Raw genomic sequence first — 40,502 nt, forward strand, 5'->3', positions numbered from 1 at the left:
CACCGGCCCAGGTGCCGGAGGTGGAGCGGGTTGCCGAGGTCGACGGGCTGGGGCTTGGGCGCGCGGAGCTGGATGAGGATGGCCTCGGAGGCCGTGGTCTCCGGGCCCGGGGCCGGCGCGGGGTGGAGGAAGAGCTGTTCGGGCAGGCCGAGGCGGGCGCGCCAGCGGGCGACGGTCGCGACGGGGACGCCGTGCGGGCCGGGATCGGCGCCGAGTTCGGCCCGCAGGGCGCCGAGGACCTCGGACGGGAGGTGCCAGCGGCGGCGGGCGAGGACGACGTGCCGGTGGCGCAGCCGCGGCGTGTGGGTGACGGTGCCGCCGGGGGCGGGCAGGGGCGTGCGGGGCAGCAGCGGGTGGAAGCCCACGATGCCGTTCGAGTGGTCGCAGAGGAGGGGCGCGAGCCGCCGCGGAAGCATGATCGGGGAGAGGAAGCCCAGGTAGAGGACGTCGAGGTACTCGCCGGTGGAGCGCAGGCGGACCCTGAGCTGGTCGGTGTCCACGTCGTGGACCAGGTCGAGGTCGGCCTCGGCGAGGCTGGACCAGCGACGGTCGGGCCCGATCTCGTCGGCGACCAGCAGCGGGTGCAGGTTGGCGTTGAAGCCGCCCAGCGGGCGGATCTGGGCGGCCCGCGCGCCCTCGTCGAGCCCGGCGCGGATCTGCCGGGCGACCTCGGCCGCGGCCTGTGGGGCGGTGGCGTCGAGGAAGCGGCTGGTGAAGCGCCCCCAGCCGTAGTAGACGTGGTTGATGCACAACAGGCCCTCGGCCGGCTCCCGTTGGACGAACCAGGAGTAGCTGAGCGGCCGGGCGGCCGTCCAGTCGGGCAGCCGCTCGGCCAGTGCGCGCACCCGGTCGGCCGGTAGCACGATCTCGCCGTCCACCTCGGGGAGGTCGATGAACTCCTTCCGCAGGGAAGCGAGTTCCTCGGGAACCCGGACATCCGCCCAGACGTCGCCGGCGTCGTCGCCGAACTCCCACGGCGTGGAGCAGACGCCGCCGACGCCGTACCGGGCCACGAAGCGGTCCCGGGCGTCCCGGCGGGTCAGGTGGCCGTGGTCGAACAGCTCGGCCACTGCCGTGAGTTCGGCGAGCGCGGCGCGGTCGGCGGCGCCCAGCCGCGGCTGCGGCGGTGCGGGCGCGTGGACGTCCTCGCTGAGGACGTTGAGCGATGCGGGCTCCTCGGGGACGGGCCGGCCCGCGTCGGCGAGCACCTGGCGCCAGTCGGCCGCCAGGGCGCGGAGCGCGGCCGGCCGGCGCTCGGCGGGCTCGGCCGGGTACGCGGCCGTGTCGTCGGCGAGTTTGCGCACCCTGCGGGCCAACTCGGTGTCCTGCGGCCACTGATGGAGCCAGTCGGCGAGCCGTCGCAGCGGCTCCGGGCCCTGCGGGTCCACCGGCTCGGTCGGCACCAGGAGCCCGGCGTCGAGGAGCCGGTCGACGAAGCGCCGTACCGCCGGGTCCTCGCCGGGGCGCCCGAGGGCCTCGGCGAGCCGTGCGGCGAGTCGGCCCGGTGGGTCGGGGGTCTCGGTGAGGGAGGCCATCACCGCCAGTTCCGGCCGGGCGCCGAGTTCGACCTCGTCCTCGCGGGCGACGAGGTAGCGGCCCCCGACGAACACCGCCCGGGTGCGCCGGTAGTGGGCCCGCCCGGCGTCGACGCGGGCGGCGCTGGTCATCCGGTGCGGCAGGCTCCGGCCGCGCCGGGGTTCGTCGAGCAGGGCGTCGACCAGCGCTGCGACGAGGGCCCGGTTCTCCCGGACGACCGCGCGCGGGGCGCTCTGCGTCCCGTTCCCGCGCAGCTCGTCCGAGGCCCAGCCGACCGCCGTGAACCAGGACAGCGGGCTCGTCTTGCCGGTCGCCCGCAGCGCGTGGCGCAGGACGGCGGCCTCCTCCTTGTGTGCCCTGCCGCCCCGTTCCGGGTTCGCCTCCGAGGCGTTGACCACCGCGCGCAGCAGGTCGGCGCTGCCCAGGGCGACGGCGCGCCGGAATGCGGGCTCGCGACACACCTCGGCCAGCGCGGCCCGTTCGGCCGCCAGTGCCGGCGGCACCGCCGCCGTGAGCTCGGCCAGCAGCAGGGCGTGTCGCCGTCTCAGCTCCAGCCAGTCCGCGAGCCGGGGGACCCGCACGGGCAGGTCCGCGAGCCGGTCGAGCAGCGCGGGGCGCGGCGCACGGCCGCTGTGCAGGGCCCGGCGCAGCGGGAGCACGACCCGCCGGTGGAACTCCTCGCCGTGTTCGGCCCGGCTGGCGTACAGATCGTCGCCGAGGGCGGGCCGCAGAGCGGCGTCGGCGGCCTCCACGGCGGTGAGCCGGGCCAGCAGGTCCCGTACGAGGCCGGACGGGGCGGACTGCGCGGCCCGGGTCAGCACCGTGGCGCGCACCAGCGCGTAGGCCGCGGTGACCGGTGGCGCGGGTGCCGATGCGGCCGGGGCCGGGGCACGGTTGGGCACGGCGGAGGACCTCCGATGGGCGGGCGGACGGGGAGGAACCCGGCGCGTCCGCACCGGAACGCGCCGGGTCCCGTGGGTGGTTCAGCGGTTCAGTCGCACGATCCTCAGACGGCCGACGCCGACGGGTGGAGGACGCTGGTCGCCGGCGGGTGGACGATGCTGGTGTTGGAGGAGGAGTTGCAGGAGCTGGAGGCGGGGCTGCTGGAGGCGCCACCCTCCGGCAGCGCGATGCTGTCACGCAGCGCGGTGACGGTCAGCTCGCCCAGGTCGAGGTCGTCGAGCGCGAGGGCGTCCTGCAGCTGTTCGGACATGGAGGTCTCCCGGTTCTCGAAATGATGATGGTGACGCGTCGTCAATTCGGCACGTTTTGGAGCGAGTTGGACTGAGCGTACGAGGGCGGACCCCGACAGGGCGGGCGTACCGGGCCAAGGCCGCGACCGGCAGTCCCGAGCGGATGCCGCGGAGTGCGCGGTCCCCGTGGGCACGCGGCTCGGATCGCTGCGACCCCCGCCTCTTCCGGCCTTCGCGCCGCCCCGTGGGCCGAGTCTAGGTCGCGGCGGGCGCCGCCGAGCCGGACGGCCGGGACATTGGCCGGTAATCCGTTCCCGGCCCCGCCCGCGGCCGCACCCCCGGCGGGACGGTGCGGCGCCCGGTTCGCCCGCATGCGTACGGTCGTCCGGTCCGACCGGATCCGGCCCGCACGCCGTCGGTGTGAGGCCCGGTCGGGGAGGCCCGCCCTCGCGGTCCTGTCGAACGGGCCAGCTCGGCGAGCCGCGCCGGGCCGTCGGCTCCTCCGTCACGCGGTGCCCCCGCCGATCCCCGGGGCGGAGCCGGAGCACGCGCGCCCCGAGAGCCGGGCCACCGGAACGGCACCGCTCGAATCCGGCCAGCCCCTCGCGACACCGGCCTCACGCTCCACCGGAACTCCGGCCCGGGTGGTGGTCCAACTCCGGTCGGCAGCCGCCCTCGGCGATCAGCCGTTCGTGCCGGGCCACCTCCACGTTCCCCGCATTCCGTGGCGGCCCCGGCGAACACGGCGGACAGTGGGAGCAGGGGCACAGGGAAGCGAGATGATCATGGACCGTTACCCGCCCATCGCCGACCACGGCCTCGTTGGCGACCTGCAGACCGCTGCCCTGATCTCGTCTCGGGGAGCCGTCGACTGGTTCGCGGCTCCCCGGTTCGACTCGCCCAGTGTCTTCGCCGCCCTACTCGATCACGACCGCGGTGGGTACTTCCTCTTCGCGCCGGACGACCGGAACGCCACCTGCAAGCAGCTCTACTACCCCGACACCGCAGTCCTGGTCACGCGGTTCATGTCGCCGGACGGCGTCGGCGAGGTCTTCGACTGCATGCCACCGGACCGCACCGGCACCCCGACGGACAGACATGTGCTGATCCGCGGTGGGCGGGCGGTACGCGGAACCGTGCACTTCGAACTGGAGTGCCGCCCGCGCTTCGACTACGGCCGGGCCACCCACGATCTCGACGTGCAGGACGGTACCGCCACCTTCCGGGCACCGAACGTCACCGCCTGTCTGCAGAGCACCTTCCCCCTGCAGCAGGACGGTACGGACATGCGGGGTTCGGTGACCCTGGGGCCGGGTGAGGTGGCCGCGGTGGTGTTCACCGTCGGAGGGTCCGATGGCGACAGCCCGCCGCCGGTCACCCCGGAAAGCGCGATGGAGCAGTTCTGGGACGTGGTGGACTTCTGGCAGCGCTGGGTGCGCCACTCCAGCTACCGCGGCCGGTGGCCGGGCATGGTGCACCGCTCGGCCATCACGCTCAAGCTGCTCACCTATGCGCCCACCGGCGCGCCTGTCGCCGCGGCCACCATGGGTCTGCCCGAGCAGATCGGGGGTGAACGCAACTGGGACTACCGCTACACCTGGGTCCGCGACGGCTCCCTGTCCGTGCGCGCCCTGCTCGATCTGGGCTTCGCCGAGGAGGCGGCGCAGTTCGCGCACTGGCTGAGCGACCGCCTGCAGGCCCGGCAGGGCATCGAGGGCGAGCCGCTGCAGATCATGTACCGCGTCGACGGCGATCCCGAGCTGTCGGAGGAGGTTCTCCCGCACTTCGAGGGCTACCGGGGTTCGTATCCGGTGCGTGCGGGGAACGCGGCCGCCGATCAGCTGCAGCTGGACATCTACGGGGAGGCACTGTACGGCCTGTCGGAGGCGCATGAGGTTGCCATGGGAGGCAGCTATCACGGCTGGAAGAACGTCGCCCGGACGCTGGACTGGCTGGCTGATTCCTGGGATCGCCCCGACGAGGGCGTCTGGGAGACCCGTGGCGGGCGCAAGGACTTCACCTTCAGCCGGGTGATGACGTGGGTTGCTTTCGACCGGGGGCTGCGCCTGGCGAGAGAGACCAGCCGGCCCGCCGACGCTCCTCGTTGGACCGCGGCTCGCGACGCGATCCTCGAACAGGTGATGGAGCGAGGCTGGAACGAGGAGGAACAGGCCCTCGTGCAGCACTACGGAAGCGACGTCCTCGACGCTTCGCTGCTGCTCATTCCGCGTGTCGGGTTCCTGGCTCCCAAAACGGTGAGCTGGCTGTCAACGCTGGACGCGATGGAGCGCACGCTGGTTTCGGACAGCCTCGTGTATCGCTACGACCCTGCGGCCTCCCCGGACGGTCTGCGAGGCTCCGAAGGCACTTTCAGCCTCTGCACGTTCCTCTACGTGGACGCTCTTGCCCGCGCCGGGCGGATCCGTCCCGCGCGCTACGCCTTCGAGAAGATGCAGACCTACGCCAACCACGTCGGCCTGTTCGGCGAGGAGATCGGTCCCAGTGGCGAGCAGTTGGGCAACTTCCCACAGGCTTTCACGCATCTGTCGCTGATCATGGCCGCCACCACCCTGGACGACGCCCTCGATCAGCAGCGCGACTGAGGGCCGGCCGGGGTCCCGCGTGTCGGCCGGGGTCGCCCAGCGGTCAGCCTCCGGTGGCGAAGCCGGGGAAGAGGGTCATGCCGCCGTCCACATAGAGGGGTGGTGCCCACCACGTAGTCCATGAGGTCCGAGGCAAGGCCGATGACCGTGCGGGCGATATGCGCACGGGATAGGCTACTCAGCAGGACGGTCATGATCTCTGAGCGGTACTACCCGCCCGTCGCCTCGTAGGCGACAACCGGATTCTTTCTGCGGCGACCCGACGGGCGCGGCGCGCACCCCCGCAGTCCGCGGAGGTGGGCAACGGCCGACGCCTTTTCTCCTCGGCCTTGCCGCGCCCTGCGCCGAGATGGCGCACGCTTCCGGGCCCGCAGCTTGCAGCCCCTGTGGAGGTCGGGATGCGAGTTGTCGTTGATCTTTCCCGATGCGAAGGGTATGCGCAGTGCGCCTTCCTCGCTCCGGACACGTTCCGGATGCACGGCGAGGAAGCTCTGATGTACGACCCGAACCCCGACGACGCCCGACGCGACCAGGTGCTGCGCGCCGCGGCGGCCTGCCCCGTCCAGGCGATCCTGGTCGACCGGTTGGAGGGACGGGACGCACGGGCGGAGGCATCGCCGTCATGACCAGCGCCGAGAACCTGCAAGCCTTCAAACGCGAGGGCCGCATCGTGGTCGTCGGGGCGTCCCTGGCGGGACTGCGGGCAGCGGAGGCGCTGCGCGGCGAGGGTTTCACCGGATCGCTGACCATGATCGGCGACGAGACGGGCGAGCCCTACGACCGGCCTCCCCTCTCCAAGCAGGTACTGACCGGCTGGGTGCCGGCCGAGAACACCACGCTGCCGCGCCGCCGCGAGATCGATGCGCAGTGGCTGTTGGGCGTGCCCGCCAGCGGGCTGGACCTGGCGACCAACCACGTGCGTCTCGCCGACGGCCGTGAGGTGCCCTTCGACCGGGTGCTGATCTCCACCGGGGTCCGGGCCCGGCCGTGGTTCGTCGAGAGCGAGGCGGCTCTGGACGGCGTGTTCGTCGTGCGAACGCGCGAGCACGCGGCGGCCCTGCGGCGGGCACTCGCCGCCGGACCCTCCCGGGTACTGGTCATCGGCGCGGGATTCACCGGCTCCGAGATCGCCTCCATCTGCCGGGAAAGGCAGATCCCGGTGACCGTCGCCGAACTCGCGCCGGCGCCGCTGGTCGGCGCGCTCGGCGCCATGATCGGTGAGGTCGCCGCGGACGTGCAGCGCGCTCACGGCGTGGACCTGCGCTGCGGTGTCAGGGTCACCGGGCTGGAGGGCGACGCGCAGGGACGGCTGCGCCGGGCTCACTTCGACGACGGCAGCACGATCGACGCCGACGTGGCGGTCGTGGCACTCGGGGGCATTCGCAACACCGAGTGGTTGCAGGGCTCGGGGCTGGCGGCGGGGGTCTGGGGCATCGCCTGCGACACCGGCTGCCGCGCCCTCGACCTCAACGGCCTGGTCACCGACGACGTCTTCGCCGCCGGAGACGTGGCACGCTGCCCGAACCCGGTCTACGAGTACCGGCTCATCTCGCTGGAGCACTGGGCCAACGCCGTGGAGCAGGCCGAGGTCGCGGCGCACAACATGGTCAGCGGCCAGGCGGACCGCTGGCCCCACCTGTCGATCCCGCGGTTCTGGTCGATCCAGTTCGGGGTCAACATCAAGTCCGTCGGCGTGCCGACCTTCGCCGACGAGGTGGTCGTCACCCAGGGATCGGTGCCCGACCGCCGCTTCGTCGCCGCATACGGCTACCGGGGCCGTGTCACCGCGGCAGTGAGCTTCAACAACGCGAAATGGTTGGACCACTACCAAACACTCATCGAGACGGCCGCGCCCTTCCCGCCTCCCTGCCCCGCCCCCGACCAGCCCGCCGACGAGAAACCGGTGCCCGTCGACTTTCCCGGCCCCACTCTGCTCGCCCAGGGCGCCACCGTGGTCGTCACCGGCCACGACCCGAGCGAGCGCCGCGTCACGGCCGCGTACCAGCATCGCTAGGAGGGAAAGCGAGATGACCACGACCGAGACGCCCAGCACGCTGCAACGGATCCTCGACCACTCCTCCCGAGCCGACCCGTACCCGCTGTACGCCGAACTGCGCAAAACGCCCGTGGCACGGCAGGAGGACGGCAGCTACGTCATCAGCACTTACCGCGAGATCGCCGACATCCTGCACGACCCGCACCTGAGCTCGGACACCCGCAACCTCTCGCACCCGACGCCCGGAGCCGAAGAGCAGACCACCCCGGCGTTCATCAGCCTCGACCCACCCGCGCACGACCGCCTGCGGCGCATGGCGATGCGCCATTTCGGCCCCCCGCACACCCCGGGACTGGTGACCGGCATGGAGGGCGACCTGACCGGCATCGTCGGCAGCCTGATCGACGACTTCGCGGGCAAAGAGCAGATCGACCTCGTCGACGACTTCGCCTACCCGTTCCCCGTGACCGTCATCTGTCGTTTGCTCGGCGTGCCATACGAGGACGAGCCGCGGTTCCACCTCTGGGCGGACGACGTCATCAACGCGATCGACTACAACCCCAAGACCGACCCGAAGGAAAAACTGGAAAAGGGCACACAGGCCCGCAAAGACCTGCGCCAGTACATCGGTGGGCTGGTGGACCAGCGCCACGGGCGACCCGGCGAAGACCTGCTCGCCCGGCTGGCGAACGATGACGGCCCCGACGGGCGGATGACCGACGAGGAGATCGTCGCCACCGCCAACCTGCTGCTCATCGCCGGCCACGAGACCACCGTCAACCTCATCACCAACGGCATGCTGACGCTGCTGCGCCACCCGCAGGTGCTGCAGCGACTGCGCGACGAACCCGACCTCGTCATACCGCTGGTCGAGGAGTTGCTGCGGTACGAGCCGCCCGTGCACATCATCCCCTGGCGGGCGGCGTACAGCGACATCACCATCGCCGACACCGTCATCCCCAAGGGCTCGCAGATCACGCTGATGCTGGCCTCGGGCAACCGCGATCCGAACCGCTTCCACGAGCCCGACCGCTTCGACCCCGACCGGCGTGACAACCAGCACCTGGGATTCGGCAGCGGTATCCACCTGTGCTTCGGCGGCCCACTGGCCCGGCGGGAGACCCAGATCGCGCTGACCGAGCTGGCACGCCGGCTCGACCGCCCCAGGCTCGTCGCCGACCCGCCACCGTACCGGCGCAGTCCCGTTCTCCGCGGGCCGATCCATCTGCACATCGAGCAGGGCGACGGTCACTGGCGCGGCAGCCTCAGGTGGCGAGGATGCTGATGCCGTCGCCCAGGAGCTTGAGGCCGAGCACGAAGAACAGGACGGCCAGGACGGCGATGTTGTGCTGCGCGGCCCAGTCCCGCCAGCTCCCCAGGATGCCTTTGGCGCGCTCGCCCATGACCAGGTAGACGACGAGTGGCGCAAGCACTCCCAGAGAAGCGATGACCACGAAGATCACGAGCGTTCCGACTTGCTGCGGCACGGGGAGCCCCGAAGAACTGATCGAGGCGCCGGCAGCGATGGTCAGGGGCGCGTTCTTGACATTGCCCGCCGAGAACAGCAGCGCCAGGCCAAAGATCTTGATCGGAGTGAAGCCGTCGATCGCCGCCATCCACTTCGGGAGCTGCGCCTGGGAGGCGTCTTTGGGGCGGCGCTGCCACTGACGAGCGCCGAAGACGACAAGGAGTGCGCCCAGGGCGAGCTTGAGCGCTCCGACCCAGGTGGCCGGATTCCTGTGGGTCGAGGCTCCTCCTGTGCCGCCGACGGCCAGCACGAGCCCCCCGAGCGCCGCGAGCCCCACAACCCAGCCCAGGGCGAACAGCAGCCCGTTGAGGCGACCCCGTGGGGTGGCCAGGATGAGGATGATCGCCACGATCGGCAGCGGGCTGACCGTGATACCCGCGGCCAGGCCCAGCACATCACCGACAGCGTGCCCCACTACGGCCTCCGGGGAAGAGAGACGGATGGTCCGGAGCGGACTGCCCGGGTCGGCTCGAAGCCGACATGACCGGGCCCGGTACGGGCACAGCCCACTTCGTCATCGTGAGGGGTGCCGGGCCCGGCATCCATCGGCCGGTGGTGAACGGGTGACCTGGCCGCCGGGCAGCTGACGATGAAAGCCGCCCGGCGGGAACGAGCCGCCCGTGCGTCAGGCGCCGCAGTCCGCGAGGATCCCGTCCCACAGCGCGACCCGGGCCGACAGCGCGCGGCGGACGGTGTCAGCGCACTGGGTCCAGCGTTCCCGGTCGTCACCGCACAGGTCGATCAGCATCTGCATGGCCATCGGCGTGTGCTGCTCGCCGTCCACCTCGATGTGCCGCGCCAGATAGTCCTTGAACACGGTCAGCCGGTTGTTCGCATCCTCGATCCGGATCACCTGCTCGAACATCTCCGGGATCAGGTCCTCACGGCCGAACGCGAAGGCCGCGGCCTGGCAGTGCACCGGCGCGTTCTCGATGATGTCCCAGGTGACCGCCATGAACTCGGCAGCCGCAGAAGGGATGTCGGCCGCCTTCGCCGCCTCGGCGACGCCGGTCCCGGTACCGAGCAGCCGCAGGAAACCGTCCACCGGGCCGGTGTCGGCCCCGGCCCGGGCCATGCCGTCGAGGTAGAGCTCGAAGTGGCTGATGTAGCCGTCGCCGAGCTCGTCGCTCTCCTCGACCAGCACGATCTCGTTGATCAGCCGGCGACTCGCGGTCGGTCCGCCCGGTAGCCACGGGAGCTCCACGCAGGTCAGCTGCCGCTGCAGGCACTTGAGCAGCGACATGAAGTCCCAGACCGCGAACACATGGCGCTCCTGGAACGTCCGGACCCGCTCCAGGGAGTTCAGCTCCCGGTAGACCGGGTGGCGGAGGACCTCCTGGCGCACGGGCTCGATCGCCTCGCGCAGCGCCGTCAGGCCCGGGTGCGAGCGGTCCCAGTGGTAACGGTCGGAACTCATGGCGGCTCCAGGGAAACGGGTCAGCAACTGCTGACTACCTGTCAGACAAGGGACGCGTGTGTTCGATTGCGCGGTCAGGCTATGGGACGGCGCGCCAAATTCCGATACCTCGAACCCCGGGTTTTAGCGGAGCCGCGTCAAGTCGCTGGTGGTGGCCAGGAGTCCGGGTCCGTGCTCTGGCGAGGGTCAACGCGTACCGCGCGGAGTACGGGCGTTGTCCTTCGGAGCGCTCGGAGCGGGTTCACGCCGCCGGTGGACGCCTGCGGTAGTCGCCGGGGGAGACGCCCAGGGTGCGTTTGAACGCGACGCTCAGGGCGCTCTCGGAGCCGTAGCCGACGGCGTGGGCGATGGCGGCGAGGCCGTCGTCGCTCCCGCGCAGCTGCCGGGCGGCGAGTTCGATGCGCCACCGGGTGAGGTACTGCAGCGGCCCCTGGCCGACGGCGGCCTTGAAGCGCGCGGCCAGGGTGGAGCGGGAGACCGCGCACGTGTGCGCCAGGTCGGCCACGGTCCACGCGCGGGCGGGCTCCCGGTGCAGGGCGGCCAGTGCGGTGGCGACCAGCGGGTCGGCGAGGCCGGCCAGCCAGCCCGACACCGCGTGGGGCTCGCGGACGAGGTGCAGCCGCAGCACGTGGACGAGCATGACGACGGCGAGGTGTTCCGCCACGAGGGCGGAGGCCATCGGCCGGTGGGTCAGCTCCTCGTCGATGGCGGCGAGTGCCCAGCGCACCGTCTCGGCGTGCGGGGTGTCGGCCGGGATGTGGACGACCGGGGGCAGCCGGTCGAGGAGCAGGTCCTGCGCGCGGGGGCCGAAGGAGAACCGGCCGCCGAGGAGGAGGGTGTCGTCCCCGGCGCCCACCGTGGCGACGCCGTTCTGGGCCCGGGCGAACAGCGGGGCGGCGGGGACGGGTTCGGCCTCGTGGTCGCTGCGCAGGGTGAAGGGGCGCCGGCGGGCGAGGAGGTAGCAGTCGCCCTCCGCCAGCGCGAGGGGCGCGTCGAGGCCGTCGACCTCCAGCAGGCAGGAGCCGCGCCGCACCGCGTTGAACTTGACGCCCTGCGGCGCGGCGAACCGGACGGCCCACCGGCCCCCGGCCGCCAGCCCGGCCGACAGGTGGGCGCGTGTCTCCAGCAGGGTCAGCACGTCGTCCAGCGGGTCCACGGCGCCGCCTCCCAGGATCGGACGTTCGCGAAAGAATCACGGACTCACAACCATAGTCCGTCCGATTTGAGCGCCGTAGCGTGGCCGTATGACGACGAACTCCTCGCCCGCACAGACCCCCGCCCGCGCCCACCGCCACGAGCCGCCCCGGCTCGCCACGCCCTTCGGGGCCGGCACCCGCGCCCTGGACGTGGTCGAAGGACTCGACCTGACCGGCCGGCGGGCCGTGGTGACCGGAGGGGCGTCCGGGCTCGGCGCCGAGACCGTCCGGGCGCTGTCCGCCGCGGGCGCCGAGGTCACCATCGCCACCCGCCGCCCGCAGTCCGCGCGGGCGCTCCTCCGGGAGCTGTCGGCCGCCACCGGAGCGGGCCCGGTGCGCGCGGCGGCGCTCGACCTGTCCGACCCGGCCTCCGTCGGCGCGTTCGTCCGCTCCTGGTCGGGGCCGCTGGACATCCTCGTGGCGAACGCCGGAATCATGGCCCTGCCCGAGCGCACGCTCGGCCCGGCCGGCTGGGAGATGCAACTGGCCACCAACCACCTGGGCCACTTCGCCCTCGCCACCGGCCTCCACCCCGCCCTGCGGGCCTCCGGCGCCGCGCGCGTCGTGATCGTCAGCTCGGGCGCCCACCGCGGCGCGCCCTTCGACTTCGAGGACCCGCACTTCGAGCACCGCCCGTACGACCCCTGGACGGCCTACGGGCGCTCCAAGACCGCCGGCGTGCTGTTCGCGGTCGGCGCCCGGCGCTGGGCCGGCGACGGGATCACCGCGAACGCGCTCAACCCCGGCTTCATCCTCACCCGCCTCCAGCGGCACCTCGACGACGACACCATGCGGGCCTTCGGCGTGATGGACGACGCCGGGAACCTCACGCCGCCGTCCTTCTACAAGACCCCGGAGCAGGGCGCCGCCACCTCCGTCCTGCTGGCCGCCTCACCCCTGCTGGACGGCGTCACGGGCCGCTACTTCGAGGACGGCCAGGAGGCACCCGTCGTCCGCGGCGACGAGGACCGCCCCGGCGGCGTGGCCGCCCACGCCCTCGACCCCGACGCCGCCGACCGGCTCTGGGAGTACGCCCGCGCGGCGCTGCGCTCCGTCTGACCGGGCGGAGACGGCGGGCGTCGACTCCGGGGCCACCCGCGGTCGGGTCGGGCGCAGTGGCCGGCCGGGGTGGCGCTGTTCCCGGCGGATCGGGCACGGGGGTCCCGAATTGCGGTGTGGTGCCACGGTCCCGGTGTCGCGATGAATGGCGCACCAGGTTGACGGCTGGTCTTCCGCCGCTCCTCGGCGCCGACCAGCACGCCGTCGGGCGGGCCCGGATGCGCTACGCGTTCGTCACGGGAGGGGACGCTCTGCACGCCGTCCGGTGGTGCGGCCATGAGGCCTCGCCCGGATCGTGCCCTGCCGTCCGGGTCTGGTGGGACATCAGGATAATGATCTTGGATGTTGGCTGGTGCTGGGCGAGGGGCGGGCGGGGTGCGGATCAACGTTCTGGGGCCGCTTCAGGTTGTGCGGGGCGGGGACGGGGCGGCCTTGGAGGTCGGCGGGGCGCGGCTTCGGCTGCTGCTGGTCCGGCTGGCGCTTGACCCTGGGCGCGTGGTCACTCGTGAGCGTCTGGTGGACGACGTGTGGGCGGACACGCCGCCGCAGGAGCCGGTCGGCGCTCTGCAGTCCCTGGTTTCCCGGCTCCGCCGGGCGCTGGGGGGTGACCGGACGGTGGTCGGCTCGCACCCCGCCGGGTATCTGCTGGATCTGCCCCGGGCGAGCGTGGACGCCTGGGACTTCGAGCAGCGGGTGGCCGCAGGGCGGGCCGCGCTGACGGCGGGACAGTTCGCCGAGGCGGTCGTGCTGCTGGACGGGGCACTGGAACTGTGGCGCGGGGCACCGTTCGCGGACGCCGCGAGCGCCAGGTTCACCTCCGCGCCGGCGGCCCGGCTGACGGAGCTGCGGCCGGCGGCGGTCGAGGACCGGGCGGACGCCCTGCTCGCCCTCGGCGGCACCGAAGCGCTGCCGCGGCTGGTCGCCGAGCTCACCGGACTCTGCGTGACCCACCCGCTGCGCGAACGGGCCGCCGTCAGGCTGATGCGCGCGCTCCACGCGGACGGGCAGCAGGCGGCGGCGCTGGAGGTGTTCGAACGCACCCGGCGGGCGCTGGCCGAGGAACTGGGTGCGGACCCGTCGGCCGAACTGCGGGACGCCCACTTTCAGGTGCTGTCCGGCGCGAAGTCGCCGGCGCCCAGGCCGGCCCCGGCTCCCGCGGGGTTCCCGGCCGGGCGGGCGGCACTACCCCTTCGGCTCACCGCCCTGGTCGGCCGCGACGAGGCGCTGGCAGCGGTCGAGGAACGCCTGCACCGCTTCCGCCTGGTGACGCTGACCGGGCCGGGCGGGGTCGGAAAGACCCGGCTGGCCCTTGCGGCCGCGAGCGCCGCCCCGCCCGCGACGGACGTACGGTTCGCCGAACTCGCGGGCGTCAACGGGCCGGACGCGGTGACGCAGGCCGTGCTGACCGCTGTCTGCCGCCCGGCGGAGGCCGGCGTGCTGGGCGGCGGCCTGCCCGCCGCCGATCAGGCCGGGGAACCCGTCGACCGGATCATCCGGGCCCTGGAGGGCCGTGAGGTCCTGCTCGTCCTGGACAACTGCGAGCACCTGATCGAGGACGCGGCCCGGTTGACCCTTCGCCTGCTGGCCGCCGCGCCCCGCCTCACCGTGCTGGCCACCAGCCGCGAACCGCTCGGAATCACCGGCGAGGCGCTCTGGCCGGTACCACCGCTCGCCGTGCCCGAACCCGGCTCCACCCTCCAGGAAGCGCTCGCGTACCCGGCCGTCGCCCTCTTCACGCAACGGGCAGCCGCAGCCTGCCCCGGCTTCACCCCGGACCACGACACCGTCGAGCCGGTCGTCCGGATCTGCCGCGAGCTGGACGGCCTGCCGCTGGCCCTCGAACTGGCGGCGGCCCGGCTGCGGGCCCTGAGCCCCGGGCAGGTCGCGGCGCGACTGCACGACCGGCTCCGGCTGCTGGACCGCGGCTCACGCACCGCTCCCGACCGGCACCGCACGCTGCGCGCCGTCATCGACTGGAGCTGGGAACTGCTCGACGAGGACGAACGCACCCTGCTGCGACGGCTCTCCGTGTTCGCCGGCGGAGCGACCCTCCCCGACGCGCACCGGGTCTGCGCCGACAACTGGCCGAGCGGGCCGGCGCCCGACCCGACGGCCGTGGAGGACCTGCTGGCGTCCCTGGTCGACAAGTCCCTGGTGGTGGCCGTCGGCCGGGAGACCGGCACGGTGCGCTACCGGCTGCTGGAGACGGTCCGCGCCTACACCGCGCAACGGCTCGCCGAGGCCGGCGAGGACGACCGAACCGGCGCCGCCCACCTGCGCTGTTTCGTCGAGCTCGCCGAGGACGCCGAACCCCGGCTGCGAACGGACGGCCAGACCGGCTGGCTGGCCCGGCTGGACGCGGAAGAGGGCAATCTGAACGCGGCACTGGGCCGGGCCGTCGCCGTCGGCCCACCGGAGCACGCACTGCGGCTGGCGGCCGCCCGGGCCTGGCCCTGGCTGATGCGCGGCCAGGGGCGTGAGGCCGGTGAGTGGACGGCGGCCGTTCTCGCCGCCCACGGCTGCACCCCGCCGCCCGGTCTGGAACAGGCGCACGCCCGGTGCGTGATCCTGACCCAGCTCACCGCCCCGCTCCGGAACAGCGGCGAGTCCGCGATCCCACCGGAGGCGATGGGCGCGGCGCTGGTCACGGCACAGCAGGCCGACCACCCGGTCGCCCTGGCCGCCGCGCTGCTGCTCGCCATGGCGGGACCGCCGGAAGCCGTGGGCGCGACCGCGCAGCGCTACGCCGAGCACCCCGATCGGTGGGTGCGGGCCGCCGCCCATCTGGTGCTCGGCCGGATCGAGCTGGGCGCGGGCCGGATCGCGCACGCCGAGCACTGCCTGCGGACCTCGGTCGACGGCTTCCGCGCCGTGGGCGACCGCTGGGGGACGGCCATGGCGCTGGTCACGCTGGCCGCGCTGCTGGCCGTCACCGGCGCCGCCGAGGAGGCCCTCGCGGCGCTGACGGAGGCCGGCGAACTGGACACCGAGACGGGCGGCTCCGGCGAGGCGCCGCTGTCCCTGCTGCTGTCGGGCCGGCTGCGGGCGCGCTGCGGAGAGCCGACCGCGGCCCGGGCCGACCTGGAGCGCGCGCTGGCCGCGGCAGAACGGGCCCAGGACCCGCACCTGCAGGCCGCCGCCCGCTACGCGCTCGGCGAACTCGCCCGGCAAGAAGGGGACTTGGCGGCGGCGCTGCACGGCCAGCAGGAGACGCTGCGGCGCCTGGAGCAGCTGCCCGCGACCGGCCTCGCCGCCCCCGCGCGCCTGCACCTGCTCGCCCTGCTGCACACCAGCCTGGCCCGCACCCGGCAGCGGCTCGGCGCGCCGCACGCGGCCGGCCCGCTGCACCGCCGGGCCCTGGAGCTGGCCGCGGACAGCGGCGACCAGCCAGTGCGGGCGGACGTGCTGGAAGGGTTCGCCGAATACTGCCTCGCGCTCGGCGAGGCGGCACGCGGGGCGGCGGCACTGGGAGCGGCGTACGGCCTGCGCGGGACCCACGACGCGGGCGATCCGGAGCTCCGGGCCGTCCTGAACGGCTGCGTCGAGGCCCTCGGGGAGGCCGGCTTCCGGGCCGCCTGGGAACGCGGCCGGTCGCTGTCGCGACCGGAGTCGCTGGCCCTGGAGACGGGCTGACCGAGCCCCCGGGGGGTGTGTCGGCCGCGCCCCCGGGGGTGGGTGGCGCGGCCGGGCTTGCGATCAGCCGCTGAACGGCGGCTTGGTGGGGGCGCAGACCGTACCGGGGACGGGCAGCACGCCGTCGATCAGGTAGCGGGTCTCGTGCTCGGCGGCGCAGTCGCTGGGATTGGCCAGCACGGTGTGGCCGTAGCCGTCGACGGTCAGCAGCCGCGCGCGGGCGAGCGAGCGGGCCATCGCGCGGGACCCCTCGTACGGCATGGCCGGGTCCCCGGTGTTGGCGACCACCAGGACCGGCCGGGCGGTCGGGCGGTTCCACGGGCCGTCGTACCGGTCGCGGTCCCGGGCGGGCCAGCCGGCGCAGCGCTCGTCGGCCCAGGCGAAGTACGGGCCGGCCTCGCCGGAGCGGGCCCGGGCGTCCGCGGCCAGGGCGGGGTAGTCGGCCCCGGCGGGCGGGGCGGCGCTGTCCGAGCAGACCACCGCCAGCGGCTGGTCCGGCGACTGGCGGGGGACGGGCGGCAGCGGGGTGCCCGGCGCGGAGGGGGTCTCGGTGGCGGTCCACAACGTCTGGAGCCTGGTGCCGAGCCGGCTCCAGCCGGTGGGCAGCTTCGCCACGGGGTTGGTGGCATACAGGGAGGTGATCGTCTCCTCCACGGCCGAGCCGGCGGTGACGGTCGCCCCGTCGACCACGGCCGGCCGGGTGCGCAGCCGCTGGAGCAGCTCGCCGTACCTGGCCCGGGTCGCGGCAGCCGTCCCGGCGGAGAAGGCGCAGGTCCGGGGGCCGGCCTGGCCGCACTGGTCGAGGAAGGCGTCCAGGACGCGGGCGGCGGCCACGTCGTTGCCGTTGCGCAGCAGGCCGCCCGTGGTGGTGGCCTGGTCTCCGTGGCCGGTCGACCAGGCCACCGGGTCCGGGGCGCTGTCGAGGACCATGGCGCGCACCCGGCCGGGGAACAGGTTGGCGTAGGTGGCGCCGAGGTAGCTGCCGTACGAGGTGCCCAGGTAGCTGAGCTGCCGGTCGCCGACCGCGCGGCGGAGCAGGTCCATGTCCCGGGCCACGTTCGCGGTGGAGATGTGCGGCAGCAAGGCGGGGTTGCGGGCCGCGCACTGCCGGGCGAGGCGCTGGTAGGCGTCGGCCCAGGCGTTCTGCTGGTCCGTGCCCTCGGGGTAGCCGGCGGCCGTGCCCGCCAGCAGGGCCTGCTCGTCCGCCGGGTCGTCGAAGCACTGGACCGGAGCGCTGCCACCAGTGCCGCGCGGATCGAAGCTGACGATGTCGAACCGCCGGCGCACCTCCTCGGGGAACTGGCCGAGCATCATGGGCAACGCCACCGTGCCGGCCACGGCCGGGCCGCCGGGGTTGTAGAACAGCGAGCCGATCCGGTGAGCCCGGTCCTGCGCCGGGTGCCGGATGACAGCAAGGTCGATCCCGGCGCCGCGCGGGTCGTGGTGATCCAGCGGGACGCGGGCGGTCGCACACTCGAAGCCGTCCGCGCAAGCCGCCCACGCGATTCGCGGCACCGGGACAGGGTCCGGCGCGGCCACCGCGGTCGCCGGGCACACCGCGGCCAGCACCGTGGCCGCGGCGGCACCGGCGATGAGCCGCCAGGAGACTGCCTCCCGCCGGTCCGCGGTGCGGGAGGCCCTGGGCCGGCGCGGTCCTGCGGCCGGGCCGGTGGGAGGGGAGGAGGTGCGAGTCACGCGGGTGCCCTTTCGTCGACGGTCCGGGCAGTCGTGGGCGCTCGTCGGTTGCGGCGCACACCGCCCGGCACCCGCGACAGTTCCGCACCACGCTGGCAGACCGCTGGCATCCCGCTGGCAGCAGCTCAGGCGCCGTCCGGCAGGGAGGTGGAAGGCGCACCGCCGATACGGGGCGTGCTCCACGCGAAGCCCTACCCGGCGAAGGAGCGCCGGGTGTGACCCGGCCGTCTCGGTCGCCGTCGCTGCTCGCCGTCTCGGTCGTCGACCAGGGTGGCTTCGTTCCTCCTGTTGCCTCGCGAGCGACTCGTTGGAGGCGATGGCGACGCTGCTCTTCTCCTCCCGCTCGGTGAGGACCTGAAACGGCAACTCGGCGCCGTGGCGGTCGAGTTCCATGTAGCCGAGCCCGTCGATGCAGAGCAGGTCGACGTGACCGTGGCGGGAGAATACCTCACTCGTGGTCGCCCCAAAATCTATGTGCGCCGGAGTAGACAATGCTCGCGGCTGGGTCTAGCGTTTCTCTCGTAGACAGCAGTCGGCGATACCGGCCAGACACGAACTGGCCGGGGTTGTTGGACAGAGGTTCGCAGTTCGGTCCGGCAGCGGAGTTCCGAAGCCAGGCAAGCGCAGGACGGCGACGGGACTGGCTGCCGGACCGGGTGGCCCGCAGGTATCGGGGGCCGCCACCAGCAGTACCGGTAGTACGCAGTTCAGTGAGTTGAGTACCAGCAGTCGCAAGACAGGCAGGACCTCGGCAAAGGCGCCCAGACTGCGGGCGCGCGTGCCGAGTGAGTGCAGTACCAGCAGTACGAAAAGTGACAGTTCAGTACAGAGGATGAATGGAGGGCGCAAGCGCCATCAGGATCGCCCGGCCCGTGAACACTCGCCCGGGCGGACACCGCAGACCCCAACCCAAGGACGGTGGTTTCCGGTCACGCATACGCGATCCCCGCACACCGCTTTTTTGGGGCAGTGCGGAAGTAACAGGACCGGCCCAGGCCGGTAGATGGTGTTGTTCCCCTTCGGGGCCCTGGAGCCGACACGGCCCCGGGGCCCCTCGACGCGTTCTCCTCGAGAACCAGAGAGGTGCAGTGACTACAACGGCCAGCCCCGACACACCCGACAAGCTCGACGACGACGACTACCCCGCCTACACCATGGGCCGCGCCGCCGAGATGACCGGCACCACCCCCGGCTTCCTTCGAGCCCTCGGCGAGCGCCGCCTCATCACCCCACTGCGCTCCGACGGTGGACACCGCCGCTACTCCCGCTACCAACTGCGCATCGCCATGCGCGCCCGCGACCTCGTCGACCAGGGCACCCCCATCGAAGCCGCCTGCCGCATCGTCATCCTCGAAGACCAACTCGAAGAAGCCCTGCGGATCAACGAACAACTCCGCAGCTCCCAGCGCGCTCAGGAGCCCACGGCAGGCAGCTGACCTGCAATCCGCCCTACAGCCGCAGGCGAAGCCGGGGCGGCCCGCGCTCGGGCCGCCCCGGCTTCGCCGTTCCCGCCCGCCGCCTACAGCTCCGTCGCCGCGCACGTTGTCGCCGGCCTGTTCGACTGGGCTAATCGGGATCGGGTTCGTCGTGGATGGTCAGTGCTCCGGCGAGGTCGAGGTCGGCGACGGTGCCGTGTGCCCCGGCGCGGACGAGCAGCACTGCGCCGAGCGCGGTGCTCCAGAACGTCCTGGCTTCCACGTTGAGCGGTCGACGGGTCCTCCAGCCGCGACTGTCGATGAGCTGGCTCACGAAACGCTCGGATTGCCGGAACAGCAACTGGAGGTGCTGGTCGACCACGGAGGCGAGTTCGGGCTTGGAGATCCCGGCGGCGAGCGCTCGCGTGACTGACGGGAGCGAGGGCATGGCCAGTACGGCGCGGGCGATGTTGCGCCGAAACGTCGCCGCATCGGGGGCTTGGCGACCGATGCGTTCGATCCGTCGGGCGTCGTGCAGCAAGCCGAGAAAGGCGGCGTGCACGAGGAGGGAGTCCTTGGAGCCGAAGTGGTAGGTGACCTGATTGGGGAAGACGCCTGCCGCGTTCGCGATCTCCGCGACGCTCACTTCAGCGCCGGGCCGTTCCTTGCAGAGCCGTGCGGTTGCCTCGATCAGCCGGCGCCTCGTCGCGCGACCGCGGTCACGCGACCGAGCCGACGTCGATCGGTCTTCGGTTCGCTTCTTCTCCACAGCGAAATTGTATGTGATACAACAGGAGTGTTCACTTGTATCGCATACAAGAAAGGTTGAGGGGCATGCACCGGACTGAAGTCGTCGTGACCGGACTCGGCGCGATCACACCACTCGGGGCAGACGTGGCGTCCACCTGGGAGGCCCTGCTTGCCGGCGAATCGGGCATCCGCGGGTGCGTCCTGCCCGGCCACGAGGACGTCCGTCTTCCCGACGCCGTCGCGGGGACGATGGCGATCGACCCCGCCGAGTTGCTGCTGCCGGTACAGGCCAGGCGGCTCGACCGCTCGCAGCAGGCGGCCCTCATCGCGGCGGCCGAAGCCTGGGCCGACGCCGGCGCTCCAGAGGTGGACCCGGACCGGCTCGCCTCGGCGATCGGCACGGGCATCGGCGGGATAGGGACGCTGCTGAAGGAGGACGACGTACTGGAAGCGGCCGGGACCCGGCGCGTCTCGCCGCGTACGGTCCCGATGCTCATGCCCAATGCGGCGGCTGCGCTGATCAGCATCGAATACGGCGCACGGGCCGGGGTCTACACGCCTGTCTCGGCGTGCTCTTCCGGTGCCGAGGCGATCGCTCTGGGGGCCAGGCTCATCCGTGCCGGCGAGGCGGACGTGGTCATCGCGGGCGGGACCGAGGCCGCGACCACCCCGATCACCGTCGCCGGCTTCGCCCAGGCACAAGCACTGTCGAGGCACACCGCCGAACCCGCCTCAGCGTCACGGCCGTTCGCCGCGGACCGCAGCGGATTCGTCCTCAGCGAAGGCGCCGCCGTCATGGTGCTCGAAAGCGCCGAGCATGCCGGCGCCCGAGGCGCGCGCGTCCACGCGGTGCTCGCGGGCGCCGGCATCGCCGCCGACGCCCACCACATCACGGCGCCCGCTCCCGACGGCTCCGGTCAGATCTCCGCCATGCGCAAGGCCCTCGCGCAAGCCGGTCTGGCTCCCGAGCGGATCAGCCACATCAACGCCCACGCCACCGGAACCCCGGTCGGCGACGTCGCCGAGGCACGCGCGATCAGGGAGGTCTTCGGCCACGCCACCGTGACAGCCCCCAAGGCCGCGCTCGGTCATCTCTTCGGCGCAGCCGGCGCGATCGAAGCACTCATCGCCGTCCTCAGTGTGGAGCACGGTGTCATCCCACCGACCCGCAACCTCACCGAGGCCGGCGTCGATCCCGACATCGATCTCGATGTCGTCGCAGAGCGACGAGACGTCCCCCAGGAGGCCGTGCTCAGCAACTCCTTCGGCTTCGGTGGGCAGAACGTTTCGCTCGTCGTCACCGGTACGCGGCACCACGCGTCCCGTACGGCCTGACGACACCATGACCGACGCGAACGCACCGTTGAACCGGCGACACGGCGAAACAGCGACCGTCAGCGGCCGCCGCTCGGGGCGCCTGTCCGTGGCGGGACCGATCGCCATGCGGCCGGGCTCGCGCACCAGGCTGTGCCACCGCCTGCGCACCCACCCCGCGGGCAGGGGTCAGCGCCGCAGCATGGGCGAGCGCGACTGCATCGCCCTGGTCGACGGTGTCCACCACCTCGTCAAGGCGCCGATCGTGCTGGTCTGGGACCGTCTGAACACCCACGTCTCCCACGCCATGCGCGAGTTGATCGACCAGCGCGCCTGGCTGACGGCGTTCCTGACCGCGGCCGGGCCGGCATTATGCGGGTCTGACGGAGCACGAGGCCGACGACCTGCTCGACGTCGACGACTGGGAGGCCGGACCGGAACGCGGACGACGAGTACGAGTGGGTACCGGTGAGCTGCCAGCGGCTGGATCGAGCTAGGGCTTGTTCAGGTAGGTGAGGACGGCGCGGACGCGGCGGTTGGTGTCGTCATCGTCGGAGATGCCCAGCTTGCCGAACAAGGAGGTGGTGTACTTGCTGATGGCGCTCTCGCTGAGGAAGAGCCGGCGGCCGATGGCCTGGTTGGACAGCCCCTCGGCCATCAGGGCCAGCACGGAGTACTCGCGTTCGGTGAGCCGCTTGAGTCCCCGGGTCGGGGAACTGTTGGTCAGCAGCTTCGCGATGACGGCCGGGTCCATGGCGGTCCCGCCGCCCGCGACGCGTTCCAGGGCACCGATGAACTGGTCGGCGTCGAACACGCTCTCCTTGAGGAGATAGCCGACGCCGCCGGAGCCGTCGGCCAGGAGCTCGCGGGCGTACAACTGCTCGACGTGCTGGGAGAGGATCAGGACCGGCAGGCCGGGCATCTCGCTGCGGGCGGTGAGGGCCGCCCGCAGGCCCTCGTCCGACTGGTCCGGTGGCATGCGGACGTCGATGACGGACACATCCGGGCGCCACGTCCGCAGCGCGTCGAGCGTTTCGGGTCCGGTGGTCGCTGTCGCCACCACCTGGTGCCCGTACGCCTCGATCAGGCGGACCATCCCGTCGCGCAGGAGGTAGAGGTCTTCGGCTACAACGATTCGCATGGCAGCGCCATCCTGACACAGGTCGGGCCGCCCGGTGGGCTGGTGATCTCCAGGGTGCCGTCGAAGACCGCGAGGCGGCGGCGCAGACCGGCGAGCCCGCCGCCGGGTCGCTCGTCGGCCCCGCCCCGGCCGTCGTCCTCAACCTCGACAACGAGGTCGGCCTCGTCCCTGGCGAGGCAGACGCGCGCCCGCGACGCGTGGGCATGCCGGACCGCGTTGGTCAGCAGTTCGGCGACGCCGAAGTAGACGGCCGACTCGATCGGCGCATCCAGGGTCAGCCGGGCGTCAGAGCTGACGGCCACGTCGAGCGGGATGTCCAGAGCGAGGGCGCGCACTGCGTCGACGAGCCCGCGCTCGTTCAGCACGGGTGGACTGATCCCGCGGATCAGCTCGCGGAGCTCGGCCAGCGAGGCGGTGGCGCCGACCCGCGCGTCCCGCATCAGCGCCTTGGCCCGTTCCGGGTCGGTCTCCATCAGCTTCTCCGCGGTCGCCAGGGAGAGCCCGAGTGCAACCAGGCGGGCCTGCGCCCCGTCGTGCAGGTCCCTTTCGATCCGGCGGATCTCGGCAGCCTGCGCGATCGTCGAGTCCGCGCGCTGGGCGGTCAACTCGTCCACCCGGTCCGCCAGCACCATCGCGGGCGACGGACGCAGGAAGCGGACGGCCACCGGCTCGACGAGCCGCCAGGCGTACGGGGCGGAGGCGACAGCCACGACCAGGCCGAGCGCCCCGACGAGGCGCGTGGCGAGCCCCGGCCGGCCGAGCCCGAGGACCGCCGCGGCCACCCCGGCCGGCGGTAGGGCGGCGACCACGCCCGCGGTGAGCGGCACGATCCCCGTGAACCGCAGGTCGCGCCAGTTGGCGGGGTCCTTCCACCGGAGCCGCCACTTCTGGTCCAGGAGGGCGTCCCGGCGGGTGCGCTCGTAGGAGAAGCCGTTCCACCAGTAGCCGGTGGACATCCGCGTCACCGCTCCGGCCTGCCGGTATCCGGCGGGGATGACGGTGGCGGTCCACCTCGCGACGAGGAAGCGGACCATCCGGCAGACCGGGCGGGACAACGCGAGCGTCCCCGCACACACCAGCACGAGCGGCGCTACCCACGACCACGGGTTTCCCGCCCCCCACCAGATCCCCAGCGCCACGGCGGCGGCCCACACGGCCGGGACCAGCATGCTGACGACCGCGACGACGCATCCCCGCACGAAACCCACGCCGACGCGCGCCACCCACGAACCCAGCTGCCTCATGACCCATCCTTCGCTTACCGTTCGGTGCTCCCACTGTGCACCGCGCGGAGCCCGCTACTTCCCTGTTCAGGCAGGGAGTGGGCCTACCCCCACCCGCCTGTGTGTCCAGACGGATACCGCGTCAGCCAAGCACTTCATAGCGTCGTGAGCATGGAAACCGACGCGCACTCCACGGCCGAGGCAGCACTCCTCAACACCCCCCGCACCCAAGGGGCCTTCGACACGGCGAAGAGCAGCATCAAAATCTACGGCGCACTGAGCGCCGCCGCCCTCTTCGCGGTCATCGCGGTATCGGTCAGCGGTCACACGGTGAACACGTTCATGTGGGTCCGGGCAGTTCTGCTGCCCGTAGTCGCCGTGCTGATCTACCGGATGACCGGATCCGCTTCCCGGGGATCTCGACGGGCCTTCGAGCGCGTGAGGGCTCTCACCGTCATCATGCCGATCGCGATCATCGGCGTCGACCTGGTCCCGGGTGTCTGTCCGCCGTGGTACGCCGTGATGCAGGTCGTCTGCATGCTGCCCGTCATCCGAGTCGCGTTCCTGACCCGCGGCTCCGCACTGCGTGCCGCCTTCCCCAGGGAGCGCTGATCGGGCATCGGGCGCCGCTCCGTGCAGCCTCACCCAGGGACCGGCAGGCCACTCGGGCCGCATCCTTCCAGGGCCTGTTGCACGGCGCGCCGGTCCGGGTTCGCCACCGTATCCCGTCGATCAGCTGCCGACGGGCCCAGGTCCGCGGCCGGCCCGGCTTCCTGCCCACCGGCAGCAACGGCTCCAGCCGCTCCCACTGGCCGTTCGTCAGATCACGACGCCCCACGGACCGTGATCATCCACGGCCTTCGGACCGTGCTGCCGTGCGGCCTGTGCGCGCCGCTGCTGGACCGGCCCGCCTGCGCGACGCCCGGACAGAAAAGGAACGATCGTTCTTGACCAACTGTTCCTGAATTGAATACGGTCCTCCCATGGGACGACCGAGAGGATTCGATGAGGCCGACGTGGTCCGGTCGGCGGCGAAGCTGTTCGCCGTCCGGACCTATGACGGCACATCCGTGGACGACCTGGTCTCACACCTCGGTGTGCACCGGAACAGCCTGTACAAGACGTTCGGGAGCAAACGCGGGCTCTACCTGACCGCGCTGCAGTGGATGGTGGACCATCAAGTCGCCGGGCTGGCTGCACGGATCGCCGAAACGGGCGGCCGCGCGGAGGCGACGCAGCAGGTCCTCGCTGACGCGGTCACCGGAACGGACCTCGACCTGCTCCTGCTGGCGGCAGTCGAACGGGCACCGGTGGACGCCGAGGTGGCGCGACTGGTCGGCGAGGCGTTCGCCGCCCTGGACCGCGCAGTCGCCACAGCGGCCCCCGCGGGCGGGGACGACGACGCCCCCACCCTCCCCCTGGCGGCCACCGCCCTGCTCATCGGGCTGCGCACCCGGTCCAGGTCCGGGACGGCCGACGGGGACGACATCCGCGCCGGCGCCGCTCTCGCGCAGCACCTCGGCCGCTCCTGAGGCACCCACCCACTGCAAAGGACACACCATGGCACATGTCAGCGTCGACGGCGGCAACCTGATCGTGGAGATCGAGGGACTGGACAAACTCTGGGCGCTCAAGAGCCGTCTGACCATTCCGCTGGCACACGTGCGCGGCGCCACCGAGGATCCCGGGATCGCCAAGGAGCCCAAGGGGATGCGGGCGCCCGGCACCCACGTTCCGGGCGTCGTGACCGCCGGCACCTTCCACATCGACGGCGAACGGATCTTCTGGGACGTCCGCGACCCGGCGAAGGCGGTGGTCATCCAACTGGCCGACGAGCGGTACGCCCGCCTCGTGATCCAGGTCAGCGACCCGCGGGCGACAGTGGCGCTCGTCGAGCACGCCCTGACGAGCTGACTCCGCCCGCGCGGCTTCACGCCGTTGCCCACGGTGACGGCATCGGCGGCCACGAGGAAACAACGGAGGGGACCATGACAGCTGAGGCAGTACGCATCAGCAGCAACGACTGTTCACTGGCCGGGACGTTCACCGAGGCAGCCGACTCCGTCGCCGCCGCGCTGTTGATCCCTGGATCCGGCAAGGTGAACCGCGATTCGGACGTACGGCTGCCCGGTGGGCCGATGCTCAGGACCGGGGTCACCCGTGCCGTTGCGGACGCCCTGACCGAGGCCCGGGTATCGACACTGCGCTACGACAAACGCGGCGTCGGAGGCAGCGGCGGGGACTTCCTGCGAAGCGGGATGGGCGACGGGCTCGCCGATGCCCAGGCGGCGCTCGCCTGGCTCGCCGACCGGGCCGCCGGACTGCCCCTCCTGGTCATCGGACACAGCGAGGGCGCCTGGTACGCGGCACGGCTCGCCGCCGACGACCAAGTGGCCGGAGCGGTCCTGCTCTCCGCCGCCGCACGCCCCGGTGCCGACGTCCTCGCCTGGCAGGCGGAGCAGCTGGCCACCAGGCTGCCACTGCCGGTCACACTCCTCCTGCGGGTGATGCGCACGGACGTCCACCGCCTCCAGCGTAGGAACCTTGAGAGGATCACCGCCTCCGACGGCGCCGAGCTGCGCCTCCAAGGACAACGGGTGAACGCCCTGTGGACGCGTGACTTCATCGCCCACGATCCCGTGCCGGACCTCGCCCGGATCACGGTTCCGCTCCTCGCGGTCACGGGCGGCGCCGATCTGCAGGTCCCACCGGAGGACGTGGACGCCATCGGCCGCCTGGTACACGGTCCCTTCGAAGGGCACGTCCTGGCCGACCTCAGCCACCTCTTCCGCCCGGACCCGCGATCCTTGGGCCCCAAGGGCTACCGGCGCGCCGTCCGGCAGCCGGTGAGCGCCCACGTCCTGGACCTGATCGGCGGATGGGTTGAACGCCACTGGGGCACCGCACCCGGTGGAGGCACCCCTGACGGATCCCCCTCCACGACGGCGGAAGACCGGTGAGCGGTGCCGGCCCGATCGCGAAGCATCGGCCGGCCGGTCCGGTTCCGCACGGCCCCCGCGCTGTCCGGTTGCGGTTCAGCCCAGGGCGCAGGCGAGCCGCGCCGCGTCGCGAGGTCCTCCCGCGCACGGTGGTCGGCTCCAGGCTGACAGGCGGCGACGGCCTGCTCCTGACGGTTCTTCCGCTCGCGCTGGTGGGTGTCCCGTTCCCACGCGCCGGGCGATGACGAGGGGGCCGGTGAACGCCCACTCGGCCGCGATCTGCCGGTCCAGTAGTGCGCCCACCAGCAGCGCCAGTGGGCTGCGGGTGAGCAGGACGTCGGCCTCAGGCTGCCGGGGTATCCACACCGAGGTCTCCATCGGCACGGGCTTCCTCGCGGACTGATGTTGTCCGCTATGCGGACCGTCAGCTTGAGCGGGCCCGCGGGCCGGCGATCGGCATGCTGGACGACCGCGCAGGGCCGTTCGCCGGCGGCTGGCCCAGCTGGGAACCGGCCGGTTGCGGGCGGTGACCCGGTCCTCACCGGACAGCTTGGACCCTCGAGGAGGGCTTGGCTGCGTTCACCGCCCCCGTCTGTGCGTGCAGAGAATAATTCGAGTTCGCGGCCGGGCAATTAAAATTTCAGAGGACCTGTAACTTCTGTCCGTAAGGCTCCCATCTGCAACTGGCAGCACCGTGTGCTGTATCGAAGGAGTGATTCGTGAGTTCTCAGGTGAAGGCATACGGGTTCGGTATGCCGTGGGAATCGCTGTACGGTTACAGTCAGGCCATTCAGGTAGGTGAAACCGTATATGTGTCAGGTCAGTTGTCCCATGACCGGAACGGAGACTTCGTAGGTGCCGGCGACTTCGAACTGCAGGTTCGAACCACGCTGGAGAACCTTGACCTGGTGCTGAGGAAGTTCGGAGCTGAACGGAGCCAGATCGTGGAAACCACGGTACTGGTGAGGAATCTTCGGGAGAATTTCGAAGCGGCAGCACGCCTTCATGCCGAGTACTTCGGGGAGCACCGGCCGACCAGCACGGTCATGGGCATATCGGACTTGGCGTTGCCGGACCAGCTCGTGGAAATCGGTGCCCTTGTGCGTCTTGATGTGAAGCCCTAGAGATTGCCTCGTAACTGCCGCCTTGCTTCCGCCTTGGTCGCGGCAGGGGTGGGGTGATCTCGGCGAGTGATCCGATGTGGATCGAGCCGTTCTCGGGGTTGCACGAGCCGCAGTTCCGCAAGCTGGTCGCACTGGTCCGCCGTCGCGGCGGTGACATCCAGTGCGGCCGGCCGTGGCGGCTCTGCCTGGAGGACCGGGTGCTGCTGGTAGCCACGTACTGGCGGACCAATCTGACGTCGCGGCAGATCGCGCCGTTGTTCGGCATCTCGAAGTCAGCCGCGGACCGAGTGCTGGACCACCTTGCACCGCTGCTGGCGATCTCGCCCGCGCGGCGGCCGCGGCAGGACACCGTGCTGATCGGTCCCGTACCGGCCGGCGCACCCCACCATGGCCGCTGGTACGACGCCGTCATCGTCCCGCGCGAAGTCACCGGCCCACCTGCCACCGATCCCAGTGCTGGCGCCTGGCCTGGCTGCGCACCGGTGGGGCGTGGTGCTCCGCGCTGGTCACCGCCCGGCGCCGGCCCGGTCCCGGCCTGCCCCGGATCGCCCACGCCCGGTGGGGCGAGGACAAGGACACGGCCTGGGTGATCGCCGACGCCACCGCCCTGCAGCCGGTGCCGCACCCCGAAGAGACCCCCGAGGCGTCCGCGGACGGTGGCGGCGCCGCACGCGTACAGGCAGGCCACCGATGACCACGGCCACCCGAGCACCGCCCCGACGGCCGGCCCGGCCGTGGAGCGCCGCCTGCGCCCGGCCGACCTCCTGGGGGAGACCTCACCCGACACCCGCGCGCGCCGCGGCGCCGCCCAGACCCTTCCCGTCCTCGAATCCCTCGCCCCACTCCTGCCCGCCGGCGGCCCCCGCGGCACCGCAGTGCAGACCGACGACACCGCCCTGCTCCTCGCCGCCGGCTACGGCCTGCCCCTGCAACGCCTCGTCGTCGCGACCATGTAGGCGAGCGCCACTTCGGCGAAGTCGTCACCGCCCGGCCTGACCATCAGGCTGGCCTGAGTAACCCGCGATATCGCGAGTTCAGCCTCAGTACCCAGGCGGCCCGCCCCCATGAACCATTGGGGTGCACTAGCGGTACACCCCGCTGGTGCGTATCATGCGTTCATGCCTCTTCCTCGTTTCGACCGCCTGCCCGCCGAACGCCGGGAGCACATCCTGGGAGTCGCGCGTCGGCACTTCGCCGAGCACGGCGCCGAAGGCGCCTCCTACAACAAGATCATCGAGGCGGCAGAAGTCTCCAAGACCGCCGCCTACCACTACTTCGACGGCCGGGAGGACCTGCTCACCGCCGTCCTCGACGGAGTCCTCGACCGACTGCTGGACGCCCTCGGACCCTGGGAGCCGGCCCACGACGAGGAGGACTTCGGCGCCCGGTTCACCGCTGGATCCGCCGCCCTCGCCGCCCACCTGAGGGACCACCCCGAGGACCTGGCCCTCGCCGACGCTGCCATCGGGCGCAGCGACGGAAGCCTGTGGCTCGACTGGTTCGGCGCCCTGGTCACGGACGGCCGTCGGCTCGGGATGATCCGTACCGACGTGGACCACGTACTGATGGTGTCGGCGACCGCCGCCGTCGTCCGGGCCGCGGACGCCTGGGCCGTGGCCCTGATGACGAGCGGATCCCTCGAAGGCCTCCCGGAGGGTGCCCCCCCGGACCAGCTGTGGACCCTCCTGCGCGGCCTGTGGGGTGCAGCGGCGACCGCGGCCCCCGGACAGGAGCCGAACGATGCGCACTGACCTGAGGATCTCCTGGGAGATACCGGCCACCCCGTCCGGCCTCGCCGGCCGCCTGGAACGGTTCATGGGTCCGGGCAAGTCCCGCTCCGAGTCCGCGGTGGAGACCATCGGCCTCCTCGGCTGTGCCCTGCTGCTGGCCGCCGGACTGTGGAACTCGGGAGCCGCACGCGACTGGTCGACAGGGCAACTCGTCGTGGTCGCCCTGGCCGGGCTCGACCTGATCGGCGGGGTCCTGACCAACGCCACCAACGCCGCGAAGCGTTGGTACCACCGGGCCGACCCGGCGGCGCGGCGCGCCCGGCTGCTGTTCGTCTCGGCGCACCTGATCCACCTCGCCGCGATGGGGCTGTACGTCCTCTCCGGCGACCTCGCCTGGACCTCGGCGAATGCCGCGCTGCTCCTCGGCGGGGCGGTGGCGGTGGAGTTCGCGCCCGTCCACCTCAAACGGCCCGTGGCGATGGCGGTGTTGATGGCAGCCGTCCTGGTCAACCTGTTCTGGCTGCCGGCGCCGGCCACGCTTGCCTGGTTTGCACCACTGTTCTTCCTCAAACTGCTCGTCTGCCACCTCGTGCCCGAGGCGCCCCTGGAGCGGGGTCGGGATGCCTGAGGACCTCGCTGCCGCGGCCTCCCGCCGGATCGACACCGACCCCGACCCGGCCGCCTGCGCCGATCTGCTGGCCGCCGCGTTCGCCCGGGAGCCGGCCGTCTCCTGGATCTGCGGCGGCGCGCACTCCGCCCGCGCTCGCTGGTTCCGCGCCACCCTGCGCACCCACGCCGGCCTCGCCGGGGCCCGTCGTACGGCTCTGGTGGACACCGACGGACGGCTCCTGGCGGCAGCCGTCCTGACCCCGCCGGGCGCGACCCCGTCCGCTGGCGCCCGCGCGCTCTGGGCGGCCCGGACCCTGCTGAGCAGCGGGCCGCACGCCCTCGGCCGGACCCTGCGATATCTGGACGCCACCGAGGGCGGGGCCCCCACGGGGGCCTGGACCCTGGAGTTCGTCGGAGTCCGCCCGGACCTCACCGGCCGTGGAGCGGGCCGCACCCTCCTGGACCACGTCCTGACGACGACGCCGGGAGCAGTCCACCTGACCACGGCGGACCCGGCGAACGTCCCCCTGTACCGCCACTTCGGCTTCACCACGCTCGGCGAGACCCCGCTGGGACCGCTGACCGTCACATCGATGGTCCGCGTACCGGCTGCGCGCCGACGGCGTGACGGGTGGTCCGCTGCGCGGTAGCCCGGCGGCCCCGCTTCGGCGGCGCCACCGGCCGGGAGGAGGGGCGAGGGGGAGGCGGCCGGGACGGCCGGCGGGTTACCCTGCGGCTCCCGCTCGCCTCCTACAGTTCCGTCCACCCGCACGTCCGACCGCCCCGGGAGCTGAGCGGGTGCCAGATGGGGGCGGACGGTCCGCACTGCGCCAGCTCCTCGAGGGGTGCGGCGTTGTCGGTTGGTCGGTTCGGGTTGTTGCACCTGCGGTGGGCTTTCCCTTTTCTCGCGTCCGGCTGGTGCCGGCCGCTCGCTGGTCGGGGGTGGCGGCGGGGCCGGATCAGGGGTGGTTGGAGAGGGTGCGGCGCGCGGGCCGACAACGGGCTTGGCGGCTGTCGGGAGCGCCGGATATCCCTCGAAGGCAGCCCGACCACGACCACCGGGAGAGGCCCGTGAGCACCTCTCAGCGCCCCGTCCGGCCCGACGACAACGACGACCAGGCCGACGCCGTCGAGCCGCCGCAGCCGTCCCGGCCGGAACGGACCGCGTACCGGCGCGGCGCCGCCAACCCCAACGGCCGGGTCCGCTTGCTCCCCGTTGGCTTCGGCCGGGCTGGGAGGTCTGGTGGCGGAGGGGGTCAGCGGTCGGCGAGGTGGCGGGAGGGGAGTTCGATGTCCTGGAGCTGGGTGGTGGTCAGGCGTCGGGCTTCCCAGATGACTGTGGCCAGGTCCGCGGCCCGGGAGTGGCACCGCGGCCGGGGTCGGACCGCCGTCGAGGTAGCGGATGGCGTCACGCCGACGCCGGATTCGGCGACGAGGGCGTGGGCGAGGTCGGAGCCGTTGAGCATGGCGAGATCGGCGCCCAGCCCGACCGGCCGTGGCTCGGGCCCCGTCCGTGATTCCCCGCCCGTATTCCCCGCCCCGCCTCCCCGATGGACATGACATACCCCACAGGAAAAATGTACAAATTTCAACATGTTTCCCGGTAGCGTCGTTCTTGCCCCACCACAGCGGGGCGCCGCCCGGGGCCATCACCCCACGGCTCCGGGCCGATCAAGGAGGAAAGATCATGAACAAGTCCGTCGGACGCCGGGCCGCCACCGCGGCCGCCGCGCTCGCCGCGACGCTCGGTGGGCTGCTGCTCGCCGGCGGCACCGCCTCGGCCGCACCGGTTCAGGCCGTCCACCACGACACCACCGTCTCCGTCTCCCCGGCGGCCTTCCAGGTCCGCGATTACGAGGGCGACCATTTCGACCGCTTCGACCGCTACGGCGGCGGGCACACGAGCCGCTGGGACGGCCACCGCTCCTGGGAGCGCCAGGGCGGCTACTGGTACAGCAATGACCACGGCCACCGGTACCGCTACGACGGCCACCGGTTCTACCAGTGGGACAACGGATGGCAGATCATCCAGGTCATCAACGTGTACGGGTTCAACCCGCACGTCTTCCGCTGACCTGCGACGACTCGGGGCGGGGGAGCGCGCCCAGTTCGGTGCCGGCACACCGCGGCTCCCAGCCGCCCTCTCGCGCCGCCGCCCGGCCGGACACCGGCGTCCGGCCGGGCGGCGGCGCCCACGGCCGGGGCGCTCGCATCCGCCGTTCAGGGGGACGCCACCCACACAGGGAGTCATGCCGTGAACGGCTGTGCAGATCAAATGCTCGACATGGAACTCCGGCTCCCCTCGGGAGAACCGGTCACATTGCCGACCCTCCTGTCCTACCGCTCCCACGACCCGCTCGCCGTACGCATCGTCTTCCACACCGACGAGGACGGCCGGGTCCCCTGGGTCTTCGCCCGCGACCTGTTGGCGCAGGGCCTGCGCAGGCCCAGCGGGCAAGGGGACGTACAGGTCTGGCCGGGAGCGGTCGGAGCGGTCGGCCATGAGGAGGTACTGAACCTCGCCCTCTCCTCGCGGGAGGGGACCGCCTGGCTCCGGGCCCCGCTCCACGTGGTGGCCGAGTGGCTGGAGCGCACCTACCGGCTGGTACCCGCCGGCCGGGAAGCCTACGGACACGACCTGGACGCCGAACTGTCGCGGCTGCTGCCGGGCACTGCCTGAGGCCCCGGCCCCGGCCGCTTCCCTCCAGTGGCCCGACCGACCCGGCGGGGCACACCGCCGCAACACGGGGCACACCGCCGCAACAAGTGAGCAGCAGACGGAGTAGGAGGACAGAGATGAGAGCCCCGGCCTTCGTGCCGCGTCCGGCCGCCATCGTCCGGTGGCGGGAGGCACCAAGCCGCGCCCTGCGGTTGCCGCGCGCGCCCTGGTTGTCGCTCCCGGAATGGTCGACCACCGCCCTCACCCGCAGTGTCAAGGGACTCATGGCGGCCCTCCTCGCCTGGCAGGCCGCGTCGTGGTGGCTCCCCGGGCAACAGCAGTACCTCGCCGTGGCCACCGCCCTGGCCATGGTCAACGCCCCGACCATCTACCGATCGGTGACACAGGCGCTGCGCAGCGTAGCCGCCCGGGCCGCGGGGCTGTCACTGGCCGTGGTCGTCGTGTGGCTGCTCGGCCCGGCCGCGGGAAGCATCGCCGCGATCCCGGCCATCGCACTGGTCGCCGGAGGCCGCCGGGGCTCCGACAGTCGCCTGCAGATCGCCTCGACGGCGACGCTCACCCTGGCAGCGGCGACGGCCTTCCCCGTGGGCCACGTCATCACCCTGACCCTGGCCGCCCTCACCGGCGCGGCCGCCGGCATCGCGGTCAACGCCCTCATCCTTCCGCCCGTGCACCTCGGCGCCTCCGACGCCTCGGTACGCGAACTCGCCGCGGCCATGGGGGAACTGCTCGGCGACATGGGCCGCGGACTGCGTGAACGGCAGCACACCGACCGCGCCCACCTGTGGCTCGAGCGGGGCAGACACCTCGACGACCTGGTACTCCAGGCAGAGGAGGACCTACGCCAGAGCCAGGAGAGCCTGCGCTGGAACACGCGGTGCATCGTCCACGGACAACAGGAGCCGACGGACCGCAGCAAGGCGCTGCGCGCCCTGCACCGGGTCTCCTTCCAGGTCCGGGGCATCGCACGGACACTGGCCGACACCGTCGACGACCGGCCCACCGGCCACGACCTGAACCGACTCTTCCTCGACCGGTACGCGGCGACCCTGGAAACGGCGGAACGGGCGATGGAGTCGTTCGCCGTCCCCGGGCATGCCGCCGGCCCCGGTCTCGACAGCTTCTGCGGACCGCTGCGCCGCGCGATCGACGACGCCACGACCTGGCACAGGACGATGACCGAAGAGATCAGGCACGGCACGCTGGCCGAACCGGGCGCCTGGCACGTCTACGGATCGCTGATCACCGACATCGAACGCCTGCTCGCCGACCTGGAACGCGCGAACCGACCCGCCCTGACCACGCCCGGGCCCCGCCCCTCGTGAAGCGCCCGGCTCGAATTCGTTCGAGCTCGCCCTGGCTCATCACGATTACTTCACTTCATCGACTTCGCTCCATCACTTGACGCTCGAATTCGCGGGCAATACGGTGGTTCGTGTTGGTTGAAGATTCAACATCGTTCACCGATCGACGGAGTGCCCCCTCCTCCGGCCTGTGCCGAACGCAGCCAGGCATCCGATAACCCCGAAGGAAGAAACATGAACCGCACGACCATGCGACGGGCCGCCACCGCGACGATCTCCCTCCTCCTCGCCGGCGCCGCCGCCCTCGGCGTCTCCGGCCAGGCCATGGCCGCCCCCGCCCCCGCCCCCATCCTCGCGGCGGCCGCGCCCTCGCACCCGTCGTCGTCATCGGCCGCCACCGCCGACACCGGCCTGCGGATCGCCTCGCTGCCCGCCCAGCGGATCGCCGCCGACCACCGCCCGCACGAGTTCACCGTCCGCTACGCCGGCGACACCCGCCTCGCCCAGGCCCAGCAGATCCTCGTCCTCTCCCCTGAACACGGCCCCTACCTCCAGAGCGACGACATCCGCCTGGAGTGGTTCGACGACGCAACCCGGCACTGGGAGCCCGCGGTCCTGGACTCGCAGACCGGCACCCTCTACACCCGGATCCCGCTCACCGGCCGCATCCTCACCCCCGGCAGTGACACGGCCATCCGCTACCGGATCACCCTCCAGCACGACCTGCCCACCGCACCGCGGCACCTGACCGTACAGCCCCGCACCATCCTCTACACCGCACCGCAGACCACCGGGAACCAGGCGTAACCGAAGGCGTCACCTCACCCGCACTCACCGCAGCGCGCGGACTGAGGACAGGGCCACCTCCGGCACCCCGATCACACCGGAGCGAGGAGGAGGGCGGCCGGGACGGCCGGCGGCAGGCTACCCAGCGGCTCCAGCTCGCCGCCTACAGTTCCGTCCGTCCGTCCGCCCGCTGCTGCTGAGCGGGTGCCAGATAGGTGAGGCCGGTGCCGCCGAGCAGGCTCAGGTGGGTGCTCAACGGGACGCCGTCGAAGTGCGGGAGGCGGCGGGACTCGTCGGGGGTGACGGTCGAGTGGGTGCGCCGGCCGTGGCGGTGGAAGACGAGGTCGCCCTCGCGGTAGTGCGGGGTGCGGGAGTCGATCACCCGGCCGATGGTGCGGCCTTCGAGCGGGGCGTCGAGGGCGAAGCCGCCGGGCACGTCGTCCATCGTCTCGCGGTGGTACGGGTCGACGGACCAGTACAGGTTGTCCAGCAGGGCGGTGCCGGGGGCGGGCGTGGGGATCGGGGGCTCGGCGACCGTGAAGTCTGCACTCTGAAGGGGAACTGGACGGCCACTCGGGGTCGAGCGGGGCTGTGCACGACGCGTTCGCTCGGTCGAAGCCGTCGCTGACCGCGCCCGCAAGCGCTTCGGCCCCGGCAGCATCGGCCGCGCCGCCCTGTACGGAGCAGCATGACCGATCCGGTCGAGCGAGCCGGGGGAGACAGCGCCCGTGCCGGACCGACGCTCGATCTATCGGGAGTCCGGTGGCAGCGGACCGGCCGCGGCCACCCGGTGGAGGGCGTCCCGGCAGGCCAGGATTGCGGGGTGTTGGCTATGGCCGTGCCGTACGACGGTGAAGATGCGGCGAGAGTGCTGGCCGTGAGGGAGCTTGCGCAGGGTGACGGTGGGGGGTTGACCGCTCCAGACAAGGTCGGGGAGGAAGGCAGCGGCGTGCTTCTGCTCGACGAGGCGGAGGTGGAGCAGGACGTCGGTCGTCTCGAACCGGACGTCGGGTTCGAAGCCGGCGTCGCGGCAAAGCGTCATGGCCCAGTACCGGGCGGGGGTGCCTGCGGGCTCCATCGCCCAGGGGTGGTCGGCCAGCGAGCGCAGCGCCGCCAGGGGGCCGTCGCTGTCCGTGCTCGTGCCGGGGCTTGGCAGGGCGAGGTGCAGCGGATCGTCCAGGAGGTGTTCCTGGTGGAGTTCCGCGGACCGGGGGTTGGGGTTGCCGGGGTACTCCTCGGCGAGGACGAGGTCGAAATCGCGGGCCTGTAGAGCGGCAAGCGCTGGTTCGGGTTCCATATGGGTGAGGTGGACCCGGAGGTGGGGGTGCTGGTCGCGGAGCAGGCCGAGCGCGGCCGGGACCAGGGCGAGGGCGGCCGTCTGGAACGAGGCGATGCGCAGGGTGCCCGTCAGTTCGGTCAGGGAGGCGGCGATGTCCGCCTCCGCGCGCTCCAGGCGTTCGAGGACCGCTTCGGTGTGGGCGACGAGGATCTCGGCCTGCTCGGTGAGGCGCACCCGGCGTCCGACCGGTTCCAGGAGCGGGACGCCGACCTCGGCTTCCAGCTGGGAGAGCTGCTGGGAGACGGAGGAAGGGGCGTAGGACAGGGCTGCGGCGACGGCCGCCAGGGTGCCGCGGTGCTTGAGTTCCCGCAGCAGGCGCAGTCGGTGCAGGTCGAACATGGGCATCCGCTCTCCGGCGCCGGCGTAGCTGGTGGCCGAATGGTCAGTTTTCCTGATGAGTATAGGTCGGAAAGATCTGCTGGACCGATGAGAGGAGGCGGCTGATCATGAACTCATGTCTGAGAACTTCCTCTTCCCGCCCGCCGTTCCGTGGTTCACGCGGCCCGGCGCCCGTGCCTGGCGGTGCGATCCCGCCCCCGCCGAGGTGCGGGGCTTCCACGCCGCGCTGCCCGACTACGCGCCCACCCAGTTGACCGAAATTCCCTCACTGGCCCATGAGTTCGCGGTCGGCCGGGTGTTCGTCAAGGATGAGTCGCACCGGCTCGGCCTGCCTGCGTTCAAGGCGCTCGGAGCGTCCTGGGCGATCCACCGGGTCCTCGCCACGCGAGCAGCAAGCGGCGTGCAGCCAGGGGCGGTCACCTTGGTGACCGCAACCGACGGCAACCACGGCCGGGCGGTGGCCCGCACGGCGCGACTGCTCGGGCAGGACGCCCACGTCTTCGTCGCGCAGGGCGTTCATCCGCAGGCCGTCGCCGCCATCGTCGCCGAACAAGCCAAGGTCACTGAGGTCCCGGGCACCTACGACGAGGCCGTGCGGATGGCGGCCGAGGCGGCTGCGGGGCCCGACGCGGTCCTGGTCCAGGACACCGCCTGGCCGGGCTACGAACAGATCCCGGGGTGGATCGTCGAGGGCTACTCCACCCTCTGCGCCGAGATCGACGAACAACTGGCGGGGCAGGGAATCGCCGAAGGCCCCGACCTGGTGTCCATCCCGGTGGGGGTGGGGGCCCTGGCGCAGGCCGTGATCACCCACTACCGCAGCCGCCCGTCCGGGCAGGCGCCGGCGCTGCTGTCGGTGGAGCCCGAGGCCGCGGCCTGCGTGCTGGAGAGTCTCACCCGCGGTGAACCCGTCAGCGTCACCACCGGGGACACCACCATGGCCGGGTTGAACTGCGGTACCCCGTCCAGCATCGCGTGGCCCTACCTCCACGGCGGGCTGGACGCCGCTGTCGCCGTCGCGGACCGCGACAGTGCCCGCGCGGCAGCCGATCTCGCAGCGGGTGGCGTCGCCTCGGGTCCTTGCGGCGCCGCCGCCCTCGCCGGTCTGCGCACCGCGCTCACCGGGGCGGGCGCCGAGGCATGCCGCACCGCGCTGGGGCTGGGCCCGTCCTCAGTGGTCGTGCTGCTCAGCACCGAGGGCACGGCAGCCAATCCGCGCACCGTTACCGGCCACTGAGCCCGCAAGACCTCAACTCCCCGCCCACGCCACCGTTTCCGACCAGCCCCAGGAGAAGGCACGTGAACAGCCCCGTCCCCGACAGTCCCTGATGGATCTCGCCGAGATCGGCGCCTACAGCGACGAGCGCACGGGCCTGCGCGGCGTGAACCGCCTCGCGCCGACCGACGCCGACGCGGCAGGACGTCGCCGCGTCGGCGCCTGGTTGGAAGAAGCCGGCCTGACCGTCCGCGTCGACAAGACGGGCGACATCTACGGTCGCCGCGAAGGCACCGACCCCACCGCGGCACCCGCGATCGACGGAAACAGCTGCTCCTCCAGCCGGGGCACCAGATCGTCCACAGTCCCGCACCGTCGACTACGGCAGCCCGATCGCAGGCGGATTTCGGGCAAGTCGGCGACGCCCACCGCACCGCCCGATCGTCACTCTCTGTTTATCGGCCACCGAAGTTGAGCCAGAACCACGGCTCGCGTATGAAGCCACCCCGCTGCGTCCGGCCGGCCCGCCAGCGCAGGAGCAGCGCACCGCTCCGGACGAGGAGCACCACGCCCGCCGCCAGCGCGCCCAGGGCCGCGCAGACGAACAGGGCCGGCCAGTGCACCGCCGCCCTCCGCCAGGTCGGCAACCGGCCCGTCGGTATCCGGCCGCCCAGCCGGGGGACGGAGATCGGCGCGCCGTGCCCCTCCCATAGACTCTCCGGCGATCTTGGCAGACCGAGAAGCAGGGGGACGGCAATTGACCGGCGGGCGTGAGCGTTGGCTCAGCGACAGGCTGACCGTGAGGTCGTTCCGCAATCCCAAGAACGTGGCGAAGGCGGTCTTCCACCCGGCGTGGGTGCCCGAGTCGGTCGATCCCGCCGTGGATTCCCTCAAACGCGTCCGGGTCATCTGCGGCGTGGTCGCGGCGATCGGTGTCTACAGCTTCGTGGAGGGCGGTTTCTCCTTCGACGGGATGCTGGAGAAGGTGCTGACGGCGAGTCTCGTCCTCCTGTTGATCACGCCGCTGACGGTCGGTGTGATGCTCTACGTGTGGCGGCGTACCGGAACCGTCCGCCAGCTGCGCGCCCCGCTGGTGAACTCGCTCAAACTGCTGCTGCTGTTCATCGGTTCGGTCGTGGTGATGGTGCTGACGTGGACGCTGGCGAACGGTGCTTCCCCGCTCCGTATGCTGCTGTGCCTCATGGCGGCGCTCTGGCTCACCTGGTTCGTGGGCGCCGGGGGTCTTTGCGTGTCCGACAACTTCTTCGGCACCGCAGGAGTGCACCGCTGTCTGCCGCCTCTGCTCGCCACCGTGACGACGTGGCTGATGGCGGTCCCGGACCTGCTCTCCGGTGACCTGCACGGCCTCGGCCTCGCTCTGGGCGTCGTCTTCATCCTTGGCGCGCCGGTGACGGTCACGGGGATAGCCCTGCTGGAGATGAACCGCCTTCGGCGCCGGTACGGAATTCGGCTGGGCACGCATCCGGCGATCCTGCCCCTGCACGGACACGTGCCTCCGGACGGCGATCCCGTCGGCAACCCCTACCCGCCGGCTCCGTAGCTCCGTACGGCGCCGGTCGGGGCGGCCCCTCGTGTCTGCTCATGTGTGGCGGTCGCCCGCTTCACCCGAGGCCGGCCGACGCGTCACCCGGAAGTTCGGCCGGCAGGTAGTCGTAACCGAACCGGCCCGGCACTGCCCGGGCGAGCGCCCGGACCAGCGAGGCGGGCGGTGCGACGAAGACCACGGGGTAGTCGCGCTCGCCCCGCTCCGGCCGGACCGGCCAGGCCAGCCGTTCCCGACTGAGGTCGAACTGCGCGTCCACCCCCTCGCGGTTGCCCCGGGCGTCCAGGCGGGACCAGCGGCCGTCCAGGTGCACGGCGTTGAGGGCGTGCAGCACGAATCCGCCCTCGCCGTCCTCCAGTCGTTGGTAGCACAGGCCGGTCGGCACGCCCTGCGCCCGCAGCAGTGCGGCCAGCAGGATGGACTTGCCGTGGCAGATCGCATTGCGCGCGGCCAGCACCTCGGAGGCGCGGAACGCCCCGCTGTACGAGCCAGCGTCCGCGGAGTGCGCCACCTGGTCGCGGACGTAGTGGAACGCCGCCTCCGGCGTGGCCAGCCCGGCGGCCGCCCGCCGCAGCTCCGGGTGCCTGTGGTCGATCACTTCGTCCGCCGTGAGGTAGGCGGCGAGGTCGTCGGTCTCCGGTTGCAGAATCATGCCGTCCACGGTGCCGCGCGCGCCGTCCACCGCGCGCGGAATTCCACCCCCTGGACAGGGCTCCGCCCCCGCCGCGGTTCTGCGACGGCTTCGCACCGGTGCCCGGCTGCCGTCGTGCCGGCCGGGTGTGGTGGCGGTCTCAATGGCGGCCGCCCGGTGTTGACTCAGCGTGGTGGCGGTGGGCCGGTCGGTGATGTTGCCGGGGTCGGTGTGGTGAGTGCGCTCACACGGGAATGCGGTGTACGACGACGGATAGTGGAGTCCGTTTTGCGCCACTTTGGGACTATTTGGGCGAGTGGCGGGAGGGTGTTTGCGCAGGCCGCGAGGGGTCGGCGGGGGCCGGCGCGCTCCGGGCGTCCACTCCTCGGACCAGTGCCGTCCGCCCATGGCTACGACGGCAGGTCGTAGCGAGGGGGTCTTGTCGGTGACCGGCCCCGCCTGGCAACAATTGCTGCATCAAGCCACACCGGCACCTGTCCCGCCGGTGAACGGCCTACCGCCAAGCCACGCCCCGCGACCGT

Annotated in this window: 38 protein-coding genes and 5 pseudogenes (1 of these 43 running past the window's edge); 26 read left to right on the forward strand and 17 right to left on the reverse strand. The window is 72.3% G+C overall.

Annotated features, from left to right (window positions below):
• Together ACZ5OX_RS28835 and ACZ5OX_RS28840 are read right to left on the reverse strand one after the other, a co-directional pair.
• Nucleotides 1–2,438, reverse strand: the 5' portion of a protein-coding gene (locus tag ACZ5OX_RS28835) for a lantibiotic dehydratase (protein ID WP_465634139.1). Its footprint begins 199 nt before the window's first position; the window shows 2,438 of its 2,637 coding nt (coding positions 1–2,438); it begins with the start codon at nt 2,436–2,438; its stop codon lies beyond the left edge, outside the window.
• A gap of 104 nt (nt 2,439–2,542) precedes the next feature.
• Nucleotides 2,543–2,749, reverse strand: a complete 207-nt coding sequence (locus tag ACZ5OX_RS28840; RefSeq protein WP_465634141.1) for a thiazolylpeptide-type bacteriocin — start codon at nt 2,747–2,749, stop codon at nt 2,543–2,545.
• Nucleotides 2,750–3,514: 765 nt separating this feature from the next.
• Here ACZ5OX_RS28840 and ACZ5OX_RS28845 point away from each other — a divergent pair.
• Nucleotides 3,515–5,332 (forward strand): glycoside hydrolase family 15 protein, encoded by a 1,818-nt coding sequence (locus ACZ5OX_RS28845; RefSeq protein WP_465634193.1) that lies wholly within the window; start codon nt 3,515–3,517, stop codon nt 5,330–5,332.
• Between the two features lie 43 nt (nt 5,333–5,375).
• On the opposite strand, the pseudogene ACZ5OX_RS28850 reads toward ACZ5OX_RS28845, so the two are convergent.
• A pseudogene (locus ACZ5OX_RS28850) lies at nt 5,376–5,490 on the reverse strand (sugar dehydrogenase); the annotation flags it as partial.
• Between the two features lie 240 nt (nt 5,491–5,730).
• Here ACZ5OX_RS28850 and ACZ5OX_RS28855 point away from each other — a divergent pair.
• Genes ACZ5OX_RS28855 through ACZ5OX_RS28865 form a run of 3 tightly spaced genes read left to right on the forward strand, consistent with a single transcriptional unit; the run spans nt 5,731 to nt 8,613 of the window.
• Nucleotides 5,731–5,958, forward strand: coding sequence for a ferredoxin (locus ACZ5OX_RS28855; RefSeq protein WP_465634142.1), 228 nt, complete (start codon nt 5,731–5,733; stop codon nt 5,956–5,958).
• The gene (locus tag ACZ5OX_RS28860; RefSeq protein WP_465634144.1) at nt 5,955–7,346 is read left to right on the forward strand and encodes an NAD(P)/FAD-dependent oxidoreductase; all 1,392 of its coding nucleotides are present in this window, start codon (nt 5,955–5,957) and stop codon (nt 7,344–7,346) included. The genes ACZ5OX_RS28855 and ACZ5OX_RS28860 overlap by 4 nt, the downstream gene beginning before the upstream one ends.
• Before the next feature lie 13 nt (nt 7,347–7,359).
• Nucleotides 7,360–8,613, forward strand: a complete 1,254-nt coding sequence (locus ACZ5OX_RS28865) for a cytochrome P450 (RefSeq protein ID WP_465634146.1) — start codon at nt 7,360–7,362, stop codon at nt 8,611–8,613.
• Here ACZ5OX_RS28865 and ACZ5OX_RS28870 read toward each other — a convergent pair.
• The 3 genes from ACZ5OX_RS28870 to ACZ5OX_RS28880 form a co-directional block, all read right to left on the reverse strand.
• Complete coding sequence (locus ACZ5OX_RS28870) at nt 8,594–9,250, reverse strand: GAP family protein (protein WP_465634147.1); 657 nt, start codon at nt 9,248–9,250, stop codon at nt 8,594–8,596. The genes ACZ5OX_RS28865 and ACZ5OX_RS28870 overlap by 20 nt on opposite strands.
• 231 nt (nt 9,251–9,481) lie before the next feature.
• Nucleotides 9,482–10,273: a DUF3050 domain-containing protein gene (locus tag ACZ5OX_RS28875; RefSeq protein WP_465634148.1), complete on the reverse strand. Its 792-nt coding sequence runs from the start codon at nt 10,271–10,273 to the stop codon at nt 9,482–9,484.
• A 241-nt stretch (nt 10,274–10,514) separates the two neighbouring features.
• A complete protein-coding gene (locus tag ACZ5OX_RS28880) occupies nt 10,515–11,429 on the reverse strand; it encodes an AraC family transcriptional regulator (RefSeq protein ID WP_465634150.1) in 915 nt (304 codons plus the stop codon).
• Nucleotides 11,430–11,517: 88 nt separating this feature from the next.
• Here ACZ5OX_RS28880 and ACZ5OX_RS28885 point away from each other — a divergent pair, with 88 nt between their 5' ends.
• Nucleotides 11,518–12,528, forward strand: coding sequence for an SDR family NAD(P)-dependent oxidoreductase (locus ACZ5OX_RS28885; protein WP_465634151.1), 1,011 nt, complete (start codon nt 11,518–11,520; stop codon nt 12,526–12,528).
• A gap of 342 nt (nt 12,529–12,870) precedes the next feature.
• On the forward strand, nt 12,871–16,161 hold the full coding sequence (locus ACZ5OX_RS28890) for an AfsR/SARP family transcriptional regulator (protein WP_465634153.1): 3,291 nt from the start codon (nt 12,871–12,873) through the stop codon (nt 16,159–16,161).
• A 63-nt stretch (nt 16,162–16,224) separates the two neighbouring features.
• Here the strand turns inward: ACZ5OX_RS28890 and ACZ5OX_RS28895 are convergent, their stop codons facing one another.
• Nucleotides 16,225–17,856: an alpha/beta fold hydrolase gene (locus ACZ5OX_RS28895; protein WP_465634195.1), complete on the reverse strand. Its 1,632-nt coding sequence runs from the start codon at nt 17,854–17,856 to the stop codon at nt 16,225–16,227.
• Nucleotides 17,857–18,156: 300 nt separating this feature from the next.
• Nucleotides 18,157–18,294 (reverse strand): annotated as a pseudogene (locus ACZ5OX_RS28900) (ATP-binding protein); the annotation flags it as partial.
• A gap of 716 nt (nt 18,295–19,010) precedes the next feature.
• On the opposite strand from ACZ5OX_RS28900, the gene ACZ5OX_RS28905 reads away from it, so the two are divergent.
• Entirely contained in the window at nt 19,011–19,292 is a 282-nt protein-coding gene (locus ACZ5OX_RS28905) for a helix-turn-helix domain-containing protein (protein WP_465634196.1), read from the forward strand.
• A gap of 130 nt (nt 19,293–19,422) precedes the next feature.
• Here the strand turns inward: ACZ5OX_RS28905 and ACZ5OX_RS28910 are convergent, their stop codons facing one another.
• The gene (locus ACZ5OX_RS28910; RefSeq protein ID WP_465634154.1) at nt 19,423–20,040 is read right to left on the reverse strand and encodes a TetR/AcrR family transcriptional regulator; all 618 of its coding nucleotides are present in this window, start codon (nt 20,038–20,040) and stop codon (nt 19,423–19,425) included.
• 65 nt (nt 20,041–20,105) lie between these two features.
• On the opposite strand from ACZ5OX_RS28910, the gene ACZ5OX_RS28915 reads away from it, so the two are divergent.
• Nucleotides 20,106–21,356, forward strand: a complete 1,251-nt coding sequence (locus ACZ5OX_RS28915) for a beta-ketoacyl-[acyl-carrier-protein] synthase family protein (protein ID WP_465634156.1) — start codon at nt 20,106–20,108, stop codon at nt 21,354–21,356.
• Nucleotides 21,357–21,411: 55 nt separating this feature from the next.
• Nucleotides 21,412–21,696, forward strand: a pseudogene (locus ACZ5OX_RS28920) (IS630 family transposase); the annotation flags it as partial.
• Between the two features lie 132 nt (nt 21,697–21,828).
• Here the strand turns inward: ACZ5OX_RS28920 and ACZ5OX_RS28925 are convergent.
• Nucleotides 21,829–22,476, reverse strand: coding sequence for a response regulator transcription factor (locus ACZ5OX_RS28925; RefSeq protein WP_465634157.1), 648 nt, complete (start codon nt 22,474–22,476; stop codon nt 21,829–21,831).
• Nucleotides 22,461–23,720 (reverse strand): sensor histidine kinase, encoded by a 1,260-nt coding sequence (locus ACZ5OX_RS28930; RefSeq protein ID WP_465634159.1) that lies wholly within the window; start codon nt 23,718–23,720, stop codon nt 22,461–22,463. Before ACZ5OX_RS28930 ends, ACZ5OX_RS28925 begins: the two co-directional genes overlap by 16 nt.
• Before the next feature lie 150 nt (nt 23,721–23,870).
• Between ACZ5OX_RS28930 and ACZ5OX_RS28935 the strand changes: the two genes are divergently transcribed.
• Nucleotides 23,871–24,311, forward strand: a complete 441-nt coding sequence (locus ACZ5OX_RS28935; protein WP_465634160.1) for a hypothetical protein — start codon at nt 23,871–23,873, stop codon at nt 24,309–24,311.
• On the opposite strand, the gene ACZ5OX_RS28940 is transcribed toward ACZ5OX_RS28935, so the two are convergent.
• Nucleotides 24,247–24,537, reverse strand: a complete 291-nt coding sequence (locus tag ACZ5OX_RS28940; protein ID WP_465634162.1) for a transposase — start codon at nt 24,535–24,537, stop codon at nt 24,247–24,249. The two genes, ACZ5OX_RS28935 and ACZ5OX_RS28940, sit on opposite strands and share 65 nt — an antisense overlap.
• A 145-nt stretch (nt 24,538–24,682) precedes the next feature.
• Between ACZ5OX_RS28940 and ACZ5OX_RS28945 the strand changes: the two genes are divergently transcribed.
• From ACZ5OX_RS28945 to ACZ5OX_RS28985, 9 genes and pseudogenes are all read left to right on the forward strand, one after another.
• Nucleotides 24,683–25,231 carry a TetR/AcrR family transcriptional regulator gene (locus ACZ5OX_RS28945; RefSeq protein WP_465634163.1) on the forward strand — a complete coding sequence of 183 codons (549 nt, stop codon included), beginning with the start codon at nt 24,683–24,685 and terminating at the stop codon, nt 25,229–25,231.
• Nucleotides 25,232–25,259: 28 nt separating this feature from the next.
• Nucleotides 25,260–25,613, forward strand: coding sequence for a hypothetical protein (locus ACZ5OX_RS28950; protein ID WP_465634165.1), 354 nt, complete (start codon nt 25,260–25,262; stop codon nt 25,611–25,613).
• A gap of 74 nt (nt 25,614–25,687) precedes the next feature.
• Complete coding sequence (locus ACZ5OX_RS28955; RefSeq protein ID WP_465634166.1) at nt 25,688–26,659, forward strand: alpha/beta hydrolase; 972 nt, start codon at nt 25,688–25,690, stop codon at nt 26,657–26,659.
• Between the two features lie 698 nt (nt 26,660–27,357).
• A complete protein-coding gene (locus tag ACZ5OX_RS28960) occupies nt 27,358–27,762 on the forward strand; it encodes a RidA family protein (RefSeq protein ID WP_465634168.1) in 405 nt (134 codons plus the stop codon).
• 74 nt (nt 27,763–27,836) lie between these two features.
• A pseudogene (locus tag ACZ5OX_RS28965) lies at nt 27,837–28,121 on the forward strand (helix-turn-helix domain-containing protein); the annotation flags it as partial.
• Between the two features lie 297 nt (nt 28,122–28,418).
• Nucleotides 28,419–28,718, forward strand: coding sequence for a hypothetical protein (locus tag ACZ5OX_RS28970; protein ID WP_465634170.1), 300 nt, complete (start codon nt 28,419–28,421; stop codon nt 28,716–28,718).
• Between the two features lie 162 nt (nt 28,719–28,880).
• Complete coding sequence (locus ACZ5OX_RS28975) at nt 28,881–29,513, forward strand: TetR/AcrR family transcriptional regulator (RefSeq protein WP_465634172.1); 633 nt, start codon at nt 28,881–28,883, stop codon at nt 29,511–29,513.
• Nucleotides 29,503–30,120 carry a hypothetical protein gene (locus ACZ5OX_RS28980; protein WP_465634173.1) on the forward strand — a complete coding sequence of 206 codons (618 nt, stop codon included), beginning with the start codon at nt 29,503–29,505 and terminating at the stop codon, nt 30,118–30,120. The genes ACZ5OX_RS28975 and ACZ5OX_RS28980 overlap by 11 nt, the downstream gene beginning before the upstream one ends.
• Nucleotides 30,113–30,751 carry a GNAT family N-acetyltransferase gene (locus ACZ5OX_RS28985; protein ID WP_465634175.1) on the forward strand — a complete coding sequence of 213 codons (639 nt, stop codon included), beginning with the start codon at nt 30,113–30,115 and terminating at the stop codon, nt 30,749–30,751. The genes ACZ5OX_RS28980 and ACZ5OX_RS28985 overlap by 8 nt, the downstream gene beginning before the upstream one ends.
• A gap of 606 nt (nt 30,752–31,357) precedes the next feature.
• Here ACZ5OX_RS28985 and ACZ5OX_RS28990 read toward each other — a convergent pair.
• The gene (locus ACZ5OX_RS28990; protein ID WP_465634176.1) at nt 31,358–31,567 is read right to left on the reverse strand and encodes a hypothetical protein; all 210 of its coding nucleotides are present in this window, start codon (nt 31,565–31,567) and stop codon (nt 31,358–31,360) included.
• A gap of 221 nt (nt 31,568–31,788) precedes the next feature.
• Here ACZ5OX_RS28990 and ACZ5OX_RS28995 point away from each other — a divergent pair, with 221 nt between their 5' ends.
• The 4 genes from ACZ5OX_RS28995 (at nt 31,789) to ACZ5OX_RS29010 (ending at nt 34,892) form a co-directional block, all read left to right on the forward strand.
• A complete protein-coding gene (locus ACZ5OX_RS28995) occupies nt 31,789–32,175 on the forward strand; it encodes a hypothetical protein (RefSeq protein WP_465634178.1) in 387 nt (128 codons plus the stop codon).
• A gap of 210 nt (nt 32,176–32,385) precedes the next feature.
• A complete protein-coding gene (locus ACZ5OX_RS29000) occupies nt 32,386–32,781 on the forward strand; it encodes an SsgA family sporulation/cell division regulator (RefSeq protein ID WP_465634179.1) in 396 nt (131 codons plus the stop codon).
• A 116-nt stretch (nt 32,782–32,897) separates the two neighbouring features.
• Nucleotides 32,898–34,106 carry an aromatic acid exporter family protein gene (locus tag ACZ5OX_RS29005; protein ID WP_465634180.1) on the forward strand — a complete coding sequence of 403 codons (1,209 nt, stop codon included), beginning with the start codon at nt 32,898–32,900 and terminating at the stop codon, nt 34,104–34,106.
• 213 nt (nt 34,107–34,319) lie between these two features.
• On the forward strand, nt 34,320–34,892 hold the full coding sequence (locus tag ACZ5OX_RS29010) for a hypothetical protein (protein ID WP_465634182.1): 573 nt from the start codon (nt 34,320–34,322) through the stop codon (nt 34,890–34,892).
• Nucleotides 34,893–35,085: 193 nt separating this feature from the next.
• On the opposite strand, the pseudogene ACZ5OX_RS29015 reads toward ACZ5OX_RS29010, so the two are convergent.
• Both ACZ5OX_RS29015 and ACZ5OX_RS29020 read right to left on the reverse strand, forming a co-directional pair.
• A pseudogene (locus ACZ5OX_RS29015) lies at nt 35,086–35,532 on the reverse strand (MDR/zinc-dependent alcohol dehydrogenase-like family protein); the annotation flags it as partial.
• Between the two features lie 87 nt (nt 35,533–35,619).
• Nucleotides 35,620–36,549 carry a LysR family transcriptional regulator gene (locus ACZ5OX_RS29020; RefSeq protein ID WP_465634198.1) on the reverse strand — a complete coding sequence of 310 codons (930 nt, stop codon included), beginning with the start codon at nt 36,547–36,549 and terminating at the stop codon, nt 35,620–35,622.
• A gap of 115 nt (nt 36,550–36,664) precedes the next feature.
• Between ACZ5OX_RS29020 and ACZ5OX_RS29025 the strand changes: the two genes are divergently transcribed.
• Nucleotides 36,665–37,786, forward strand: coding sequence for a diaminopropionate ammonia-lyase (locus ACZ5OX_RS29025; RefSeq protein WP_465634183.1), 1,122 nt, complete (start codon nt 36,665–36,667; stop codon nt 37,784–37,786).
• A 91-nt stretch (nt 37,787–37,877) separates the two neighbouring features.
• The gene (locus ACZ5OX_RS29030; protein ID WP_465634184.1) at nt 37,878–38,240 is read left to right on the forward strand and encodes a hypothetical protein; all 363 of its coding nucleotides are present in this window, start codon (nt 37,878–37,880) and stop codon (nt 38,238–38,240) included.
• Here ACZ5OX_RS29030 and ACZ5OX_RS29035 read toward each other — a convergent pair.
• A complete protein-coding gene (locus tag ACZ5OX_RS29035) occupies nt 38,221–38,388 on the reverse strand; it encodes a hypothetical protein (RefSeq protein WP_465634185.1) in 168 nt (55 codons plus the stop codon). The genes ACZ5OX_RS29030 and ACZ5OX_RS29035 overlap by 20 nt on opposite strands.
• Nucleotides 38,389–38,591: 203 nt before the next feature.
• Here ACZ5OX_RS29035 and ACZ5OX_RS29040 point away from each other — a divergent pair, with 203 nt between their 5' ends.
• The gene (locus tag ACZ5OX_RS29040; protein ID WP_465634186.1) at nt 38,592–39,326 is read left to right on the forward strand and encodes a hypothetical protein; all 735 of its coding nucleotides are present in this window, start codon (nt 38,592–38,594) and stop codon (nt 39,324–39,326) included.
• 61 nt (nt 39,327–39,387) lie between these two features.
• Here ACZ5OX_RS29040 and ACZ5OX_RS29045 read toward each other — a convergent pair whose 3' ends face one another.
• On the reverse strand, nt 39,388–39,981 hold the full coding sequence (locus tag ACZ5OX_RS29045; protein WP_465634187.1) for a transglutaminase-like domain-containing protein: 594 nt from the start codon (nt 39,979–39,981) through the stop codon (nt 39,388–39,390).
• Nucleotides 39,982–40,502: the final 521 nt, after the last annotated feature.

The organism is Kitasatospora sp. NPDC032121 (assembly GCF_055580145.1).

Coding starts and splice junctions, on each gene's coding strand:
- ACZ5OX_RS28840 (WP_465634141.1), bottom strand. CDS start 2,749: ATGTCCGAACAGCTGCAGGACGCCCTCGCGCTCGACGACCTCGACCTG.
- ACZ5OX_RS28845 (WP_465634193.1), top strand. CDS start 3,515: ATGGACCGTTACCCGCCCATCGCCGACCACGGCCTCGTTGGCGACCTG.
- ACZ5OX_RS28855 (WP_465634142.1), top strand. CDS start 5,731: ATGCGAGTTGTCGTTGATCTTTCCCGATGCGAAGGGTATGCGCAGTGC.
- ACZ5OX_RS28860 (WP_465634144.1), top strand. CDS start 5,955: ATGACCAGCGCCGAGAACCTGCAAGCCTTCAAACGCGAGGGCCGCATC.
- ACZ5OX_RS28865 (WP_465634146.1), top strand. CDS start 7,360: ATGACCACGACCGAGACGCCCAGCACGCTGCAACGGATCCTCGACCAC.
- ACZ5OX_RS28875 (WP_465634148.1), bottom strand. CDS start 10,273: ATGAGTTCCGACCGTTACCACTGGGACCGCTCGCACCCGGGCCTGACG.
- ACZ5OX_RS28885 (WP_465634151.1), top strand. CDS start 11,518: ATGACGACGAACTCCTCGCCCGCACAGACCCCCGCCCGCGCCCACCGC.
- ACZ5OX_RS28890 (WP_465634153.1), top strand. CDS start 12,871: ATGTTGGCTGGTGCTGGGCGAGGGGCGGGCGGGGTGCGGATCAACGTT.
- ACZ5OX_RS28905 (WP_465634196.1), top strand. CDS start 19,011: ATGGGCCGCGCCGCCGAGATGACCGGCACCACCCCCGGCTTCCTTCGA.
- ACZ5OX_RS28915 (WP_465634156.1), top strand. CDS start 20,106: ATGCACCGGACTGAAGTCGTCGTGACCGGACTCGGCGCGATCACACCA.
- ACZ5OX_RS28925 (WP_465634157.1), bottom strand. CDS start 22,476: ATGCGAATCGTTGTAGCCGAAGACCTCTACCTCCTGCGCGACGGGATG.
- ACZ5OX_RS28930 (WP_465634159.1), bottom strand. CDS start 23,720: ATGAGGCAGCTGGGTTCGTGGGTGGCGCGCGTCGGCGTGGGTTTCGTG.
- ACZ5OX_RS28935 (WP_465634160.1), top strand. CDS start 23,871: ATGGAAACCGACGCGCACTCCACGGCCGAGGCAGCACTCCTCAACACC.
- ACZ5OX_RS28945 (WP_465634163.1), top strand. CDS start 24,683: ATGGGACGACCGAGAGGATTCGATGAGGCCGACGTGGTCCGGTCGGCG.
- ACZ5OX_RS28950 (WP_465634165.1), top strand. CDS start 25,260: ATGGCACATGTCAGCGTCGACGGCGGCAACCTGATCGTGGAGATCGAG.
- ACZ5OX_RS28955 (WP_465634166.1), top strand. CDS start 25,688: ATGACAGCTGAGGCAGTACGCATCAGCAGCAACGACTGTTCACTGGCC.
- ACZ5OX_RS28975 (WP_465634172.1), top strand. CDS start 28,881: ATGCCTCTTCCTCGTTTCGACCGCCTGCCCGCCGAACGCCGGGAGCAC.
- ACZ5OX_RS28980 (WP_465634173.1), top strand. CDS start 29,503: ATGCGCACTGACCTGAGGATCTCCTGGGAGATACCGGCCACCCCGTCC.
- ACZ5OX_RS28985 (WP_465634175.1), top strand. CDS start 30,113: ATGCCTGAGGACCTCGCTGCCGCGGCCTCCCGCCGGATCGACACCGAC.
- ACZ5OX_RS28990 (WP_465634176.1), bottom strand. CDS start 31,567: ATGCTCAACGGCTCCGACCTCGCCCACGCCCTCGTCGCCGAATCCGGC.
- ACZ5OX_RS28995 (WP_465634178.1), top strand. CDS start 31,789: ATGAACAAGTCCGTCGGACGCCGGGCCGCCACCGCGGCCGCCGCGCTC.
- ACZ5OX_RS29000 (WP_465634179.1), top strand. CDS start 32,386: ATGGAACTCCGGCTCCCCTCGGGAGAACCGGTCACATTGCCGACCCTC.
- ACZ5OX_RS29005 (WP_465634180.1), top strand. CDS start 32,898: ATGAGAGCCCCGGCCTTCGTGCCGCGTCCGGCCGCCATCGTCCGGTGG.
- ACZ5OX_RS29010 (WP_465634182.1), top strand. CDS start 34,320: ATGAACCGCACGACCATGCGACGGGCCGCCACCGCGACGATCTCCCTC.
- ACZ5OX_RS29020 (WP_465634198.1), bottom strand. CDS start 36,549: ATGTTCGACCTGCACCGACTGCGCCTGCTGCGGGAACTCAAGCACCGC.
- ACZ5OX_RS29025 (WP_465634183.1), top strand. CDS start 36,665: ATGTCTGAGAACTTCCTCTTCCCGCCCGCCGTTCCGTGGTTCACGCGG.
- ACZ5OX_RS29030 (WP_465634184.1), top strand. CDS start 37,878: ATGGATCTCGCCGAGATCGGCGCCTACAGCGACGAGCGCACGGGCCTG.
- ACZ5OX_RS29045 (WP_465634187.1), bottom strand. CDS start 39,981: ATGATTCTGCAACCGGAGACCGACGACCTCGCCGCCTACCTCACGGCG.